Raw genomic sequence first — 45,706 nt, forward strand, 5'->3', positions numbered from 1 at the left:
GCACTGCATAATTCTCTTACTGTCATGCCATCCGTAAGATGCTTTTCTGTGACTGGTGAGTACTCAACCAAGTCATTCTGAGAATAGTGTATGCGGCGACCGAGTTGCTCTTGCCCGGCGTCAACACGGGATAATACCGCACCACATAGCAGAACTTTAAAAGTGCTCATCATTGGAAAACGTTCTTCGGGGCGAAAACTCTCAAGGATCTTACCGCTGTTGAGATCCAGTTCGATGTAACCCACTCGTGCACCCAACTGATCTTCAGCATCTTTTACTTTCACCAGCGTTTCTGGGTGAGCAAAAACAGGAAGGCAAAATGCCGCAAAAAAGGGAATAAGGGCGACACGAAAATGTTGAATACTCATACTCTTCCTTTTTCAATATTATTGAAGCATTTACCAGGGTTATTGTCTCATGAGCGGATACATATTTGAATGTATTTAGAAAAATAAACAAATAGGGGTTCCGCGCACATTTCCCCGAAAAGTGCCACCTGACGTCTAAGAAACCATTATTATCATGACATTAACCTATAAAAATAGGCGTATCACGAGGCCCTTTCGTCTTCAAGAATTTTATAAACCGTGGAGCGGGCAATACTGAGCTGATGAGCAATTTCCGTTGCACCAGTGCCCTTCTGATGAAGCGTCAGCACGACGTTCCTGTCCACGGTACGCCTGCGGCCAAATTTGATTCCTTTCAGCTTTGCTTCCTGTCGGCCCTCATTCGTGCGTTCTAGGATCCTCCGGCGTTCAGCCTGTGCCACAGCCGACAGGATGGTGACCACCATTTGCCCCATATCACCGTCGGTACTGATCCCGTCATCAATGAACCGGACTGCCACGCCCTGAGCGTCAAATTCCTTTATCAGTTGGATCATATCGGCAGTGTCGCGGCCAAGACGGTCGAGCTTCTTAACCAGAATGACATCACCTTCCTCCACCTTCATCCTCAGCAAATCCAGCCCTTCCCGGTCTGTTGAACTGCCGGATGCCTTATCGGTAAATATACGGTTTGCTTTCACACCTGCGTCTTTGAGTGCTCTGACCTGAAGATCAAGAGACTGCTGACTGGTTGAGACCCGAGCGTAACCAAAAAGTCGCATAAAAATGTACCTTAAATCGAATATCGGACAACTCATGTCTATTATTACAAATTTACGATTTAATAGACATATTAATGTAACAGTTTTACGATGTCCGATAATTTATAACATTTCGTACGGTTGCAAAAATGTTACTAAATGCCCGTCAGGCAGGGAGGCCGATATGCCCGTTGACTTTCTGACCACTGAGCAGACTGAAAGCTATGGCAGATTCACCGGTGAACCGGATGAGCTTCAGCTGGCACGATATTTTCACCTTGATGAAGCAGACAAGGAATTTATCGGAAAAAGCAGAGGTGATCACAACCGTCTGGGCATTGCCCTGCAAATTGGATGTGTCCGTTTTCTGGGCACCTTCCTCACCGATATGAATCATATTCCTTCCGGCGTCCGGCATTTTACCGCCAGACAGCTCGGGATTCGTGATATCACCGTTCTTGCAGAATACGGTCAGAGGGAAAATACCCGCCGTGAGCATGCAGCGCTGATACGTCAGCACTATCAGTATCGTGAATTTGCCTGGCCCTGGACATTTCGCCTTACCCGTCTTTTATATACCCGGAGCTGGATAAGCAACGAACGTCCTGGCCTGCTTTTCGATCTGGCGACAGGGTGGCTTATGCAACATCGTATTATTCTCCCCGGAGCCACTACGCTGACCCGGTTGATTTCAGAGGTAAGGGAAAAGGCGACGTTGCGCCTGTGGAACAAACTGGCACTGATACCGTCAGCCGAACAGCGTTCACAGCTGGAGATGCTGCTGGGGCCAACTGATTGCAGCCGCCTGTCTTTACTGGAATCACTGAAAAAGGGCCCTGTGACCATCAGTGGTCCGGCGTTTAATGAAGCAATTGAACGCTGGAAAACTCTGAACGATTTTGGCCTGCATGCTGAAAACCTGAGTACACTCCCGGCTGTGCGCCTGAAAAATCTCGCACGTTATGCTGGTATGACTTCGGTGTTCAATATTGCCAGGATGTCACCGCAGAAAAGGATGGCGGTTCTGGTTGCCTTTGTCCTTGCATGGGAAACGCTGGCGCTGGATGATGCATTGGACGTTCTGGACGCCATGCTGGCCGTTATCATCCGTGACGCCAGAAAGATTGGGCAGAAAAAACGGCTCCGCTCGCTGAAGGATCTGGATAAATCTGCATTGGCGCTCGCCAGCGCATGTTCGTACCTGCTGAAAGAAGAAACACCGGACGAATCGATTCGTGCTGAGGTGTTCAGCTACATCCCAAGGCAAAAGCTGGCTGAAATCATCACGCTTGTCCGTGAAATTGCCCGGCCCTCAGACGATAATTTTCATGAAGAAATGGTGGAGCAGTACGGGCGCGTTCGTCGTTTCCTGCCCCATCTGCTGAATACCGTTAAATTTTCATCCGCACCTGCCGGGGTTACCACTCTGAATGCCTGTGACTACCTCAGCCGGGAGTTCAGCTCACGGCGGCAGTTTTTTGACGACGCACCAACGGAAATTATCAGTCGGTCATGGAAACGGCTGGTGATTAACAAGGAAAAACATATCACCCGCAGGGGATACACGCTCTGCTTTCTCAGTAAACTGCAGGATAGTCTGAGGCGGAGGGATGTCTACGTTACCGGCAGTAACCGGTGGGGAGATCCTCGTGCAAGATTACTACAGGGTGCTGACTGGCAGGCAAACCGGATTAAGGTTTATCGTTCTTTGGGGCACCCGACAGACCCGCAGGAAGCAATAAAATCTCTGGGTCATCAGCTTGATAGTCGTTACAGACAGGTTGCTGCACGTCTTTGCGAAAATGAGGCTGTCGAACTCGATGTTTCTGGCCCGAAGCCCCGGTTGACAATTTCTCCCCTCGCCAGTCTTGATGAGCCGGACAGTCTGAAACGACTGAGCAAAATGATCAGTGATCTACTCCCTCCGGTGGATTTAACGGAGTTGCTGCTCGAAATTAACGCCCATACCGGATTTGCTGATGAGTTTTTCCATGCTAGTGAAGCCAGTGCCAGAGTTGATGATCTGCCCGTCAGCATCAGCGCCGTGCTGATGGCTGAAGCCTGCAATATCGGTCTGGAACCACTGATCAGATCAAATGTTCCTGCACTGACCCGACACCGGCTGAACTGGACAAAAGCGAACTATCTGCGGGCTGAAACTATCACCAGCGCTAATGCCAGACTGGTTGATTTTCAGGCAACGCTGCCACTGGCACAGATATGGGGTGGAGGAGAAGTGGCATCTGCAGATGGAATGCGCTTTGTTACGCCAGTCAGAACAATCAATGCCGGACCGAACCGCAAATACTTTGGTAATAACAGAGGGATCACCTGGTACAACTTTGTGTCCGATCAGTATTCCGGCTTTCATGGCATCGTTATACCGGGGACGCTGAGGGACTCTATCTTTGTGCTGGAAGGTCTTCTGGAACAGGAGACCGGGCTGAATCCAACCGAAATTATGACCGATACAGCAGGTGCCAGCGAACTTGTCTTTGGCCTTTTCTGGCTGCTGGGATACCAGTTTTCTCCACGCCTGGCTGATGCCGGTGCTTCGGTTTTCTGGCGAATGGACCATGATGCCGACTATGGCGTGCTGAATGATATTGCCAGAGGGCAATCAGATCCCCGAAAAATAGTCCTTCAGTGGGACGAAATGATCCGGACCGCTGGCTCCCTGAAGCTGGGCAAAGTACAGGTTTCAGTGCTGGTCCGTTCATTGCTGAAAAGTGAACGTCCTTCCGGACTGACTCAGGCAATCATTGAAGTGGGGCGCATCAACAAAACGCTGTATCTGCTTAATTATATTGATGATGAAGATTACCGCCGGCGCATTCTGACCCAGCTTAATCGGGGAGAAAGTCGCCATGCCGTTGCCAGAGCCATCTGTCACGGTCAAAAAGGTGAGATAAGAAAACGATATACCGACGGTCAGGAAGATCAACTGGGCACACTGGGGCTGGTCACTAACGCCGTCGTGTTATGGAACACTATTTATATGCAGGCAGCCCTGGATCATCTCCGGGCGCAGGGTGAAACACTGAATGATGAAGATATCGCACGCCTCTCCCCGCTTTGCCACGGACATATCAATATGCTCGGCCATTATTCCTTCACGCTGGCAGAACTGGTGACCAAAGGACATCTGAGACCATTAAAAGAGGCGTCAGAGGCAGAAAACGTTGCTTAACGTGAGTTTTCGTTCCACTGAGCGTCAGACCCCGATTACTTCGCCAACTATTGCGATAACAAGAAAAAGCCAGCCTTTCATGATATATCTCCCAATTTGTGTAGGGCTTATTATGCACGCTTAAAAATAATAAAAGCAGACTTGACCTGATAGTTTGGCTGTGAGCAATTATGTGCTTAGTGCATCTAACGCCGCCATAAACGGCGACAGGGTGGCGCGCCTATTGCGCATAAAATGGCGAAGCCATGCGCAACAGGCGCGGAATCTCTGGCGTCCGGTTTGATGGCTTTGTTATGCAAAGGACTAGTCTTCAATGACGTGTAAACCACGGCGCTTTAAGTCCTCCAACGAATCCAACATTCCCCTTATTAATTCAACAGGATGCCCCTCCCAGTCTTCAACAACGCCAACAATTCTCAAGGGTTCGCAGGTTCTATAGGACTGTGTTGGATTACCGGGAAATCTTTTGTTCGTAAGATTCGGATCGTCTTCGAACGGTCCTGTTGGCTCAACTATGTATATGTAGCCGCGACCCTCGAGGCCAGACAGTGACATAGCAAGTTCAGCTCCCCAAACTGCTGGCTCCATCAAGGCTGAAAAGTAGATGTGCTTAAGAATACGACCGTCCTCGAAATGAGAGATGAACCCTGTGGTTAGCAAGTCACCAATCGCCAAATTGGCTTTGGTTCCATGATAGAACGGTCCTTGCACCTGCTTGTAATTATCATGAGAGATGGGAATCCAATCTTTTACCATTTTAAGACCCTTAATTGTTGGGATTTGGCTGCATAACGTTTGACATGAGGGGCGGCCAAGGGCGCCAGCCCTTGGACGTCCCCCTCGATGGAAGGGTTAGGCATCACTGCGTGTTCGCTCGAATGCCTGGCGTGTTTGAACCATGTACACGGCTGGACCATCTGGGGTGGTTACGGTACCTTGCCTCTCAAACCCCGCTTTCTCGTAGCATCGGATCGCTCGCAAGTTGCTCGGCGACGGGTCCGTTTGGATCTTGGTGACCTCGGGATCATTGAACAGCAACTCAACCAGAGCTCGAACCAGCTTGGTTCCCAAGCCTTTGCCCAGTTGTGATGCATTCGCCAGTAACTGGTCTATTCCGCGTACTCCTGGATCGGTTTCTTCTTCCCACCATCCGTCCCCGCTTCCAAGAGCAACGTACGACTGGGCATACCCAATCGGCTCTCCATTCAGCATTGCAATGTATGGAGTGACGGACTCTTGCGCTAAAACGCTTGGCAAGTACTGTTCCTGTACGTCAGCAAGTGTCGGGCGTGCTTCTTCTCCGCCCCACCACTCGACGATATGAGATCGATTTAGCCACTCATAGAGCATCGCAAGGTCATGCTCAGTCATGAGGCGCAGTGTGACGGAATCGTTGCTGTTGGTCACGATGCTGTACTTTGTGATGCCTAACTTTGTTTTTGCGTTGCTCATGATGTCTAACTCCCAATTTGTGTAGGGCTTATTATGCACGCTTAAAAATAATAAAAGCAGACTTGACCTGATAGTTTGGCTGTGAGCAATTATGTGCTTAGTGCATCTAACTTTGTTTTAGGGCGACTGCCCTGCTGCGTAACATCGTTGCTGCTCCATAACATCAAACATCGACCCACGGCGTAACGCGCTTGCTGCTTGGATGCCCGAGGCATAGACTGTACAAAAAAACAGTCATAACAAGCCATGAAAACCGCCACTGCGCCGTTACCACCGCTGCGTTCGGTCAAGGTTCTGGACCAGTTGCGTGAGCGCATACGCTACTTGCATTACAGCTTACGAACCGAACAGGCTTATGTCCACTGGGTTCGTGCCTTCATCCGTTTCCACGGTGTGCGTCACCCGGCAACCTTGGGCAGCAGCGAAGTCGAGGCATTTCTGTCCTGGCTGGCGAACGAGCGCAAGGTTTCGGTCTCCACGCATCGTCAGGCATTGGCGGCCTTGCTGTTCTTCTACGGCAAGGTGCTGTGCACGGATCTGCCCTGGCTTCAGGAGATCGGAAGACCTCGGCCGTCGCGGCGCTTGCCGGTGGTGCTGACCCCGGATGAAGTGGTTCGCATCCTCGGTTTTCTGGAAGGCGAGCATCGTTTGTTCGCCCAGCTTCTGTATGGAACGGGCATGCGGATCAGTGAGGGTTTGCAACTGCGGGTCAAGGATCTGGATTTCGATCACGGCACGATCATCGTGCGGGAGGGCAAGGGCTCCAAGGATCGGGCCTTGATGTTACCCGAGAGCTTGGCACCCAGCCTGCGCGAGCAGCTGTCGCGTGCACGGGCATGGTGGCTGAAGGACCAGGCCGAGGGCCGCAGCGGCGTTGCGCTTCCCGACGCCCTTGAGCGGAAGTATCCGCGCGCCGGGCATTCCTGGCCGTGGTTCTGGGTTTTTGCGCAGCACACGCATTCGACCGATCCACGGAGCGGTGTCGTGCGTCGCCATCACATGTATGACCAGACCTTTCAGCGCGCCTTCAAACGTGCCGTAGAACAAGCAGGCATCACGAAGCCCGCCACACCGCACACCCTCCGCCACTCGTTCGCGACGGCCTTGCTCCGCAGCGGTTACGACATTCGAACCGTGCAGGATCTGCTCGGCCATTCCGACGTCTCTACGACGATGATTTACACGCATGTGCTGAAAGTTGGCGGTGCCGGAGTGCGCTCACCGCTTGATGCGCTGCCGCCCCTCACTAGTGAGAGGTAGGGCAGCGCAAGTCAATCCTGGCGGATTCACTACCCCTGCGCGAAGGCCATCGGTGCCGCATCGAACGGCCGGTTGCGGAAAGTCCTCCCTGCGTCCGCTGATGGCCGGCAGCAGCCCGTCGTTGCCTGATGGATCCAACCCCTCCGCTGCTATAGTGCAGTCGGCTTCTGACGTTCAGTGCAGCCGTCTTCTGAAAACGACAGTTTTTGTGTCATTTTCAGAAGACGACTGCACCAGACAACGCGGTTTGAAGGCTGTTGTGCAGTCGTCTATTGAACGAACAGTATCAGGAGTCCGCTGCACGAATGATGACCTCAAGCCGGTTCTGGTCGCGCTGGCGACCGATCAGCCCCTGGATGTGCGATACCGCGACCACGATCTTTCCGGCGATTGGGCGGGCTACCGCGAATGCCACATCAAGCCCGACCTGCTGCTGATCTACCGCAAGTCCGACGCCGACACCCTGCGACTGGCGCGGCTTGGCTCCCATAGCGAGCTGTTCGGCTGATGCCAGTCGCCTTGTCCGCCAAACGATCATTAGGCGGCCAAACCGGACGCCTGTCCGAAAACATCTTGCGCAACGGGATGACGGACAATAAGATAGGCGGACGGTATAACGGACAAATGGGCGGAAATGGCACTCATCGGCTATGCGCGGGTATCGACGGCGGAACAGGACACCGCCTTGCAGACGGATGCGCTGCGCAATGCAGGCTGCGAACGGGTTTTCGAGGACACGGCATCCGGGGCCAAGGCAGACCGGCCCGGCTTGGCCGATGCGCTGGCTTATCTGCGCGATGGCGATGTGCTGGTCGTCTGGCGGCTGGATCGGCTTGGCCGCTCCCTGCCGCACCTGATTGAGACGGTCGGCAAGCTGGAAGCACGGGGCGTCGGCTTCCGCTCGTTGACTGAAAACATCGACACCACCACGCCGGGCGGACGGCTCATCTTCCATGTGTTCGGTGCGCTGGGCCAGTTCGAGCGCGACCTGATCCGCGAGCGCACCAAGGCCGGGTTGACCGCTGCCGCCGCACGCGGGCGCAAAGGCGGACGCAAGCCGGTTGTCACTGCCGACAAGTTGCAACGAGCGCGGGAGCTTGTCGCCAACGGCTTGAATGTCCGCGAGGCCGCCGCACGCCTCAAGGTAGGAAAAACCGCTCTCTACGCTGCCTTGCAGGCGGCCAGTTCTGGCAGTGCAGCCGACTCCTGATATTTCGTGCAGTCGCCTTCTGAAAACGACAATTTTAAATGGTTCCAAAATAGTTTTTTTCCACCCGAGATGTAGTTCCCATTAGGTATACCCTTAAAGCACCGACGTACAGCCACTCAAACAGCACCTACAGATGGCTTTTCGATCACACGCGCAATTCTCAACGGGCGAGCTCATCCAAAAGCGACTTTTGGGTTGGGTGTCAGTGGAACCGCTACTCTCTATGGCAGGTAACAGCGGATTTACACGCCATAGCGTGTATAAACAATTTCACACTCCATAGCGTGTGAAATTTGATTTACCTGCTTAAGCGTGTAAATTAAAGTCATCCAGTTAACAGGGTGCCGCGATATGAAGATCACCAATGCCAAGCAGCTCAGTGCCTACCTGCGAGATGTTCGTCTCTCTGCAGATCTGTCCCAGGGAAAAGTGGCCAGCAAAGTGGGGATCCGCCAGGACACGGTATCCAGCTTTGAGCTCCAGCCGGGCACAACCAAGCTGGAAACCTTCTTCAAGATCCTGTCAGCACTGGATCTGGAACTAGAAGTGAAACCCAAAGGCAGCGACCCCCAAAGCCCTGATGGCTGGAAAGAGGAGTGGTAATGGCTGACCTGGATGTCTACATGAATGGGTACAAGGTGGGCGTTTTCAGCCGTGCTGTCACCGGCGCCCATGCATTCCAATACGCTGAGACCTGGCTTAATCAGACCGGCAGCCGTCCTATATCACTTTCCATGCCCTTGCGGCGACAGCCTTATCGGGGTGATGAGGCCTACAACTTCTTCGATAACCTATTGCCGGATAACCCGGAGATACGAAACCGGATCCTGGCCCGCTATCACGCAGACTCAACCCAGCCCTTCGACCTTTTGGCACGAGTCGGTGCAGATACTGTTGGCGCGCTACAACTGCTACCCAAAGGTGCCGCGCCGGGTGACATTCGCACCATCGACTACAAAGCATTGTCTGACCAAGAACTGGCCAAGATACTCACAGGCTACAAGGCTGGCGCGCCTTTGGGCATGATTGAGGACATTGAGGACTTCCGCATCTCCTTGGCAGGAGCCCAGGAAAAAACCGCCCTGCTGTTCAAAGATGGTCGCTGGAGCCAACCCAAAGGCACCACGCCTACAACCCATATCCTCAAGTTGCCTATCGGCAAGATAGAGAGCCACTCATACAGCCTCGATTTGTCAGACAGCGTCGAAAACGAATTTCTCTGCACCCTGCTGGCAAAAGAGTTCGGTTTACCGGTCCCCCACTGCTTTATGGTGCGCCTTGATGACATCAAAGCCTTGGCCGTGGAACGTTTTGACCGCAGGTATGCCTCGGACGGTAGTTGGATCATGCGGCTACCCCAGGAAGATTTTTGCCAAGTACTGAATGTTCCGTCAGCACGGAAATACGAAAATCAGGGTGGCCCAGGGATCGGCGAGATAATGTACTACCTGCTGGGATCAGCCAATGCAGAGCAGGATCGCTACCACTTCATGAAGGCACAAGTCTTGTTCTGGCTGCTGGCAGCCACCGATGGCCACGCCAAGAACTTCTCGGTATTCATTGAGCCACAAGGGCGTTTTCGCCTGACCCCTTTTTACGACATCCTATCTGTCTACCCAGTATTTGGCGGCCGAGGCCTCAACCGCAGGGACGCCAAGCTCGCTATGGGTCTGGCTAGCAGCAAGGGTAAGAAGTACGCCATTGAGCAGATATTCCCACGCCACTTCTTCCAAACGGCCAAAGCGGTGGGATTCGAGCGCTCCGCCATGGAAGGGATCCTGACAGAACTGGCCGGCGCCGTTGATGCCGTTATTGAGCGCGTGACACAGCAGTTACCGGCGGGCTTCCCTGCTGCGATCAGCAGCGCTATTTTAGAGGGCCTAAAAGCCCGCTCAGCCAGGCTGATAACGGGCTGGGAATAAATTGGCGGTATATGGGGCAGTTGCACGAATGCCCAGGACTGATATCTGGGAACCTTGCACAGTTCGATGCGTAAAAGCAGTCTACCCGGCACCAAGCAGGCTATAGTCGGATCAAAATATGTTCACCGCCCCCCAAAAAAGCGGTTTTGATTGCATGAGATGACCTCTCATTGCCTCATATGGGAAGGCTGCACGATCGAGGATGGGCTATATGGGAACGCTGCACGATAGCAGAAACCCGTGATAGACCTCTCAAGATGCTGTTTTAGTTACCTTTACCCCAAGCGGCCCCCGGAAAGTCACTAACGTATTGAAGCCAATAGATTCTTTACATTCTGCATCGGCAAATAACGCCGCACGGCAGGCAATAAAAAGCCCGGGTTCATCCCGGGCTTTTTATTGCGCATTTTTCATCCACCAACCTAGAGGCGGCGCAGGCACCACATGAAGTAAGCGCCCCCTAACAAGGTGGAGACCAGCCCCACCGGCACCTCCTGCGGGAACAGGATCTGCTGGCCAATCCAGTCCGCCGACACCATCAGCAGGGCGCCGGAGACGGCGGCACCGAGCAGATGCCAGCGTGCCCGCACCAGTCCCATCAGCTTGGCCATGTGCGGCGCCAGCAGGCCGACGAAGGAGAGCGGCCCCACCACCAGGGTCGCGCTGGCGGTCAGCACGGCCACCAGCAGCAGGATGGCGAGTTGGGCCCGGTTGAGCCGAATGCCGAGCGCGGCGGCCACCGCCGGTCCCATCGGCAGCAGATCGAGCCAGCGGCTGAGCAGCAGACAGGCCGCCAGCAGCGTCAGCGCCAGCACGACCAACCCGCCGGCGATCGGCAGGGTGACGTAATAGGTGGAACCGGACATCCAGGAGAGCAGTTGTTGTACCCGCAGGTCACCGTTGGCCAGCGCGATGGCCTGCAACGGCTCGAACAGCGCCGTGATGGCGATGCCGGAGAGCAACAGCCGTTCCGGCTGGAAGCCGTGGCTGCGATTGACCAGCAGCAACAGCAGCAGACAACCGAAGGCACCGAGCAGGCCGCCGACCAGCATCATGGGCAGCGGCAGGGCGGGCAGCAGCAGCGCCGTGGCAATCACCCCCATGAAGGTGCCACCACTCACCCCCAGCAGCTCTGGGCTCGCCATCGGGTTGCTGCTGACCCGTTGCAGCAGGGTGCCCGCCAATGCCAGCAGCACGCCCGCAGCACCGGCCGCCAGGGTGCGCGGCAGCCGCCACTCCAGCTGGGCCTGCCAGCGCAGCCAGCTCGGCCAGTGCCAGCCGTCCATCCCCTGTCCAAACAGCAGGGAGGCGATCACCGCCAATACCAGCCCCATCAACATCAGGCCGACAAGGCGGGCCGGCGCCGGGTGGCGGGCCACCAGCAGGGCGGCATTCGCCTTCGGCGTGCCCGACTTGATGCCCAGGCGCGGGATCAGCCACAGCAGCAGTGGCGCCCCCAGCAATGCCGTCATGGCACCGGTCGGGATGAGCACAGAGCCGCTGCGGCTCAGGGATTGCAGCAGCAGATCGGTAGCCGCCAGCAGCAGAGCACCCAGTACCGGGGCCCACAGCAGCCGCAGGGCCAGTTTTCTCACCCCCAGCAAGCGCACCAGGGCGGGCGCCGCCAACCCGATGAAGCCGATCAGCCCCACCACGCTCACCACGCAGGCGGTGACGAACACCGCCAGCCCCAGCCCGGCGAAACGCAGGTGTTGAAGGGAGACCCCCAGGCTGCGGGCGCTGGCATCATCCAGCTCCAGCACCGCCAGCGGGCGCACCAGCACCGCGGCCAGCACGCCAGCCAGCAGCAGACGGGGCAGCAGGTAGCTCACCCCGCTCCAGCTGTTCTGCACCAGCGAGCCACTGCCCCACACCAGCAAGCCTTTCAGCTCCTCCTGAAAGAACAGCAGGAGCCCCATGCTGATGGCCGCCAGATAGAGGTTGATCACCAGCCCGGCAAAGACGATGACCACCGGATTGAGCTGGCGACGCCAGGCCAGGGCAAACACCAGGCCCATGGCGAGGCTGCCGCCGGCCATGGCGATCCACTCTCGCCCCAGCAGCAGCCAGGAGGGGGCAAACAGGGTCACCATCATCAGCGCCAGCTGGGCGCCGGAGGCCACCCCCAGGGTGGTGGGCGAGGCCAGCGGGTTGCGCAGCACCTGCTGCATCAGGGTGCCGGCCAGCCCGAGGGCGGCGCCAGCCAGCAGGCAGACGGCAAGACGCGGCAGCCAGCTGAAGTGGACCACCGCCTGGCTGGCATCGGTCAGATCCGGCGAAAACAGGGCCGCGAGCCAACGCGCCACCGGCAACTGACCGGCCAGCTCCCAACCGGCGAGCGCCAGCGTCAGCCCCAGCAGCAGGCTGACAGGCAGTCGCAGCGGCAATGGAAAAATCTGGTTCATTGCAGCCCCTCCCCGCTTTGCCCATCCTGCTGCAGCGCAGTACTGAGCTGCACGGCGAAGCGGCGCGCCGCCAGCACGCCGCCAAAACTCCACACCGCAGGCAGGTGCAGCACGGCCGCCGCCCTCACCTGTGGCAGCTGTTGCCACAGACCGGGTTCCTGCAGCCGCTCGCTCACCCCGACCGGGATCGGATCGACCACCACCAGCCGCGCTTGCGGCAGCGCCATCAACTGCTCCAGGCTGGCCACGGCAAAGCCCCAGGCATTGGTTTCCCCCTGCCAGCCATTGCGCAGGCCGAGCAGCTGCATCACCGCCTCGAACAGGCTGTGGCGGCCAAATACCCGCACATGGCGCTCATCGATGAACTGCACCACCAGTAGGGGCGGCAGATCTTCGGGTAATGTGGCCCGCATCTGCGCCAGATCCTGGTCCAGCCCGGCCAGCAGTTGCTCGGCTTCGGCGGTTTTGTCCACCAGCGCGGCGATGGTCAGGGTCGCCTCATGCAGCCGCAGCCATAGATCGGCATCCGGCTCGTAGAGCGCGATGGATTGTACCGGCGCGATGCGGGAGAGGGTCGGCGCCAGCGGGGCCGCCAGCGGCGAGATGAGGATGCGATCGGGTTTGAGCTCGGCCAGCAGCTCGCGGTTGGGCTGGGCGCGCTGGCCGATATCCACCACGGCGGCCGGCAGCAGCGGTTCGCCGACCCAGGCGCGGTAGGAGCCGACATCCCCCACCGCCAGCGGCGTCACCCCGAGCGCCAGCAGGGTTTCGGCTATGGTCCAGTCGACGGTAGCGATACGGGGTACCGGCGCGGAGGCGGTCTGGGATGTGTCTGCCTGCGCTGCAAGCGGCAGCAGCAGGCCGACAAGGCAGGACCCCATCTTCTTCAATAAACGGTTCACGAGAGGCCCCCGGTCAGACGATGGCGATGGCGTGGTCATGGGCCGGGTGGCGAATGACCTCCATCGGGATGCCATAGATGGCGTGCAGGGTCTCGCCGGTCATGATCTGCTCGGGTTCGCCGTGGGTGAGCAGGCGGCCGGAGTGCAGCGCCACCAGCCGATCGCAGAAGCGGGAGGCCATGTTGATGTCGTGAATGACGATGATGACCCCGAGCTTGAGCTGACGGCTCAACTGCTTGACGAGCGTGAGCACCTCCACCTGATGGGCCACGTCCAACGCGGCCAGCGGCTCGTCCAGCAGGATGAAACGGCTCTCCTGGGCCAGAAGCATGGCCAGCCAGACCCGCCCCCGCTCGCCACCGGAGAGGGTATCCACCAGCCGATCGGCAAAGCGTTCAGTATGAGTAAGAGCGATGGCCCGTTCGACCTGGCGGTGATCCTCCGCCCCCATCCGGCCCAGCAGGCCGCGCCAGGGGTAGCGACCCATCTCCACCAGCTCCCGCCCGAGCAGATTTTCGGCGCTCGGCAGATGCTGGGGCAGATAGGCCACCTGACGGGCGAAGTCGCGCGCGCCCCACGCCGGCAGCGGCTTGTCATCGAACCGGATCTCGCCGTCACTGAGCGGCTGCTGGCGTGCCAGCAGCTTGAGCAGGGTGGATTTACCCGAACCGTTGTGGCCGATGAGGCCATAGACCTTGCCCTGCTCAAAACAGAGATCGGTGGGGTGCAGCAGCGTGCGGTCATTGACCGCGAAGCTGGCTGATTTCATCTCAAACATAAGCGGTTCCTGTTGGCCGGGTTCAAACCGGCACCTCTGCATTCAAGTCACAATCCAGATGGGCGACCGCATCGCGGCTCACCTTCTCGCGCCGCTCACCGGTCAGCTCGCTGAGCCGGCCCTGGCGCATCTCCAGCAGCCGGTCGGCCTGGGAGAAGTAGAGATCGTCGTGGCTGATGGCGATCACCGTCTTGCCCATCTCCTTCAAGCGCGGCAGCAACAGCTGATAGAAGATGCGGCGGAACTGGGGATCCTGATCCGCAGCCCACTCGTCGAACAGCATCACCTCGCGCTGCTCGGCCAGCGCCAGCAGCAGGGCGACTCGCTTGCGCTGCCCCTGGGAGAGGTCGATATCGGCGATGAAGCCATCTTCGATGGTGAGCTTACTGCCCATCTGCAGCCGCTCCAGCCACTCGGCCACCAGCTCATCCTTGGGTTCCGGCCCCAGCAGGTGCTGGAACAGGTGATAATCGGTGAAGATGGCGGAGAAGAGAGCCAGATAGGCGTTGCGATCGGTGACCGGCTCCCCATCCAGCAGGATCCGGCCCGATACCGGCTGATAGAGGCCGGTCAGCAGCATGGCCAGGGTCGACTTGCCGGAGCCGTTGCCACCGATGATGAAGAGTTGCTCCCCCCGCTCGATCACCAGATTGATGGGACCCACGGCAAAGCCGCCCTCCCCCTGATAGTGAAAGCTCACCTGCTCCAGCTCGATGCGCTGCCAGGCGCGGGGCGCGGACGGCAGCGGGAAGTCGGCGTCCGGCGCGGCCAGATTGAGCGCCGCAATCTTGTCGAACGCCACCTGGGCGGAGAGCAGGGTCGGCAAGGCGCCAATGCCCTGCAGCAAGGGGGTGCGCAAGAACAGCAGGGTCAGTGCGAAGGTGGCGGCCACCTGGGTGTCGGCCCAGCCCAGCCCGTTGGCCAGAAAGAAGACCAGGCCGATGGCCCCCAGCATCATGATATTCGACCAGTTCACCGCGCTCAGGTGATAGGTGTCGGCGCGAATGATCTGCTCCCGATAGTCCTGCGCATTCTGCTGATAAAGCTGGTGGTAGACGAAGTGAGCCCGCTCGCGGTTGAGCGCCAGCTCCTTGCTGCCGGCGATGATGGCCTGATAGTTCTGATAGAGCCGATCCTCGGCCTGACGCATGTGGGAGAGATGGCGATAGACCCGGTTCACCAGCAGCCAGCCCACCACCATGGTGAAAGTGACCCAGAGCGTGGTGACGCCGAGCAGGGCCGGCGACAGCCAGCCGAGGTAGAGGGCCGACCCCAGGGTGAGCACCAGCCCCTGCACCAGCTCCGGCAGGCGCACGAAAGCGATGGTGATCTGGCCGATGTCGCTGGAGAGGGAGGCCAGCAGCGGCCCCTGGCCAATCTGGCGCAGACGGGCGACATCGGTATCCAGCAACTGCTTGAGCAGGCGGCCGCGCAGCCGGTAGACGAAATGATGGCCGAGGGTGGTCAGCGCCAGCTGAGAGCCGAGCGTGATCACCAGCAGCAATAAGATGAGGCCGATCAGCTGGCCGAGCACCGGCAGCGGATCGCCGACGGATTCAACGAGAGACTGATTGATAAAGGCAATGACACCAATCCCGCTGACGGCACTGAGCAGGCTGAGCAGGGTAATGGTGATGAAGGGCCAACGATATTGGCGATAAACCAGAGACAAGAGTTCCATAACGGACCGGTATTCCAGAGAGATCAGAGCAACTGCAGGTGAAAAGAAGGGCGGGAACCCGGCTCCCGCCCGACTTCGATTACCAGCGGTAGTTGATGCTGCCCACTACGCTGCGCGGCTCGCCGTAGTAGCAGTAGTAGTCGCAGCTGGCCACGTAGGTATCACCCAGCAGGTTGTTGACGTTGAGCTGAGCCCGCCAGTTCTTGGCAAAGTCATACCCGATCATCGCATCCCACACGGTATGGGCCGGCACCTCGGCCGAGCCATAGATGGGGGTATAGTCCGCATTCACGGCACCGATGCCGACGCTGGAACCGACGTAGCGCACGCCGCTACCCAGTTCCAGACCGGAGACCGGACCCTGCTGCACCTTGTAGTTACCCCAGAAGGAGGCCTGGTGGCGCGGGATCAGACTGGCACGGCGATCCCCCTTGCCGGTGTCGTTGGTCTTGGCATCGGTATAGGTGTAGGCGGCGGTCAGGCGCAGCGCCTCGGTGGCCTGCACGCTCCCTTCCAGTTCGACCCCCTGGGAGGTCACTTCACCGGCCTGGGTCTGCTGGCCGGAACCGGTGGAGACCAGCGAGTTGGTCTGCTCCAGATCGAACAGGGCCAGGTTGATGTAGCCATCGAGGAAGCTCGGCGCGTACTTGACGCCGGTCTCGTACAGGGTGCCCTTGAGCGGCTTGTAGGATTGGCTGGTGTTGGGGTCGATCCCCGGCAGCACCTCGAACGACTCGGCATAGGCAATATAAGGAGAGAGACCGTTGTCGGCCAGGTACATCAGGCTGCCGGAGAGGGAGAGCTCGTGATCATACTGCTTCTCGTTCTTGCCCTTGGCTTCGCTGATGTTGTGGGTCTCCACGTAGTCGAAGCGACCACCACCGGTCAGCAACCAGCGATCGTCCCAGCGGATCTGGTGCTGGGCGTAGAGGCCGCTCTGGCCCTTGGTGCTCTTCTGATGGGTGGCGGTGGATTCATCAAAACCGGGGAAGCCGCTGTAATCCGGGTTCATGGTATTGATGGAGCCCATGCCGTAGTTGTCGGCTTCCTGGCCTTCATTGACATGGCGCTGCAGATCCACCCCCAGCAGCAGGGTCTGCTCGGTGCTGTCGGTGTTCCAGTAACCCACCATCTGGTTGTCCATGGTGGCGCTCTTGGTGGTGCCATCGCGATAGACCAGGCCACGGAAGGCGGTAGTGCCTTCATAGGTCGGGAAGATATAGGTCTGGCGCAGCAGCAGATCGTTGTAGTTGAAGCGGACGTTCTGCTTGAACTCCCAGGTCTGGTTGAGCTGGTGGGCCAGCTCGTAACCGGTGGAGATCTGGGTGTTGCGGTTGCGATCGTAATCCGGCTGGCTCAGGTTGGTGCTGGGATCGATCTGGCCACCGCTGGTATTGAGGGTGCCGTAAACCGGGAAGAAGCCGTTGGTCGGCACCCCTTCGTCGTGCAGGAAGCTGGCCAGCAGGGTCAGGCTGGTGCGATCCGAGAGATCGAAGGTCACGCTCGGCGCCAGATAGACGCGATCGTTGTAAGTACCGTCCAGCACGCCGTCACGCTCTTTATAAAGAGCAACCATGCGGTAGCGGCTGTTGTCGGTCAGCGCATCGGAGACATCCACCCCGATCTGGCGGTGATCCCGGCTGCCGAGCTGCAGATCCAGCAGCCCCTGCGGGGTGGCGGTCGGCCGTTTGCTGATGGCATTGATCACGCCACCGGGAGGCGCCTCCCCGTAGAGGATCGAGGCCGGCCCTTTCAGCACTTCCACGCTCTCCAGGCCGAACGGCTCCGGCGTCCAGACATAGTAACCGGTGCCGAACAGGCGGTTGCCGTCCAGATAGGAGGCGGCATCGAAGCCACGCACCTTGAACCAGTCGGTATTGTTGTCGGAGCCATAGAGGCCGCTGAGCACGCCGGAGCGATAGCGCAGGGACTCGTCAAGCTGCTGCACGGCGTGCTGATCCAGGTCCTCGCGATTGACCACGGAGACGGCGCGAGGCGTCTCGGCCATCGGCACTTCCACCTTCATGGCGGTGCCGGTGACCACCATGGTCTCGCTGGCCTTGGGCAGTTCTTTCGGTTGTTCGGCCGCCAGCACGGGCAGGCTGGCCAACAGGCAGGAGAGCGGCAACAGTTGCTGTGCGCCTCTCTTTCGCATTGCTGCGATGGGGGTGTCTTTTTGCGCAATCATAGTAAGTGTCTCAAATATCAATTAGTTGTTTCTGATTTCTTATTATTGGTGCCCGGTCATGCCGGTTGCCCGGTTCCTCAGGCGAATAAAGCAGCGACATGCTACTACAGGAGCCATGATCGAATCGATTCAATAATTGCTAATCATTTGCATCTGCATTGTTACTTAACGTATCAAGGCGTCGATTGAGCAGCATATGAAGGGGGGAGCCGATCTTTTTCTGCCAATCGGCAAGAAGGCGTCAACGGAGCGTCGGGGATCCCCATTGAGGGGCAAAAAGCACCGAGGATCCATTATCCCCAAGCTTTATCCATATTTATCCACACCCTTTGGCGGTAGAATCCGGCTTTCCCTCGCTTCGTCTGAAATCAGGATCCATTCCATGGCCAAACTCAACCTTGTCGTCGGTTCCATGCTGGGAGCCGCCGAATATGTCGCAGACCACGTCGCCAACCTGCTGGAACAGGCAGGTCATCAGGCCGAGATCCACAATCCGGCCAGCCTGGCCGAAGTACTCGCCGAGCCAGAAGCCATATTGCTGGTGGTCACCTCGACCCACGGTGCCGGCGATGTGCCGGACAACCTGCAGCCCTTCGCCAAGGATCTTGCCGAGCAGCATCCGGATCTTAAAACATTGAAATATGGCGTGATCGCGCTGGGTGACAGCAGTTATGACACCTTTTGCCAGGGCGGCAAGACACTGGATCGACTGCTGGCGGAGTGCGGCGCCAGCCGGATTGGAGATCGTCTGGACATCGATGTGACCCAGCACGAGATCCCGGAAGATGCCGCTGAAGGCTGGATCCGGGACTGGCTGGCATTGATCGCCTGAACGGGAGCGGGAGATCCGGTAAAAAAGGCCTTGATCTCCCCGCTTATCCCCAGATCGCTATCCACCAGGTTATTAACAGATGGATCCGGATAAGTTGTTCTACGCTGTTACCCACAACACCGCCGGTAAATGTGTATAACTATGGTGTAAAACTCTGTAAAACCTATAGTTATCCATGTATGAGATCCAGAGCGGCAAGCCTCTGTGTATAAAAACCCTTGTTATCCCCCAGTTCACGGGGCCAGGATCCAAGCTTTTCCACAACCTGGGATCGTCTTTAACACGATGATCTTTATGATCAAAAAGTGCTTATCAACAGAAGTGGCGGATCCTAATAAAAGATCCAATAAAAGATCGATCTAAAGATCCTTAAGATCTATTTAGTGGATCCTCCCTCCATACTGAACGCTAAGTAGACGTTCCCCTCAGGGCGTGAAACAGATAGAATGTTCCGCCCTTCAGCCCAGGCAAATAAAGATCTTCAGGCGTGCAGATCAAGGTGATCCCCAATGCAATACCATGAACAATTTGATGTGATCGTCGTTGGCGGCGGTCATGCAGGAACCGAAGCAGCAACAGCGGCAGCCCGGATGGGGCTGAATACCCTGTTGCTGACCCACAATATCGATACGCTGGGACACATGTCCTGTAATCCGGCGATCGGCGGGATCGGCAAGGGACACCTGGTCAAGGAAGTAGATGCCCTCGGCGGGATCATGGCTCGCGCCATCGATCTTGGCGGGATCCAGTTCCGCACCCTCAACTCCTCCAAAGGACCGGCAGTGCGCGCCACCCGTGCCCAGGCGGATCGCCTGCTGTACAAGGCCGTCGTACGCCAGATGCTGGAGAACTACCCCAACCTGAAGATCTTCCAGCAGGCCTGTGACGATCTGATCATGGACGGGGAGCGGGTTGCCGGCGTGGTCACCCAGAGCGGGATCCGCATCAGTGGCAAGACGGTAGTTCTGACCGTCGGCACCTTCCTGAACGGCCTGATCCACATCGGGATGGAGAACTACAAGGGCGGCCGCGCCGGGGATCCTCCCTCGATCGCTCTCGCCCAGCGCCTGCGGGAACTGCCACTGCGCATCGATCGCCTCAAGACCGGCACACCGCCGCGCATCGATGCCCGCAGTGTCGATTTATCGGTGATGCAGGCCCAGTACGGCGACGATCCGCGTCCGGTCTTCTCCTTCATCGGCGACGCCAGCCAGCACCCGCGTCAGGTGCCCTGTTATGTTACGCATACCAACGAGCGCACCCACGAGGTGATCCGCAACAACCTGGATCGCAGCCCCATGTACGCCGGGGTGATCGAGGGAATTGGGCCGCGTTACTGCCCGTCGATCGAGGACAAGATTACCCGTTTTGCCGACAAGACGGCGCACCAGATCTTCGTCGAGCCGGAAGGCCTGACCACCCACGAACTCTACCCGAACGGGATCTCCACCAGCCTGCCGTTCGACGTGCAGGTGCAGATCGTCCGTTCCGTGCGCGGCTTCGAGAATGCCCATATCACCCGTCCCGGCTATGCCATCGAATATGACTTCTTCGATCCGCGGGATCTCAAGGCCAACATGGAGAGCAAGTGCATTCCAAACCTGTTCTTCGCCGGCCAGATCAACGGCACCACCGGTTATGAAGAGGCGGCCGCCCAGGGTCTGCTGGCCGGTCTGAACGCCGGTCTGCGAGCGCAGGAGAAAGATGCCTGGCATCCGCGCCGGGATCAGGCCTACATCGGCGTGATGATGGACGATCTCTCCACCCTGGGGACTCGCGAGCCCTACCGCATGTTCACCAGCCGCGCCGAATATCGTCTGCTGCTGCGCGAAGACAACGCCGACCTGCGTCTGACCGGCATCGGTCGTGAACTGGGTCTGGTGGACGACGAGCGCTGGGGCAAGTTCAACGCCAAGATGGAGCTGGTGGAGCAGGAGCGTCAGCGTATGCGCTCGACCTGGATCTACCCGCAGCATCCGTCGCTGGAAGCCGTCAATGCCCTGGTCAACACCCCGTTGATCCGCGAGCAGAGCCTGGAAGAGCTGCTGCGTCGCCCCGAGGTGACCTATGAGGCCCTGATGGCCATCGAGGGGGTCGGTCCGGCCCTGCCCGATACGGCAGCCGCCGATCAGGTGGAGATCCAGATCAAGTACGCCGGCTACATCGAACGCCAGCACGACGAAGTGGAGAAGCAGCTGCGCAACGAGAACACCCTGTTGCCGCTGGACATGAACTACCGCGACGTCAACGGCCTCTCCAACGAGGTGATCGCCAAGCTCAACGATGCCAAGCCGCAGACCATAGGTCAGGCGTCCCGCATCTCCGGCATCACCCCGGCGGCCATCTCCATCCTGCTGGTTCATCTGAAAAAACACGGCCTGCTGCGTAAAACCGCCTGAGGATCCTACCGTTGCAAAACATGCTGGAAAGATTGAACGGCCTGCTCATGCAGGCCGGAATTGTTATCACCGATACCCAAAAGACCCAGTTGGTTCAGCTTGTCGAGTTGCTGCACAAGTGGAACAAGGCTTACAATCTCACCTCGGTACGAGATCCGGACGCCATGCTGGTCAAGCATATCCTCGACAGCCTGGTGGTGAGCCAGCACCTGCACGGTGAGCGCTTCATCGATGTGGGCACCGGCCCGGGCCTGCCCGGCCTGCCGCTGGCGATCATCAACCCGGACAAGCAATTCGTGCTGCTGGACAGTCTGGGCAAGCGGATCAACTTCATCCGCCAGGTGATCCTGGAGCTGGGTTTGACCAACGTGACGCCGGTCAAATCCAGGGTCGAGGAGTATCAGCCCGAGGTCGGTTTTGACGGCGTGCTGAGCCGGGCATTCGCCTCGCTGGAAGACATGCTGAGCTGGTGTCACCATCTGCCGTCGGCCCAGGGCAGCTTCCTGGCGCTCAAGGGACAATTCCCCGAGCAGGAGCTGGCCCGGTTGCCCGCCAACATCCATCTGGTCGCCTCCCATCAACTGGTGGTACCGGAGCTGGAAGGCGAACGTCATCTGCTGGAATTCAAACATATCCAGCCCGAATAGGGTCGCAGTTTCATTTAGGGGACAGTGTGGGAAAAGTCATCGCCATAGCCAACCAGAAGGGTGGAGTGGGTAAAACCACCACCTGTGTGAACTTGGCCGCCTCCATGGCCGCTACCCGCCGCAAGGTGCTGGTGATCGATCTGGATCCGCAGGGCAATGCCACCATGGGTAGCGGTGTCGACAAGTACGACGTCGAGCGCACCGCCTATGAGCTGCTGATCGAGGACGCCCCCATCGGCGAGGTGATCATCCCCGAAACCTCCGGGGGCTATCACCTGATCGCCGCCAACGCCGACGTGACCGCAGCCGAAATCCGGCTGATGGAATTTTTCGCCCGCGAGATCCGCCTGCGCAATGCGCTGGCCTCGGTACGGGACAAATACGACTACGTCTTCATCGACTGCCCGCCTTCTCTCAACATGCTGACCGTTAACGCCATGGCCGCCGCCGATTCCGTGCTGGTGCCCATGCAGTGCGAATACTATGCGCTGGAAGGGCTCACCGCCCTGGTCGACACCATCAGCAAGCTGGCAGCCGTGGTCAACCCGGAGCTGAAGATCGAGGGGGTGCTGCGCACCATGTTCGATCACCGCAACCGGCTGGCCAATGATGTGTCCGATCAGCTTAAACAGCACTTCGGGGACAAGGTCTATCGCACCATCATTCCCCGCAACGTAAGACTGGCTGAGGCGCCGAGCTTCGGTGCGCCGGCCATGCACTATGACAAATCATCGGTGGGCGCCAAGGCCTATCTGGCTCTGGCTGGCGAGATCCTGCGCCGTCAGGAGCAGGAACGTCAGGTGACCATCGCAGACCGAGAGAGCATATGACGCCGAAAAAACGTGGGCTGGGCAAGGGGCTGGACGCTCTGCTCAGCACCAGCACGGCCGCGCGCCAGAAACAGGTGATGAGCGACCAGCGCACCGAGCAGGCCATGGCCCCGACCAACCAGGGCGAGCTGCGCAAGCTGCCGGTGGAGTGGCTGCAATCCGGCAAGTACCAGCCGCGCAAGGATATGTCGCAGGATGCGCTGGAAGATCTGGCCAACTCCATCCGTGCCCAGGGGGTGATCCAGCCCATCGTGGTGCGTCCGCTCGGCGAGCACTCCTTCGAAATCATCGCTGGCGAGCGGCGCTGGCGCGCCTCCCAGCTGGCCCGCCTCGAAGTGGTGCCCTGCCTGGTCAAGGACGTGCCTGACGAGGCGGCCGTCGCCATCGCGCTGATTGAGAACATCCAGCGCGAGGATCTCAATGCCATCGAAGAGGCGGTCGCCCTGCAGCGGCTGCTGACCGAATTCGAACTGACCCACCAGCAGGTGGCCGAGGCGGTGGGCAAGTCCCGTACCACGGTCACCAACCTGCTGCGCCTCAATCAGCTCAACGACGACGTGAAGCGCTTCGTCGAGCACGGCGACCTCGACATGGGTCATGCCCGCGCCCTGCTGGCCCTGAGCGGCCAGGCCCAGTCCGAACTGGCGAAACTGGTGGCCCAGAAGGGGCTGACAGTGCGAGATACCGAGAAGCTGGTGCAAAAAGCGCTGGAACCGGCAAAAGCCAAGGTCGAGCCCGTCCGTGATCCCCAGTTTGGTTATCTCGAGCGCCAGATTTCAGAAAAAATTGGCAATCAGGTACAACTTCAGCCGGGAAAACAGGATAGCGGTAAGTTAGTAATAAGTTACGAGAACTTGGCGGATTTGGACCGGGTATTGGGCTATTTTGGCCTGTCAGAAACGTGATTTTTACGCTTTTTGTAGTAATAAAACATCCATTCCTTTTGATATGAACATAACCTTAATTCTGTGCGGAAAGCCGCAAAAATTAAGGATTTTTGCCATGTTGCAATAGCTGTCTTCAAGGGTATAATTTGACCGGCTTTTGGGGCTGTAAACGCGGGGTCTTCGGATCCCGATTTTTTACAGTTCTGTAATGTTCAGGGGTAGGTTGGTGAAGCAGAAAATAGCCTTGGAAGGTTTAACGCTGGCCTTGGCTATGCTCGTTTGTCAGCTCGTCCTGATCCTGGCGATCAGTACCGTCTGGTTTTACCAGACCGGTGCGTTTGCCGGACGCTCCTCCCTCTTCGGGGGGGGCATGTACTGGGTTCCTCAAGCCCTGTTCACGCTCTGGGTTCTGCGCCGCAAGGTGACGAAGGAGAGTGTGGGCCTGGTTCTGCGGGACTTTTATGGTGGGGCAGGGATTAAGCTCATTACTACAACAGGACTTTTCGCCCTGATGTTTGGCGCCGGGATCGAGGTCGATACCGTCTCGTTCTTCGCCACTTATATCCTCGCCCTCGTTGTACAGTGGATAGTCTCATTCACGCTTAACAACCACTATTAGGAAAACTCATGTCTGCAACCGGAGAAGTCCTGACTCCTCAGGGATATATCTCCCACCATCTGACCCATCTGCAAGTCGGGTCTGGGTTCTGGACGGTGAATATCGATTCCATGATATTTTCCGTCTTGCTAGGCGCTCTGTTTATCTGGTCGTTCCGCCGTGTCGCCGTCAAGGCTACCAGCGGTGTGCCCGGCAAACTGCAGTGCTTTGTGGAGATGCTGGTCGAGTTTGTGAGTGGTAACGTCAAGGACATCTTTCACGGTCGTAACAAGGTCATCGCACCTTTGGGCCTGACAGTGTTCGTGTGGATCTTCCTGATGAACCTGATGGATCTGATCCCCGTTGACTTTATCCCCCACGCTGCACAGTTGATGGGTGTTCCCTATCTGCGTGTGGTTCCCTCTGCTGACGTTAACATCACCATGTCCATGGCTTTGGGCGTGTTCTTCTTGATCCTGTACTACAGCATCAAGGTCAAGGGTATCGGCGGGTTCGTGAAGGAGCTGACGCTTCAGCCTTTCAACCACCCGGCGGCCATCCCGGTTAACCTCATCCTGGAAACTGTTACGCTGATTTCCAAACCTGTTTCTCTGGGTCTTCGACTGTTCGGCAACATGTATGCTGGCGAACTGATCTTTATCCTGATTGCGGGTTTGCTACCCTGGTGGTCACAGTGGATCCTGTCCGTGCCTTGGGCAATTTTCCACATCCTGATCATCACTTTGCAGGCGTTTATCTTCATGGTGCTGACCATCGTCTATCTGTCGATGGCACAAGAAGACCATGGTTGATGCAACTCAAATAATCCTTTTTATACAATCAATTACATCTAAATAAATGGAGATCCTCATGGAAAACTTGAACATGGACCTGCTGTACATCGCTGCTGCAATGATGATGGGTCTGGCGGCTATCGGCGCGTCCATCGGTATCGGTATCCTGGGTGGCAAGTTCCTGGAAGGCGCTGCTCGTCAACCTGACCTGATCCCTGTTCTGCGTACCCAGTTCTTCATCGTGATGGGTCTGGTGGATGCGATCCCGATGATCGCCGTTGGTCTGGGTCTGTACGTGATGTTTGCGGTTGCTGGCTAAGTCTCAACGACTCCCGGACATAACCCATTAACTAACTAAGAGGACATAGGCTGTGAATATCAACGCCACCCTCCTCGGCCAAGCAATTGCTTTTTTCATCTTCGTAGTGTTTTGCATGAAGTACGTATGGCCGCCGCTGATGGCAGCCATCGAAGCCCGTCAGAAAGCCATTGCTGACGGTCTCTCTTCCGCGGAGCGTGCCAAGAAAGATCTGGATTTGGCCAAGGCCAACGCCACCGATCAGCTGAAAGAAGCCAAGCTCCAGGCTGCAGAAATCATTGAACAGGCTAACAAACGTAAAGCCCAGATCATTGATGAGGCTGCTGCCGGTGCCCACTCTGAGCGGGAAAAAATCCTGGCTCAGGGCCGTGCCGAGATCGAAGCTGAACGTCATCGTGCCAAAGAAGAACTGCGTAAGCAGGTTGCTGCTCTTGCCATTGCTGGTGCAGAGAAGATCCTGGCGCGTCAAATCGACCAGGCTGCCAACAGCGACATCGTCGACAAACTGGTAGCAGAACTGTAACGGGAACGGGGCTATGTCTGAACTGACTACAATCGCTCGCCCCTACGCCAAGGCTGCTTTCGAGTTTGCTGTTGAGCACAAGGCGGTTGACCAGTGGCTGGGGATGCTCGGCTTCGCTGCACAAGTAGCGGAGAACGAGACCATCCACAACCTGGTAAACGGCTCTGTGGCTGCTGAAGAACTGGCAAGTATCTTTGTCGGTATCTGCGGTGAGCAACTCGACGAGCATGGTCAGAACCTGATCCGGGTGATGGCTGAGAATGGTCGCTTGGGTGTGCTGCCGGCGGTCGTTGCTGAATTCGTCGCGTTCAAGGCTGAACTGGATAAAGAAGTTCAGGCTGACGTGATTTCGGCGATCGAACTGACCGACCAGCAGAAAGCCAATATTCAGGCTTCTCTGGAACAACGTCTCGCGCGCAAAGTGAAGCTGAATTGCAGCATGGATGCGTCCTTGATGGCCGGGGTGCTCATCAAGGCCGGTGATCTGGTTATCGACGGTACAGTCCGCGGTAAGCTGGATCGCATGGCTGACGCGCTGCAATCTTGATTGGGGTATTAGAGCATGCAACTGAATTCCACTGAAATCGCCGAGCTGATCAAGCAGCGCATTGCGCAGTTTGATATCAAGAGCGAAGCGCGTAACGAAGGTACCATCGTCTCTGTGAGCGACGGTATCATTCGTATTCACGGCCTGGCCGATGCCATGCAAGGTGAGATGATCGAGCTGCCGGGCAACCGCTACGCTCTGGCATTGAACCTGGAGCGTGACTCCGTCGGTGCGGTGATCATGGGTTCCTATGACGGTCTGTCAGAAGGAATGAAAGTAAAAGGGACTGGCCGCATTCTGGAAGTGCCGGTCGGTCGTGGTCTGTTGGGCCGGGTGTTGAACACCCTGGGTCAGCCGATCGACGGTAAAGGTCCAATCGACAACGACGGCTTCTCGCCGATCGAAGTGATTGCACCGGGCGTTATCGAGCGTAAGTCTGTTGACCAGCCGGTCCAGACCGGTCTGAAAGCCATCGATGCCATGATCCCTATCGGTCGTGGCCAGCGTGAGCTGATCATCGGTGACCGTCAGGTTGGTAAGACCGCCATCGCGATCGACACCATCATCAACCAGAAAGACTCCGGCATTAAGTGTGTCTACGTTGCGATTGGCCAGAAGGCCTCCACCATCGCCAACGTGGTGCGCAAGCTGGAAGAGCACGGCGCCCTGGCCAACACCATAGTGGTGGTTGCCTCTGCTTCCGAAGCTGCCGCTCTGCAGTACCTGGCTCCGTATGCCGGCTGCTCCATGGGTGAGTACTTCCGTGACCGCGGTGAAGACGCGCTGATCATCTATGATGACCTGTCCAAGCAGGCCGTAGCTTATCGCCAGATCTCCCTGCTGCTGCGCCGTCCGCCAGGACGTGAAGCTTACCCGGGTGACGTTTTCTATCTGCACTCCCGTCTGCTGGAGCGTGCTGCTCGCGTCAACGCCGAGTACGTAGAGAAGTTCACCAATGGTGCCGTGAAAGGCCAGACCGGTTCTCTGACCGCGCTGCCGATCATCGAAACCCAGGCGGGTGACGTATCTGCATTCGTACCGACCAACGTGATCTCCATCACCGATGGTCAGATCTTCCTGACCTCACAGCTGTTCAACTCCGGTATTCGTCCGGCGGTTGACCCGGGTATCTCCGTATCCCGTGTGGGCGGTGCTGCTCAGACCAAGATCGTCAAGAAGCTGTCCGGTGGTATCCGTACTGCGCTGGCCCAGTATCGCGAACTGGCGGCATTCGCCCAGTTCTCCTCCGATCTGGACGACGCAACCCGCAAGCAGCTGGACCACGGTCAGAAAGTGACCGAGCTGATGAAGCAGAAACAGTACTCTCCGCTGAGCGTGGCTCACCAGTCTCTGGTGCTGTTCGCCGCGGAAAAAGGCTATCTCTCCGATGTCGAGCTGAACAAGATCGTCGACTTCGAAGCCGCTCTGCTCTCTTACGCCAATACCCAGCATGCTGAGCTGATGGCTGAAATCAATGCCAAGGCCGACTACAACGACGCGATCGTTGGCAAGCTGACTGCGTTGCTGGATGACTTCAAGGCAACCCAGACCTGGTAAGCGTGTGTGGCAGCGCGAGCTGCCACCTGATGGAGAGTAAGAGATGGCCGGCGCAAAAGAGATACGTAACAAGATCGGGAGTGTGAAAAACACTCAGAAGATCACCGGCGCTATGGAAATGGTGGCAGCAAGCAAGATGCGCCGTGCGCAAGATCGCATGTCTGCCAGCCGTCCGTACGCTGAAACCATGCGCAAGGTGATCGGCCATATCGCTCAGGGGAACTTGGAATACAAGCACCCCTACCTCATCGAACGTGAGGTCAAGCGAGTGGGTTACATCGTCGTCTCCACCGACCGTGGCCTGTGTGGCGGTTTGAACATCAACCTGTTCAAGGCTGCCCTCAATGATATGAAGCAATGGAGCGCGAAAGGAGCCAAGGTTGACCTGGCTCTGATCGGCAACAAGGCCTCCAACTTCTTTGAACGGCACGGCGCCAAGGTGAAAGCTCATGTCGCAGGACTGGGCGATAACCCGAGCGTCAATGACCTGATTGGTTCAGTCAAGGTCATGCTGAAGGCTTACGACAACGGTGAGATTGACAGGCTGTACCTGGTGTACAACAAGTTCGTCAACACCATGGTTCAGCAACCACGAGTCGATCAACTGCTGCCTTTGCCCGTAACTGAAGACAGCAAGCTTGCCAAGAAACACCACTGGGATTACCTCTATGAGCCGGATCCCAAGCAACTGCTGGATACCCTGCTGATTCGCTACGTCGAATCCCAGGTCTACCAGGGGGTAGTGGAAAACTTGGCAAGTGAACAGGCAGCCCGAATGGTTGCCATGCAAGCCGCGACTGACAACGCCGGTAACCTGATTAACGATCTGCAACTGGTATACAACAAGGCCCGTCAGGCCAGTATTACCCAGGAACTGACAGAGATCGTATCCGGTGCTGCTGCGGTGTAAGGCAAGGGTTATCAAAGGTTTAGAGGATTTGACATGAGTAACGGTTTCATCGTCCAAATCATCGGCGCTGTGGTGGACATCGAGTTCCCGCAAGATGCCGTGCCCCAGGTGTACGATGCACTGAAGGTTGTCAGCGAAGGTCAAGGCCAGGGTCTGGTGCTGGAAGTTCAGCAACAGATCGGTGGCGGCGTCGTTCGTTGCATCACCATGGGCTCCTCCGACGGTCTGCGTCGTGGGTTGGAAGTAGTGAATAGCGGTAAATCCATCCAGGTGCCGGTCGGTGTATCGACTCTGGGTCGGATCATGAACGTACTGGGCGATCCGATCGACGAAAAAGGTCCGATCGGTGAAGAAGAGCGTTGGTCCATCCACCGCGCGGCTCCCAGCTACGAAGATCAGTCCAACAGCAACGACCTGCTGGAGACCGGCATCAAGGTTATCGACCTGGTATGCCCGTTCGCCAAGGGTGGTAAGGTTGGTCTGTTCGGTGGTGCCGGTGTAGGCAAGACCGTCAACATGATGGAGCTGATCCGTAACATCGCGATCGAACACAGCGGTTACTCCGTGTTCGCCGGTGTAGGTGAGCGTACCCGTGAGGGTAACGACTTCTACCACGAGATGATGGAGTCCAACGTACTGGACAAAGTATCTCTGGTTTACGGTCAGATGAACGAGCCGCCCGGAAACCGTCTGCGCGTGGCGCTGACCGGTCTGACCATGGCCGAGAAGTTCCGTGACGAAGGTCGTGACGTGCTGTTCTTCGTGGACAACATCTACCGTTACACCCTGGCCGGTACTGAAGTATCCGCACTGCTGGGCCGTATGCCTTCCGCAGTAGGCTACCAGCCGACCCTGGCCGAGGAGATGGGTGTTCTGCAGGAACGTATCACCTCCACCAAGACTGGTTCCATCACCTCCGTACAGGCCGTTTACGTGCCTGCGGATGACTTGACCGACCCGTCTCCGGCGACCACCTTCGCCCACCTGGATGCGACCGTCGTACTGTCCCGTCAGATCGCGGCACTGGGTATCTACCCGGCCGTTGACCCGCTGGACTCCACCTCCCGTCAGCTGGATCCGCTGGTGGTTGGCAAGGAGCACTACGAGACTGCTCGTGGCGTTCAGACCGTACTGCAGCGCTACAAAGAGCTGAAGGACATCATCGCCATCCTGGGTATGGATGAACTGTCAGAAGAAGACAAACTGACCGTAGCCCGTGCCCGTAAGATCGAGCGTTTCCTGTCCCAGCCGTTCTTCGTGGCAGAAGTGTTTACCGGTTCCCCGGGCAAATACGTGCCGCTGAAAGAGACCATCCGTGGTTTCCAGGGCATCCTGAAAGGCGAGTACGACGATCTGCCGGAGCAGGCGTTTTACATGGTTGGCAGCATCGACGAAGTTGTCGAGAAAGCCAAGAAACTGTAAGCCTCGATAGGAGGGCCCATGGCAGAGATGATCTCCTTTCACTTGGACGTGGTGAGCGCTGAAGGAAAACTGTTTTCCGGTCGCGTGCAGTCCGCTCAGGTATCAGGCTCCGAAGGTGAGCTGGGTCTCCGCCACGGTCATGCTCCGTTGCTGACTGCCATCAAGCCGGGCCTGGTCCGCTTGGTGAAGCAGAATGGAACTGAAGAGGTGCTGTACATCTCCGGCGGCATGCTGGAAGTACAACCCGAAGCCGTGACCGTGCTGGCGGACACCGCGATTCGTGCCGACGATTTGGATGAGGCGAAAGCCCAGGAAGCCAAACGCGCGGCGGAAGAGCGGATCCACAGCTCCCATGGTGATATCGACTACGCCCAGGCCGCCACCGAGCTGGCCAAGGCGATGGCTCAACTGCGGGTCATCGATATCGTCAAAAAGAATTACCGTTAATAACGGTGAGGTAAAAAGCGACCTGCGGGTCGCTTTTTTTTTACTCGTTGGATAGACTCCGCCGAGTATTTCTTCATGTTCCAAAGGTCGAATTATGTCTCTCAACGTCGTGATCCTGGCTGCGGGTAAAGGTACCCGTATGCGCTCCTCCCTGCCCAAGGTGCTGCACCCGGTCGCCAACAAGCCAATGGTTTCCCATGTGATCGAGACTGCCCGCAAGGTCGGTGCCGAGCAGCTGCATCTGGTGTATGGCCACGGTGCCGAACTGCTGAAGGAGCGGATCCAGGCATCTGACCTGAACTGGGTGCTGCAGGCCCAGCAACTGGGTACCGGCCACGCCGTCGCCCAGGCCATCCCGTTCTGGCAGGACGAAGACGACGTGCTGGTGCTGTACGGCGATACCCCGCTGATCCAGCCGGAAACCCTGCAGCGGCTGCTGGCGGCCAAGGCCGCCGACGGCATGGCTCTGCTGACTGTGGTGCTGGACAACCCGACCGGTTATGGCCGCATCGTGCGCAGTAACGGCCAGGTGGTCGGCATCGTCGAGCAGAAGGATGCCAATGCCGAGCAGCTGGCGATCCGCGAAGTGAACACCGGCGTGCTGGTGGCCAACGGTGGCCAGCTGCGCAGCTGGCTGTCGCGTCTGGACAACAAGAATGCCCAGGGCGAGTTCTATCTGACTGACGTGATCGCCATGGCCCATGCCGACAACTGCCCCATCGCCGCAGTTCACCCGGACGACGCCATGGAAGTGGAAGGGGCTAACAACCGGGTACAGCTGGCTCAGCTCGAGCGCAGTTACCAGAAGATGCAGGCCGAGCGGCTGATGATAGCTGGCGCCACCCTGATCGACCCGGCCCGCTTCGATCTGCGCGGCACCCTGGAAATCGGGGAAGAGGTAGTGATCGACGTCAACGTCATCATCGAAGGCAAGGTAGTGCTGGGCAACCACGTCCGTATCGGGGCCGGCAGCGTGCTGAAGGATTGCGTGATTGGCGACCACACCGAGGTGAAACCCTACTCCGTCATCGAAGGGGCACAGATCGCCGATCAGTGCTCGGTCGGTCCCTTTACCCGGCTGCGCCCGGGTGCCGTGCTGGAGCAGGATGCCCATGTCGGCAACTTCGTCGAGATGAAGAAGGCCCGACTGGGGGTTGGCTCCAAGTGTGGTCATCTGACCTATCTGGGGGATGCCGAAGTGGGTGCCAAGGTGAACATCGGGGCTGGCACCATCACCTGCAACTACGACGGGGTGAACAAGTTCCAGACAATCATCGAGGACGACGTCTTCGTCGGCTCCGATACCCAGCTGGTGGCGCCGGTGCGCATCGGCAAGGGGGCGACCCTGGGGGCCGGCTCCACCATCACCAAGGACGTGGCCGAGAACGAGCTGGTGATCACCCGGGTTCCCCAGCGTCACATCAAAAACTGGGCTCGCCCGGTCAAGAAGAAGTGATGCCCGATCAATGAAATGCAAACCGGCGCATGATGGCGCCGGTTTTGTTTTCAGTTCTCCTGCCCGCTGGCGGGGGGCGTCGGGGCATTCCCCATCACCCGATACCAGTCCAGCTTGCGGGTCAGCACCATGACCAGCGCCAGGATGGCGAACAGCAGCAGGGCGCCGAGCAGCAGGGCTATCTCCTCGGCCTGCAGCAAGCCGAACAGGACGGCGTAGACCAGCCCGAGCAGGGCCGCGAAGCCGAGCCCCTGTTTAGGGCCGCCCAGCACATGGCTGAGGTAGAAGCCGTTGAGGGCCACGCTGGCCAGGGCGGCAATCAGATAGGCCCAGCCAAAGCCGAGATGTTCGGTCAGGGCCAGCAGCACCAGATAGAAGATGGCCAGCCCCATGCCCACCAGCGCGTACTGGATCGGGTGCACCCGCAGCCCCTTGAGCAGCTCGAACATGAAGAAGCTGAGGAAGGTGAGGCCGATGAACAGCAGCGCATACTTGGCGGCCCGCTCGTTCTGCTGGTAGTGATCCACCGGCTGCACCAGGCTGACGCTGAAGGCCGGCAGATCGCCGCTGGCACCTTTCATCATCCGGTTGAAACGGCTCTCCATGTCGGTGGCAAACCAGCTGCTCTGCCAGCTGGCCTCGAAACCGCTGTTGGTAAGGGTGCGGCTGCCCGGCAGAAAGTCACCGATGAAGTTGGGGTGGGGCCAGTTGCTGGCGAGGTTGAGCCTGCTGTCCTGGCCGATCGGCACCACTTCCAGCTGGTTCATCCCCTGCAGATCCAGCTCGATGTGAAAGGCGCCGTCTGCTCCCGGCAGGGTGGCAAGCGGTGCATGGATGCCAGCCAGCCCGTCACCCAGCAGGGCGCCGGGAGCAAACGGAATGCGCTGCTCCCCCAGTTGCAGCTCAGGCACCCGGTTGATGCCGCGGGCATCGGACAGCACCAGGCTCAGATAGGGTTTGCCCGCCACCAGGGCGGGATCGGCGCCATCGACGGTCAGATCCGGCTCGCCGCTGATCAGGGTTTTACCGTTCAGTTCGGCAGGCAGTCGCCCGGAGAGGGAGAGCCGGGTGTGATAGACCTGGGCCTGGTAGATGCCGAGCTTGCGCGGGGTCACTTCCATGCTGGCCTGCACATCCAGCTGCTCCGGCAGCAGGTAGCGGTAGAGCTGCAGCTTGCGCTCGAAGCGCTTGCCATCCTGCTCCACCGTGACGGTGCGGGTATAAGGCTGCACCACGACCGGCCCCAGCAGTCGCTGCGGGCCGCTGCTGCTGGCCATGATGCTGTGGATGGCCTGGCTGCGATAGGCCTGGCGCTCCCGGTTCAGCTCCATGATGGATTGCACCGGCACCATCAGCAGCAGGCTGAGCAACAGCAGCAGAAAGATCTTGTGGCTGAATATCTGTTTGACCATGACACGTCTCCTTGTTGATGGAACCGAGTGTGACAGTCGTGGGTGAAGCGGAGATGGGGCTGTGTGAAGCGGGGGTGAAGGGGATAAAAAAACCGGCGCCTGGCGCCGGTCTGGGTATTACAGGGTTTTCAGTTTGGCCGGCAGGGCGGCCAGCACCTCTTCCTTGGCCTTGAGCGAGGCGAACTGCTTGCCGGGTTTCTGCACCACGGTATGGACGAAGATGAGCTGCTTGCCCGGCTTGCTGGCCCAGCCGACGAACCAGCCGATCTGCTGCTCCCGGTTGAGGTTGCCATCCAGCTTCTTCGGGTAGCCCATGCCGGTCTTGCCGTGGATCTGCCAGCCGTCGATCTCGCTCACCTTGAGGATGTTGGCGGTGTACTGCAGGGTCTGCGCCGACACCGGCAGCTTGCCGCTCACCATCTTGCCGAGGAAGCGGGCCTGTTCCTGTGGGCTGATGGCAAGGCTGGAACTGAGCCAGGCCTGGGTCAGACCATCGTGCTTGCCAGGATTGCCGGAGAGATCCCGGTTGCCGTAGTCAAAGCGGTCGACGTACTGCTGGAAGCGCTCCATCCCCAGCCATTCGGTGATCTGCTGGGAGAACCAGACCACCGAGTAGGTTTCCCAGCGGCGCGGGGTGGTGGTTTCCCGCCAGGCGGGCAGCCAGTCGTCGTAACCGGGTTTGAAGGGCAGTGCCGGGTGTTCTTCGTCCACCAGAAAGCCGCTGTCGTAGCCCATCAGCGCCAGCGGGATCTTGAAGGTGGACGCGGGTGGCAGCTGGCTTGAACAATCCCCTTTGCTGGAGAGGGTCTGGCCGTTGCCGTCGGCATAGAGAAAGCAGCCGGCGGCGGCGCTGGCGGGCAGCGAGAACAGCAGGCCTGTGCCGAGCAGGCCGGATAACAGAAGGCGGGACATGGGGTCTCCTTGAGCACATTGAGTTCGCTGGGAAAACATCAGCATAGCGCCGCTTTATGTGGCCAGTGTGAAGTGTCAGCCCGCCGGCAACCAGAGCTCGGCCAGCACCCCGCCGTCAGGCTGGTTGGCGAGGGTCAACCGGCCACCGTGCTGGCGCGCCACCTCGGTGGCGAAGCTGAGCCCGAGGCCGCTGCTCTTGCCCTTGTCGGGTCTGGGCAACGAATAGAAGCGCTCGAAGATGCGCGGCAGGGCATAGTCCGGAATGCCGGGCCCCTGATCCCGCACCCGGAAGCAGTAACCCCCCTCCTCCATGGTCCCGCTCAGCGCCAGGGTGCTGCCGATGGGGGAGAAGTCGAGGGCGTTGTCCAGCAGGTTGCCGAGCGCCTGCTCCACCAGCAGCGAGTCCCACTTCTGTTTCTGGGCCTCCCCCAATTCGGCGTGCAGGGTCACCTGACGGCGCTGGGCCAGGATCTGGCGGGCATCGAGCACCTGTCTGCCCAGCCTGGCCGGCTCGACGGCCTGCCTGTCCAGCCCCTGCCCCGACTCCAGTTTGGCCAGCTGCAGCATCCGCTCGATCAGCTGCTGCATGCGGGCCGTCTCCAGATTGATATTGCCGATAAAACGGGTAGCCACCTCGGGTGGCGGTGCCTCGGCCAGGATCTCCCCTGCCCCGCGAATGGCGGCCAGCGGGCTCTTGAGTTCGTGGGTCAGGCTGTGTACATAGGCTTCGATGTAGGCCTTGCCATCCAGCTGGCGACGCATGGTTTCCAGGGAGCGGCCGAGCCGATCCAGTTCCGGGCTGTAGAGGCGTGGCAGGCTGGCGGGCTGACCCTGGCTGACCGCATCGGCGTAGTGCACCAGCTTGCCGATGGCGCGGTTGAGCCACCATACCAGCAGGGCGCCGATCAGCAGCGAGATGAACAGCAGCAGGGCCGCCCCCTGCAGCAGCTGGTGTTCGCTGCGCTCGATCATGGGCAGCAGGGTACGGTTGGGCTTGGCGACGGTGAGTGAGCCGAGGATGTCGTCCCCCTCCCGCAGCGGCGCGGCGACGTGCATCACCGAACTGGCGGGATCGTCGGGGTCGCTGCGGGTGCTGCGGGCGCCGTATTCGCCGCGCAGGGTGCGATAGACGTCGTTCCAGCGTGAATAGTCCTTGCCCAGATCCACCCCGTCCGAGTCGTACACCACCTTGCCCCAGCGATCGACCACATAGATGCGGTACTCCGCCTGCTGTTTGAGGTGGCCGTCGATCAGGGCGTTGATGGGGCTCTGGTTGAGGCGGGCGAAGGCGCTGGCCAACCGGCCATCCGCCATCTTGCCTTCTTGCAGGTCATCCAGCGCCAGCGGTGCCAGCATCTGGGCCATGTCCACCAGGGTATCTTCGGTGGCGCTGCGCACCCCGGGTTTGATCTCCTCGACGAAGATTTCCAGCACGAACCAGGCGGCCAGCGCGAAGATCAGCACCAGCCCGCACAGCAGTTGCAGCCCGATCCTCATGGCGTCCTCCGGCCGGTGCCAAACCACCCTCTGTTCATGCCAGCTCCAGGCTGTAGCCCAGTCCGCGATGGGTCAGGATCAGGTTGGCGTGGGGATCCCGCTCCCGCAGCTTGGCGCGGATGGTCTTGATGTGAGTATCCACGGTGCGATCCAGGCTCTCCTCCGCCCCGCTCCACACCAGATCCATCAGCTGCTGGCGGGAGTAGACCCGGCCCGGCGCCTGCATCAGGGTCTTGAGCAGCAGGTATTCGTAACGGGTGAGCGCCAGCGGCTGGCCGTGAAAGCTGATGCGGGCCCGCTCCTCGTCCAGCGCCAGCAACTGGCTCGGTGGGGGCGTGGCCGGCTGGCTGCGGCGCAGGATGACCCGCACCCGGGCGCACACCTCCCGTGGCGAGAAGGGCTTGGCCACATAGTCGTCGGCCCCTATTTCCAGTCCGATCAGCCGGTCTATCTCCTCGCTGCGGGCGGTGAGAAACATCAGCGGGGTATCGCACAGCGCCCGCACCTGCTTGCACAACTCGAAACCGCTGATGTCCGGCAGCCCCACATCCAGGATCAGAAAGTCGGGGCGCGTCTGTTCCAGTCGTGTCAGCAGCGGCTGGCCGAGGGAAAACCACTCCACCTCGAAACCGTCGGTCTGCAGCGCATAAATCAGGGTGTCGGCGATGCTGGCTTCATCTTCCACCAGCCAGATGGTTCGTTTTTGCATGGCATCCTCGTCGCAAATCAGCTGCCCCATTCTGGCATCGAACCAAATCGGATCCTATTTGCCGTTTGATTTTTTCAAAAAAGGTATTAATATTTCGCCATTCTTTCGAATCGAAACTTAGAGATGACCAAACGTAATACTCAGCAGCGCCGTCACACCATAGTGAGCCTGGTGCAGGAGCAGGGTGAAGTGAGCGTCGATGCCCTGGCCAAACACTTCGCCACCTCCGAAGTGACCATCCGCAAAGATCTGGCGGTGCTGGAGACCGGTGGCCTACTGCTGCGCCGTTACGGTGGTGCCGTCCCCCTGCCCTCAGAGATGGTGGTGGAGAGCAATCCCGAGCAAGTTTCGAAACGAAAGCTGGCCATCGCCCGCGCCGCCGCCGAACGGATCCGTGATCACAATCGCGTCATCATCGACAGCGGCAGCACCACCAGCGCCATGATCCCCATGCTGGGCAACAAGCGCGGTCTCATCGTGATGACCAACTCCCTCAACGTGGCCGGCGCCCTGCGCGAGCTGGAGAACGAACCCACCCTGCTGATGACCGGCGGTACCTGGGATCCCCACTCCGAATCCTTCCAGGGGCAGGTGGCGGAGCAGGTGCTGCGCTCCTATGACTTCGATCAGCTGTTCATCGGCGCCGACGGCATCGATCCGGAACGCGGTACCACCACCTTCAACGAGCTGGTGGGCCTCTCCCGGGTCATGGCCGAGGTGTCGCGGGAGGTCATTGTCATGGTGGAGTCCGAGAAGATCGGCCGCAAGATCCCCAATCTCGAACTGCCCTGGTCCGGCATCCATACCCTGGTGACCGACGAGGGGCTGGCCAGTGCGGCCAGAGAACAGATCCAGGCCAGGGGGATCCAGCTGATTTGCGCCCCCGTGGCCGTTTGACCTGAACAAACCATTATCCAACCGAATTAACGTCTTACGTCTCAAGGAGAAGTGTATGTGTGGCATCGTCGGGGCCGTCGCCCAACGTGATGTGGCTGAAATCCTGGTAGAGGGCCTGCGCCGTCTGGAATACCGTGGCTACGATTCGGCCGGTGTCGCCGTGTTCAGCGCCAACCAGCCGCTGCAGCGGGTGCGTCGGCTGGGCAAGGTGGCCGAGCTGGCCAAGGCGCTGGAAGAGCAGTCCGTCCACGGTGGTACCGGCATTGCCCACACCCGCTGGGCTACCCATGGCGAGCCGTCCGAGCGCAACGCTCACCCCCACGTCTCCGAGCATATCGTGGTGGTGCACAACGGCATCATCGAAAACCACGAAGAGTTGCGTGAAGAGCTCAAGGCGCTGGGCTATGTGTTCAGCTCCGACACCGACACCGAGGTGATCGCCCACCTGGTGCACCACGAACTCAAATCTGCCCCCAGCCTGCTGGCGGCCATGCAGGTCGCGGTGAAGCAACTGCGCGGCGCCTACGGTACCGTGGTGATGGACAGCCGTGACGACAGTCGCGTGGTAGTGGCCCGCTCCGGCTCCCCGTTGGTGATCGGTCGCGGTATCGGCGAGAACTTCATCGCCTCCGACCAGATGGCACTACTGCCGGTGACCCGTCGCTTCATCTTCCTGGAAGAGGGTGACGTGGCCGAAGTGACCCGCCGCGACGTGCATATCTTCGATACCCACGGTGACGCCGTGGTACGCGAAGAGCTGGAGTCCGAGCTCTCCCACGATGCCGGTGACAAGGGTGAATACCGTCACTACATGCTGAAAGAGATCTACGAGCAGCCCAAGGCCATCACCAATACCCTGGAAGGTCGGCTGGGTTCGGATCACGTGGTAGTCGAGTCGTTCGGCAACGGCGCCCGCGCCATCTTCGACAAGGTCGAGCACGTCCAGATCGTCGCCTGCGGCACCTCCTACAACTCCGGCATGGTGGCGCGTTACTGGTTTGAAGAGATCGCCGGCGTCTCCTGCGACGTGGAGATCGCCTCCGAGTTCCGCTACCGCAAGTCGGTGGTGCGCCCCAACAGCCTGCTGGTGACCCTCTCCCAGAGCGGCGAGACCGCCGACACCCTGGCCGCCCTGCGACTGGCCAAGGAGTCCGGCTACATGAGCTCGCTGGCCATCTGCAACGTGCCGGGTTCCTCCCTGGTGCGCGAATCGGATCTGGCTTTCATGACCCGGGCTGGTGCCGAGATCGGGGTGGCCTCCACCAAGGCGTTCACCACCCAGCTGGCCGGTCTGCTGATGCTGGTGGCCTCGGTCGGTCACTGCCGTGGCAACCTGAGTGCCGCCGCCGAGGCCGAGCTGGTCAAGGCGCTGCAAGCCCTGCCGCTGCGCATCAAGGAGAGCCTGGCGCTGGCCAAGGACATCGAAGCCCTGGCCGAAGAGTTTGCCGACAAGCACCACAGCCTGTTCCTCGGTCGTGGCAGTCAGTACCCCATCGCCATGGAAGGGGCACTCAAGCTCAAAGAGATCTCCTACATCCACGCCGAGGCCTATGCCGCCGGTGAGCTCAAGCACGGCCCGCTGGCGCTGATCGATGCCGAGATGCCCATCATCGTCGTGGCGCCGAACAACGATCTGCTGGAGAAGCTCAAGTCCAACGTGGAAGAGGTGCGCGCCCGTGGCGGTATCCTCTACGTGTTCGCCGATGCCGATGCCGGCTTCAAGAGCGACGAGACCATGCGGGTGATGAGCCTGAATCACGTGGAAGAGATGATAGCGCCGATCGTCTATACCGTGCCGCTGCAGCTGCTCTCCTACCACGTTGCCCTCATCAAGGGCACCGACGTGGATCAGCCGCGCAACCTGGCGAAATCCGTGACCGTGGAATAAGCCGTTGCCGGAAATGAAAAAGAGCCGCATTGCGGCTCTTTTTGTTTGTCTGGCTCGGTGGCCGTTATGACAGCCGCAGGTTGGTGATGGTCACGTCGTCCAGCGAGGGCACTATGATGCCGCTGGAGATGCTCTTGGCGATCGCCTGGTTGCGGTTCTTCGAGTCGGTCTTGTTGGTGACCTGATTGAGGTGGAAGTTCACGGTCCGCTCGCTGATGCCGAGGATGGTGGCGATCTCCCAGGAGGTCTTGCCCTCGCTGGCCCAGAACAGGCACTCCTTCTCCCGATCCGACAGCTCGGTCAGGTACTTCATCAGATCCGGCCTGCTCTTTATCAGCTGCAGCGCCGAGTTGAAGATGTAGCTGGCGCAAAACGACAGCAAGGGAACGTTTTCAAACATCAGATCGGAATTGGACTTCTCCTTGCTGATGAACGAGAGGATGCCGTGTTCCCCCTGTGGCGTGTGCAGCGGGAAGGAGACACCGTTTCTCACCCCGAAGTCGGCCGCCAGGTTCATCACCTCCCGACTGGCGCTGGGCAGCCAGGGAGAGTCGCAGTCGAGCTTGTTCCAGAAGATGGGCTGGGTCTGCTTCAGTCCCAGGAAGACGACCGGGTCCTGGGTCAGGTAGTGCCGCTCTGAATAGGCATCGAACCAGCTGGTGGGGCAGTTGTTGAACAACGCCACATGGGATTTCTGCATGCTGATGGGGAAAATAATCAGCAAACGGAAGTAATCAAAGCCCATCTGATGACTGAAGCGCTCCAGCTGCTGCTGGATGTCGCTGGTCTTCTTGGCCTTGGTGAACCGATCGATGTGTTCCCAGATCGCATCGTTGAACATGAACTTCTCCTTTTTCGATCTCTATCACATTGATCGAAAAGATATTTTTTATTTATTAATTTGGTGTGGTGAGAACCAACGCCAGTGACTCCCGTGCTTGCTTAAAAATTATCCTGTTTTTTCGGCCGAAGGCCAACAAAATCATCTGATTGCCACTGCCCCCACTCTTTGAGACAATGAGAATAGTTATCATTGTTAAGATTTATATCATGAATAAGTTTTGGGGTTTGGCCTTGTTGCCACTGTCAGTCCACTTCGCTGCTGGCGCCGACGAGCTGGTCGCACCGGCACTGAAAAACAGCATCGCCGCCGGGAAAGCCTCCCAGCAGCGCGTGGAAAAAGCCGCCGATGCGGCCGTTGCTGCCCGGCTGGAGCTGCAAAATGCCCAGCTGCAACTGCGCGATCTGGAAGCCTACAACCGCTACATGCAGTCTCTGGTGGCCGATCAGCAAAATGAGCTTGGCAAGCTGAGCCAGCAGCTGGAGGCGGTACAAGAGACCCGGCAGGGACTGATCCCGCTGATGCTGCAGATGCAGGCCGATCTGGAGCAGCTGGTACAAAATGACATGCCGCTGCGCAAGGAAGATCGCCTGGCGCGGGTTGAACTGTTGAAAGTGACCCTGGCCCGCGCCGACGTGAGCGAGGCGGAGAAGTTCCGCCAGCTACTGCAGGCCTACCAGATTGAAGCCGAATACGGCAGCCGGTTGGATAGCTACTCTACTGAGCTGGCGCTGGACGGCGCACCGCGCCGGGTCGATGTGCTGGCGGTGGGTCGGGTCTCCCTGCTGGCGATGACCGCCGATCGTTCCCAGGCATGGCGCTGGTCTGCGCAGAGCAAGCAATGGCAAGCCCTCGACAGCCAGTGGCTCTCTCCCATCGCCGAGGCGCTGGAGATGGCTGCCGACAAGAAGGTTCCCCAGTTGTTGAATGTCCCCCTCTCCGTCAGCCGTGGTCAGGAGGCCCAGTCATGAGCATCACCATGAAGTGGTTCCCCCTCGCCATTGCCCTCTCTCTGGGCACCACCACTGCCGTTGCCGATGAAGCCTGGCAGCAGCAGGAGCAAGCCCGTGAACAGCAGGCCCAGCAGGATCTGGCGTCTGTCTCCAAGGAGCTGAACAGTGCCCGTGCCAGGCTGGCTGCGGCCCAGAGCCTCAGCAAGCAGCTGGCAAGTCAGTTCGCGGCCAATGAAAAACAGCTGGTGGAGCTCAACGCTGAGTGGGAGCAGGCCTCCGGCGACATGAACGAGATCTTCGCGGTGACCCGTCAGGGGGCCAGCGATGCGGTCAAGCTGCTGAGTGAATCCGCCGTCGAGGGCCAGTACCCAGATCGCCTCGCCCCGCTCAAGGCCATGGCGCAGGAGAAGCAGGTGCCGGATCGCGCCGCCCTCGCCCTGCTGCCCGCCACCCTGCTGCAAGAGATCCGCGAATCGGGCCGGGTTGCCCAGTTCACCGGCAAGGTGCTCGATGCCCAGGGGGCTGCCAGCGAGCAGCCGCTGACCCGGGTCGGCAGCTTTGCTCTGCTGGGGAGCGCAGGCTTCCTGCAACCCACCGCCGAAGGCCTGAGCCCTGTGCTGGGTCTGCCCGGCAGTATGCTCTCCGCCGCGGCCGCCTATCAGGGTAAGGAGGGGGAAGCGCTGCCGCTGGATCCCTCCCACGGCACCCTGCTGGAGATGCTGGCACAAGCCCCCACCTTCTGGCAGCAAGTCCAGCAGGGTGGCCAGGTCGGCGCCATCATAGTGCTGCTGGCCGCCATCGGCCTGGGGATCGCCGGGGTAAGGCTGTGGAGCCTCTCCCGCGAACTGGGTCGGGTTCGTCGCCAGCTCAAGAGCGGTGAATATCATGCCGACAACGCCCTCGGCCGGGTGCTGACGGTGGCCGACAAGCACCCCGAGCTGAGCATGGAGACCCTCGAACTGCGTCTCGACGAGGCGATTCTGCAGGAGACCCCTCGCATGGAGCGCGGCATCGGCATGGTCAAGGTGATCGCGGCCATCGCCCCCATGCTGGGTCTGCTCGGCACCGTGACCGGGATGATCGGCACCTTCCAGGCCATCACCCAGTTCGGCACCGGCGATCCCAAGATCATGGCGGGCGGCATCTCCATGGCGCTGGTCACCACGGTACAGGGTCTGGTAGCGGCCATTCCGCTGATCCTGGCCCACAGCCTGCTGCAATCCCGCTTCACCGAACTCTCCAACGTGCTGGAGCAGCAGGTGGCCGGCATTCTGGCCGAGCGGGCCGAAAGCAACCGTGACGGGATGGAGCGGGCGGCATGATGCTCGACATCTGGCAACAGCTGCAGAGCTTCATGGGCCGCGGCGGCCCGGTGCTCTGGGTCATTCTGGCCCTGCTGGTGCTGATGTGGATTCTGATGATCGAGCGGCTGCTCTACCTCAACCTGGGGTTTGCCCCGCTGCAGCGCCAGCTGCTTGGCCGTTGGCAGGCCCGTAGCGAGCGCCACAGCTGGCACGCGCGGGCGATCCGCGGGCGCTGGCTGGCCGAGGCCGAGCTTGAGCTCAACCGTCATCTGATCTTCATCCGCACCCTGGTGGTGCTTTGCCCCATGCTGGGGCTGCTGGGTACCGTGACCGGCATGATAGGCGTATTCGATGCGTTGGCTGCGGCCAACCGCTTTAACCCGGAGAGCATGGCAGGCGGGATCTCCCGCGCCACCATCCCCACCATGGCTGGCATGGTGGTCGCGCTTTCCGGCGTGTTGTTACTCAGCCGGCTCGAGAGCCAGGCCAAGCGTGCGCTGGCCAAAACCCGGGACGGCCTGCGAGAAGAGAAGGTAATGCAATGAGACGGCAATCCAAACGCCAGCGTGACGAAGTGCAGATCGACATGACCCCCATGCTGGATATCGTGTTCATCATGCTGATCTTCTTTATTGTCACCACCTCCTTCGTGCGCGAAGCCGGGCTCGAGGTGCACAGGCCCCAGGCCAGTCAGGCCAAGGCGCAGAAGTCCTCCAGCATCATGCTGGCGATCGGCGCCCAGGGGCAGATCTTCCTCGACCGCAAGCAGATCGACGTGGAGCGGGTGCAGGCCAGTATCGCCCGCCTGCTGGCGGAACAGCCCGATGCCAGCCTGGTGATCCAGGCCGACGAGCGGGTGCCCCACGGCAAGGTGGTGCGGGTGATGGATGAGGCCAAGGCGGCGGGTATCGCCAACATCGCCGTGGCGGTGGCACCGAAATGAAATACAAGCTGATGAGCCTGGGACTGGGGATTGCCCTCAGTCTGGGGATCCTGCTGTTCATGGCCACCCTGGTGGAGCCGCCCAGAGGGGAGAAGGCGAGCGCCGAGCAGAAATCCATCGTCATCAACATGCAGAACGAGGTGACCGAAGTACAGGTGCGCGAGCGCCCGGTACCCCAGGAGCCGGAACCCTTGCCGGAGCCGCCTGCCGCGCTGGCCTCGACGCCGCTGCCTATGCCTGCGGCGGCCCCGCTGCCCTCGGTGCAGCCGAGCCTGGATCTGGTCTCCAGCCTCAGTGCGGTGCAGGTCTATGCCCCTGGCGTTGCGACCAGCCCTAGCCCGGTCGCGAGCGGCAATTTCCATGGTCAGCAACAGGGGGCCGGGATTGGCGCCGGTGACATGTTGATGCCGCTGCAGCGGATCGAGCCGGTCTATCCCTATCGGGCCCAGCAGGCCGGCATCGAAGGGTCGGTGACCTTGCGTTTCAGCGTCGATGCCGACGGCCGAGTGCAGGATGTGGAAGTGGTCGAGGCCAAGCCGAAGCGTCAGTTCGAGCGGGCGGCCATTCAGGCGATCAACAAGTGGCGCTACCAGCCAAGACCGGGCGCCACCGACAAGCTGGTGCAAGTCATCACGCTCAAATTCAAACTGGAGTCATAACTATGTTGCGGATCTGGATCTGTGTGCTGGCCCTGGTCAGCCAAGCCTGTCTGGCGATGGAGGTGAGCCCTCATTTCTCCCGCCAGCTGGAGCCCGTCATGAAGCTCTATCAATCCGGGCAGTGGCAACAGGCCCAGAGCAAGGCATCCGGCCTCAAGCCCAATTCCGAGGCCGAGCGCGCCTGGCTGGCTCAGTTGCAGGCGTCCCTGGCCGCCAACCTGCAGCAGACCGCCCAAGCAAGCCGCTACGTGGAACAGGCGCTGGCCTATAAAGAGTGGCCCGAGCAGCAACAGCTGCAACTGTTGCGGCTGCGCGGTGACATCCAGGCCCAGCAATCCAACTGGGCCGGCGCCATCGCCAGCTACAAGGCCGCATTGGCCATCAAGGTTGACGATGCCTTGCGCCTGCGTCTGGCCGGCCTCTATTACCACAACAAGCAGTACGGTGAGGCGGCCAGCCAGAGTGAACAGCTGTTGAAGAAGAGCTGGCAGAAGCAGGCTGCGATCATCCGCCTCTCGGCCCTCACCGCCCAGCAACGTTATGGTGTAGCTGCCGATCAGGCCGCCGAGCTGATCCGCCACGAGCCGACAGAGAGCAAGTGGTGGCAGCAGGCGGTGTCGCTCAACCTCTCCGCCAAGCGCGGCGATCAGGCGTTGGCGCTGCTGCAAACTGCCATCGACAGGAAGTTGATGGATGATGCCGCCACCCGCAACCAGCTGATCCGTCTTTATGCCTGGCAGGGACTGCCCTATCGCGGTGCCCGTCTGCTGGAAACGGCCATGGCGAAGGGACAGATGAAACAGAGCGCCGAGAATCAGCAACTGCTGGCTCAATTGTGGGAAGGGGCGCGCGAGTGGCCGAAGGCCGTTGACAGCTGGCAGCTGCTCGCCCGCGAGCATGCCCAACCCAAGGCGGCCATGCGCGCCGCCGAGCTGCTGTTGCAACAAGGCAGAACGGATGCGGCCATGACCCAGCTCGCGGCTATCAAGTCGGTGAAAGGCGAGCAAGGTAATCGCGCCAAGGCACTGCTGGTGCAGGCACATCTCAATAAAGAGCAGTATGCACAGGCGCTGGAGCTGGCCCGTGAACTGCAGCAGCAGGATAACTGGCAGCAGCGGGCGACCAGCTGGGTCAACTATATCCAGGCGCAAAGCGAAGAATTGAGCAAAAAAGCGGCGTGAAAGCAGGCTGAAGCCCTTGTTTTAGAGGCTTCAGCTTGCTTTTTCAGCAAACGAACGCATTTTTGCAAAATTCCCCTTGTCATCGCGGCGCGGCTCCCTATAATGCGCCCCTACCAGCACGGCGGAACACGCCAACCTGATGAGCCAGCTTCCTAGCGAAGTCGGCGCCGAAAGAAAAGCGAAAACAATTGCTTGACTTTCGAAGTGAGAAGCGTAATATGCGCCTCCTCAACGCGACAAGCGTGACGCTCTTTAACAATTTGAATC

At 59.3% G+C, this 45,706-nt stretch carries 43 protein-coding genes; 29 read left to right on the forward strand and 14 right to left on the reverse strand.

Annotated elements, in window-relative coordinates:
• Positions 1-368, reverse strand: a 368-nt coding sequence (locus tag PG900_RS22235) for a class A beta-lactamase (protein ID WP_032424450.1), incomplete at its 3' end; no start/stop codon positions are given.
• Positions 369-550: 182 nt separating this feature from the next.
• On the reverse strand, positions 551-1,108 hold the full coding sequence (locus tag PG900_RS22240; protein ID WP_001235713.1) for a recombinase family protein: 558 nt from the start codon (positions 1,106-1,108) through the stop codon (positions 551-553).
• Positions 1,109-1,271: 163 nt separating this feature from the next.
• Between PG900_RS22240 and PG900_RS22245 the strand changes: the two genes are divergently transcribed.
• Entirely contained in the window at positions 1,272-4,277 is a 3,006-nt protein-coding gene (locus PG900_RS22245; RefSeq protein WP_001143760.1) for a Tn3-like element Tn3 family transposase, read from the forward strand.
• Between the two features lie 303 nt (positions 4,278-4,580).
• Here the strand turns inward: PG900_RS22245 and PG900_RS22250 are convergent, their stop codons facing one another.
• Both PG900_RS22250 and PG900_RS22255 read right to left on the reverse strand, forming a co-directional pair.
• Complete coding sequence (locus tag PG900_RS22250) at positions 4,581-5,033, reverse strand: NAD(+)--rifampin ADP-ribosyltransferase Arr-3 (RefSeq protein WP_001749986.1); 453 nt, start codon at positions 5,031-5,033, stop codon at positions 4,581-4,583.
• Positions 5,034-5,129: 96 nt separating this feature from the next.
• The gene (locus tag PG900_RS22255; protein ID WP_032488579.1) at positions 5,130-5,684 is read right to left on the reverse strand and encodes an aminoglycoside N-acetyltransferase AAC(6')-Ib3; all 555 of its coding nucleotides are present in this window, start codon (positions 5,682-5,684) and stop codon (positions 5,130-5,132) included.
• 291 nt (positions 5,685-5,975) lie between these two features.
• On the opposite strand from PG900_RS22255, the gene intI1 reads away from it, so the two are divergent.
• From intI1 to PG900_RS22280, 5 genes are all read left to right on the forward strand, one after another.
• The gene (intI1, locus tag PG900_RS22260) at positions 5,976-6,989 is read left to right on the forward strand and encodes a class 1 integron integrase IntI1 (RefSeq protein ID WP_000845048.1); all 1,014 of its coding nucleotides are present in this window, start codon (positions 5,976-5,978) and stop codon (positions 6,987-6,989) included.
• 208 nt (positions 6,990-7,197) lie between these two features.
• Positions 7,198-7,497, forward strand: coding sequence for a type II toxin-antitoxin system YafQ family toxin (locus PG900_RS22265; protein ID WP_196240184.1), 300 nt, complete (start codon positions 7,198-7,200; stop codon positions 7,495-7,497).
• Positions 7,498-7,623: 126 nt separating this feature from the next.
• Entirely contained in the window at positions 7,624-8,199 is a 576-nt protein-coding gene (locus tag PG900_RS22270) for a recombinase family protein (protein WP_001173919.1), read from the forward strand.
• A gap of 351 nt (positions 8,200-8,550) precedes the next feature.
• Positions 8,551-8,802: a helix-turn-helix domain-containing protein gene (locus tag PG900_RS22275; RefSeq protein ID WP_125941870.1), complete on the forward strand. Its 252-nt coding sequence runs from the start codon at positions 8,551-8,553 to the stop codon at positions 8,800-8,802.
• Positions 8,802-10,121 carry a type II toxin-antitoxin system HipA family toxin gene (locus tag PG900_RS22280; protein WP_125941869.1) on the forward strand — a complete coding sequence of 440 codons (1,320 nt, stop codon included), beginning with the start codon at positions 8,802-8,804 and terminating at the stop codon, positions 10,119-10,121. The genes PG900_RS22275 and PG900_RS22280 overlap by 1 nt, the downstream gene beginning before the upstream one ends.
• A gap of 422 nt (positions 10,122-10,543) precedes the next feature.
• Here PG900_RS22280 and fhuB read toward each other — a convergent pair whose 3' ends face one another.
• The 5 genes from fhuB to PG900_RS22305 form a co-directional block, all read right to left on the reverse strand.
• Entirely contained in the window at positions 10,544-12,526 is a 1,983-nt protein-coding gene (gene fhuB, locus PG900_RS22285; protein ID WP_270801749.1) for a Fe(3+)-hydroxamate ABC transporter permease FhuB, read from the reverse strand.
• Positions 12,523-13,407, reverse strand: a complete 885-nt coding sequence (locus PG900_RS22290) for an ABC transporter substrate-binding protein (protein ID WP_270801825.1) — start codon at positions 13,405-13,407, stop codon at positions 12,523-12,525. The genes fhuB and PG900_RS22290 overlap by 4 nt, the downstream gene beginning before the upstream one ends.
• Positions 13,408-13,441: 34 nt before the next feature.
• Complete coding sequence (locus PG900_RS22295; RefSeq protein ID WP_005307174.1) at positions 13,442-14,206, reverse strand: ATP-binding cassette domain-containing protein; 765 nt, start codon at positions 14,204-14,206, stop codon at positions 13,442-13,444.
• A gap of 22 nt (positions 14,207-14,228) precedes the next feature.
• A complete protein-coding gene (locus tag PG900_RS22300) occupies positions 14,229-15,887 on the reverse strand; it encodes a multidrug ABC transporter permease/ATP-binding protein (protein ID WP_270832325.1) in 1,659 nt (552 codons plus the stop codon).
• A gap of 79 nt (positions 15,888-15,966) precedes the next feature.
• A complete protein-coding gene (locus PG900_RS22305) occupies positions 15,967-18,075 on the reverse strand; it encodes a TonB-dependent siderophore receptor (RefSeq protein WP_029305116.1) in 2,109 nt (702 codons plus the stop codon).
• 382 nt (positions 18,076-18,457) lie between these two features.
• Here PG900_RS22305 and mioC point away from each other — a divergent pair, with 382 nt between their 5' ends.
• The 15 genes from mioC (at position 18,458) to glmU (ending at position 32,243) form a co-directional block, all read left to right on the forward strand.
• Positions 18,458-18,907 carry an FMN-binding protein MioC gene (mioC, locus tag PG900_RS22310; RefSeq protein ID WP_168968370.1) on the forward strand — a complete coding sequence of 150 codons (450 nt, stop codon included), beginning with the start codon at positions 18,458-18,460 and terminating at the stop codon, positions 18,905-18,907.
• Between the two features lie 509 nt (positions 18,908-19,416).
• A complete protein-coding gene (mnmG, locus tag PG900_RS22315; RefSeq protein WP_270832327.1) occupies positions 19,417-21,306 on the forward strand; it encodes a tRNA uridine-5-carboxymethylaminomethyl(34) synthesis enzyme MnmG in 1,890 nt (629 codons plus the stop codon).
• A 20-nt stretch (positions 21,307-21,326) separates the two neighbouring features.
• A complete protein-coding gene (gene rsmG, locus PG900_RS22320) occupies positions 21,327-21,953 on the forward strand; it encodes a 16S rRNA (guanine(527)-N(7))-methyltransferase RsmG (RefSeq protein WP_270801736.1) in 627 nt (208 codons plus the stop codon).
• A gap of 26 nt (positions 21,954-21,979) precedes the next feature.
• Positions 21,980-22,783, forward strand: coding sequence for a ParA family protein (locus PG900_RS22325; protein WP_011707916.1), 804 nt, complete (start codon positions 21,980-21,982; stop codon positions 22,781-22,783).
• Positions 22,780-23,688 carry a ParB/RepB/Spo0J family partition protein gene (locus PG900_RS22330; protein ID WP_011707915.1) on the forward strand — a complete coding sequence of 303 codons (909 nt, stop codon included), beginning with the start codon at positions 22,780-22,782 and terminating at the stop codon, positions 23,686-23,688. The genes PG900_RS22325 and PG900_RS22330 overlap by 4 nt, the downstream gene beginning before the upstream one ends.
• Positions 23,689-23,878: 190 nt before the next feature.
• Positions 23,879-24,289 (forward strand): ATP synthase subunit I, encoded by a 411-nt coding sequence (locus tag PG900_RS22335; RefSeq protein WP_017410469.1) that lies wholly within the window; start codon positions 23,879-23,881, stop codon positions 24,287-24,289.
• An 8-nt stretch (positions 24,290-24,297) separates the two neighbouring features.
• The gene (gene atpB / locus PG900_RS22340) at positions 24,298-25,080 is read left to right on the forward strand and encodes a F0F1 ATP synthase subunit A (protein WP_011707913.1); all 783 of its coding nucleotides are present in this window, start codon (positions 24,298-24,300) and stop codon (positions 25,078-25,080) included.
• Between the two features lie 58 nt (positions 25,081-25,138).
• Positions 25,139-25,381, forward strand: coding sequence for a F0F1 ATP synthase subunit C (atpE, locus tag PG900_RS22345; RefSeq protein WP_005307205.1), 243 nt, complete (start codon positions 25,139-25,141; stop codon positions 25,379-25,381).
• 52 nt (positions 25,382-25,433) lie between these two features.
• Positions 25,434-25,904, forward strand: coding sequence for a F0F1 ATP synthase subunit B (gene atpF / locus PG900_RS22350; RefSeq protein ID WP_011707912.1), 471 nt, complete (start codon positions 25,434-25,436; stop codon positions 25,902-25,904).
• A 13-nt stretch (positions 25,905-25,917) separates the two neighbouring features.
• Positions 25,918-26,451, forward strand: a complete 534-nt coding sequence (gene atpH, locus PG900_RS22355) for a F0F1 ATP synthase subunit delta (protein ID WP_011707911.1) — start codon at positions 25,918-25,920, stop codon at positions 26,449-26,451.
• A gap of 15 nt (positions 26,452-26,466) precedes the next feature.
• A complete protein-coding gene (gene atpA / locus PG900_RS22360; RefSeq protein WP_011707910.1) occupies positions 26,467-28,008 on the forward strand; it encodes a F0F1 ATP synthase subunit alpha in 1,542 nt (513 codons plus the stop codon).
• A 43-nt stretch (positions 28,009-28,051) separates the two neighbouring features.
• Entirely contained in the window at positions 28,052-28,918 is an 867-nt protein-coding gene (gene atpG / locus PG900_RS22365; RefSeq protein ID WP_011707909.1) for a F0F1 ATP synthase subunit gamma, read from the forward strand.
• Between the two features lie 33 nt (positions 28,919-28,951).
• Positions 28,952-30,340: a F0F1 ATP synthase subunit beta gene (gene atpD, locus PG900_RS22370; protein WP_005307215.1), complete on the forward strand. Its 1,389-nt coding sequence runs from the start codon at positions 28,952-28,954 to the stop codon at positions 30,338-30,340.
• A gap of 18 nt (positions 30,341-30,358) precedes the next feature.
• Complete coding sequence (locus PG900_RS22375) at positions 30,359-30,787, forward strand: F0F1 ATP synthase subunit epsilon (RefSeq protein ID WP_005307217.1); 429 nt, start codon at positions 30,359-30,361, stop codon at positions 30,785-30,787.
• Positions 30,788-30,881: 94 nt separating this feature from the next.
• Entirely contained in the window at positions 30,882-32,243 is a 1,362-nt protein-coding gene (glmU, locus tag PG900_RS22380; RefSeq protein WP_045525936.1) for a bifunctional UDP-N-acetylglucosamine diphosphorylase/glucosamine-1-phosphate N-acetyltransferase GlmU, read from the forward strand.
• Positions 32,244-32,293: 50 nt separating this feature from the next.
• On the opposite strand, the gene creD is transcribed toward glmU, so the two are convergent.
• The 4 genes from creD to blrA all read right to left on the reverse strand — a co-directional run bounded on the left by creD (position 32,294) and on the right by blrA (position 36,773).
• On the reverse strand, positions 32,294-33,655 hold the full coding sequence (gene creD / locus PG900_RS22385) for a cell envelope integrity protein CreD (protein ID WP_270801722.1): 1,362 nt from the start codon (positions 33,653-33,655) through the stop codon (positions 32,294-32,296).
• Positions 33,656-33,772: 117 nt separating this feature from the next.
• Positions 33,773-34,567 (reverse strand): OXA-12 family class D beta-lactamase, encoded by a 795-nt coding sequence (gene blaOXA / locus PG900_RS22390; RefSeq protein ID WP_270832329.1) that lies wholly within the window; start codon positions 34,565-34,567, stop codon positions 33,773-33,775.
• Between the two features lie 75 nt (positions 34,568-34,642).
• Positions 34,643-36,064 carry a beta-lactam sensor histidine kinase BlrB gene (blrB, locus tag PG900_RS22395; RefSeq protein WP_270832330.1) on the reverse strand — a complete coding sequence of 474 codons (1,422 nt, stop codon included), beginning with the start codon at positions 36,062-36,064 and terminating at the stop codon, positions 34,643-34,645.
• Positions 36,065-36,098: 34 nt separating this feature from the next.
• Positions 36,099-36,773, reverse strand: a complete 675-nt coding sequence (gene blrA / locus PG900_RS22400) for a beta-lactam response regulator transcription factor BlrA (protein WP_103828291.1) — start codon at positions 36,771-36,773, stop codon at positions 36,099-36,101.
• A gap of 123 nt (positions 36,774-36,896) precedes the next feature.
• Between blrA and PG900_RS22405 the strand changes: the two genes are divergently transcribed.
• Positions 36,897-37,670 carry a DeoR/GlpR family DNA-binding transcription regulator gene (locus tag PG900_RS22405; RefSeq protein WP_017410463.1) on the forward strand — a complete coding sequence of 258 codons (774 nt, stop codon included), beginning with the start codon at positions 36,897-36,899 and terminating at the stop codon, positions 37,668-37,670.
• Between the two features lie 55 nt (positions 37,671-37,725).
• On the forward strand, positions 37,726-39,558 hold the full coding sequence (gene glmS / locus PG900_RS22410) for a glutamine--fructose-6-phosphate transaminase (isomerizing) (protein WP_043126249.1): 1,833 nt from the start codon (positions 37,726-37,728) through the stop codon (positions 39,556-39,558).
• 64 nt (positions 39,559-39,622) lie between these two features.
• Here the strand turns inward: glmS and PG900_RS22415 are convergent, their stop codons facing one another.
• A complete protein-coding gene (locus PG900_RS22415) occupies positions 39,623-40,399 on the reverse strand; it encodes a helix-turn-helix transcriptional regulator (RefSeq protein WP_016352388.1) in 777 nt (258 codons plus the stop codon).
• 209 nt (positions 40,400-40,608) lie between these two features.
• Between PG900_RS22415 and PG900_RS22420 the strand changes: the two genes are divergently transcribed.
• Genes PG900_RS22420 through PG900_RS22445 form a run of 6 tightly spaced genes read left to right on the forward strand, consistent with a single transcriptional unit; the run spans position 40,609 to position 45,439 of the window.
• Positions 40,609-41,370 (forward strand): DUF3450 domain-containing protein, encoded by a 762-nt coding sequence (locus tag PG900_RS22420; protein WP_270801705.1) that lies wholly within the window; start codon positions 40,609-40,611, stop codon positions 41,368-41,370.
• Positions 41,367-42,674 carry a MotA/TolQ/ExbB proton channel family protein gene (locus PG900_RS22425; protein ID WP_270801701.1) on the forward strand — a complete coding sequence of 436 codons (1,308 nt, stop codon included), beginning with the start codon at positions 41,367-41,369 and terminating at the stop codon, positions 42,672-42,674. Before PG900_RS22420 ends, PG900_RS22425 begins: the two co-directional genes overlap by 4 nt.
• Positions 42,671-43,201: a MotA/TolQ/ExbB proton channel family protein gene (locus PG900_RS22430; RefSeq protein ID WP_005307253.1), complete on the forward strand. Its 531-nt coding sequence runs from the start codon at positions 42,671-42,673 to the stop codon at positions 43,199-43,201. Before PG900_RS22425 ends, PG900_RS22430 begins: the two co-directional genes overlap by 4 nt.
• Complete coding sequence (locus PG900_RS22435) at positions 43,198-43,599, forward strand: ExbD/TolR family protein (protein WP_005321875.1); 402 nt, start codon at positions 43,198-43,200, stop codon at positions 43,597-43,599. The genes PG900_RS22430 and PG900_RS22435 overlap by 4 nt, the downstream gene beginning before the upstream one ends.
• On the forward strand, positions 43,596-44,258 hold the full coding sequence (locus PG900_RS22440) for an energy transducer TonB (RefSeq protein WP_101150412.1): 663 nt from the start codon (positions 43,596-43,598) through the stop codon (positions 44,256-44,258). Before PG900_RS22435 ends, PG900_RS22440 begins: the two co-directional genes overlap by 4 nt.
• 2 nt (positions 44,259-44,260) lie before the next feature.
• Positions 44,261-45,439, forward strand: a complete 1,179-nt coding sequence (locus PG900_RS22445; RefSeq protein ID WP_270801692.1) for a tetratricopeptide repeat protein — start codon at positions 44,261-44,263, stop codon at positions 45,437-45,439.
• The last annotated feature ends 267 nt before the right edge of the window (positions 45,440-45,706 follow it).

The sequence above is a fragment of the Aeromonas sp. QDB03 genome, assembly GCF_027707985.1.
Lineage (GTDB): Bacteria > Pseudomonadota > Gammaproteobacteria > Enterobacterales > Aeromonadaceae > Aeromonas > Aeromonas hydrophila.

What these genes read in the sequence shown, in the direction of transcription:
- PG900_RS22240 (WP_001235713.1), bottom strand. Translation starts at nt 1,108, where the DNA reads ATGCGACTTTTTGGTTACGCTCGGGTCTCAACCAGTCAGCAGTCTCTT.
- PG900_RS22245 (WP_001143760.1), top strand. Translation starts at nt 1,272, where the DNA reads ATGCCCGTTGACTTTCTGACCACTGAGCAGACTGAAAGCTATGGCAGA.
- PG900_RS22250 (WP_001749986.1), bottom strand. Translation starts at nt 5,033, where the DNA reads ATGGTAAAAGATTGGATTCCCATCTCTCATGATAATTACAAGCAGGTG.
- intI1 (WP_000845048.1), top strand. Translation starts at nt 5,976, where the DNA reads ATGAAAACCGCCACTGCGCCGTTACCACCGCTGCGTTCGGTCAAGGTT.
- PG900_RS22270 (WP_001173919.1), top strand. Translation starts at nt 7,624, where the DNA reads ATGGCACTCATCGGCTATGCGCGGGTATCGACGGCGGAACAGGACACC.
- PG900_RS22275 (WP_125941870.1), top strand. Translation starts at nt 8,551, where the DNA reads ATGAAGATCACCAATGCCAAGCAGCTCAGTGCCTACCTGCGAGATGTT.
- PG900_RS22280 (WP_125941869.1), top strand. Translation starts at nt 8,802, where the DNA reads ATGGCTGACCTGGATGTCTACATGAATGGGTACAAGGTGGGCGTTTTC.
- fhuB (WP_270801749.1), bottom strand. Translation starts at nt 12,526, where the DNA reads ATGAACCAGATTTTTCCATTGCCGCTGCGACTGCCTGTCAGCCTGCTG.
- PG900_RS22290 (WP_270801825.1), bottom strand. Translation starts at nt 13,407, where the DNA reads ATGGGGTCCTGCCTTGTCGGCCTGCTGCTGCCGCTTGCAGCGCAGGCA.
- PG900_RS22295 (WP_005307174.1), bottom strand. Translation starts at nt 14,206, where the DNA reads ATGTTTGAGATGAAATCAGCCAGCTTCGCGGTCAATGACCGCACGCTG.
- PG900_RS22300 (WP_270832325.1), bottom strand. Translation starts at nt 15,887, where the DNA reads ATGGAACTCTTGTCTCTGGTTTATCGCCAATATCGTTGGCCCTTCATC.
- PG900_RS22305 (WP_029305116.1), bottom strand. Translation starts at nt 18,075, where the DNA reads ATGATTGCGCAAAAAGACACCCCCATCGCAGCAATGCGAAAGAGAGGC.
- mioC (WP_168968370.1), top strand. Translation starts at nt 18,458, where the DNA reads ATGGCCAAACTCAACCTTGTCGTCGGTTCCATGCTGGGAGCCGCCGAA.
- mnmG (WP_270832327.1), top strand. Translation starts at nt 19,417, where the DNA reads ATGCAATACCATGAACAATTTGATGTGATCGTCGTTGGCGGCGGTCAT.
- rsmG (WP_270801736.1), top strand. Translation starts at nt 21,327, where the DNA reads ATGCTGGAAAGATTGAACGGCCTGCTCATGCAGGCCGGAATTGTTATC.
- PG900_RS22330 (WP_011707915.1), top strand. Translation starts at nt 22,780, where the DNA reads ATGACGCCGAAAAAACGTGGGCTGGGCAAGGGGCTGGACGCTCTGCTC.
- PG900_RS22335 (WP_017410469.1), top strand. Translation starts at nt 23,879, where the DNA reads ATGTTCAGGGGTAGGTTGGTGAAGCAGAAAATAGCCTTGGAAGGTTTA.
- atpB (WP_011707913.1), top strand. Translation starts at nt 24,298, where the DNA reads ATGTCTGCAACCGGAGAAGTCCTGACTCCTCAGGGATATATCTCCCAC.
- atpE (WP_005307205.1), top strand. Translation starts at nt 25,139, where the DNA reads ATGGAAAACTTGAACATGGACCTGCTGTACATCGCTGCTGCAATGATG.
- atpH (WP_011707911.1), top strand. Translation starts at nt 25,918, where the DNA reads ATGTCTGAACTGACTACAATCGCTCGCCCCTACGCCAAGGCTGCTTTC.
- atpA (WP_011707910.1), top strand. Translation starts at nt 26,467, where the DNA reads ATGCAACTGAATTCCACTGAAATCGCCGAGCTGATCAAGCAGCGCATT.
- atpG (WP_011707909.1), top strand. Translation starts at nt 28,052, where the DNA reads ATGGCCGGCGCAAAAGAGATACGTAACAAGATCGGGAGTGTGAAAAAC.
- atpD (WP_005307215.1), top strand. Translation starts at nt 28,952, where the DNA reads ATGAGTAACGGTTTCATCGTCCAAATCATCGGCGCTGTGGTGGACATC.
- PG900_RS22375 (WP_005307217.1), top strand. Translation starts at nt 30,359, where the DNA reads ATGGCAGAGATGATCTCCTTTCACTTGGACGTGGTGAGCGCTGAAGGA.
- glmU (WP_045525936.1), top strand. Translation starts at nt 30,882, where the DNA reads ATGTCTCTCAACGTCGTGATCCTGGCTGCGGGTAAAGGTACCCGTATG.
- creD (WP_270801722.1), bottom strand. Translation starts at nt 33,655, where the DNA reads ATGGTCAAACAGATATTCAGCCACAAGATCTTTCTGCTGCTGTTGCTC.
- blaOXA (WP_270832329.1), bottom strand. Translation starts at nt 34,567, where the DNA reads ATGTCCCGCCTTCTGTTATCCGGCCTGCTCGGCACAGGCCTGCTGTTC.
- blrB (WP_270832330.1), bottom strand. Translation starts at nt 36,064, where the DNA reads ATGAGGATCGGGCTGCAACTGCTGTGCGGGCTGGTGCTGATCTTCGCG.
- blrA (WP_103828291.1), bottom strand. Translation starts at nt 36,773, where the DNA reads ATGCAAAAACGAACCATCTGGCTGGTGGAAGATGAAGCCAGCATCGCC.
- PG900_RS22405 (WP_017410463.1), top strand. Translation starts at nt 36,897, where the DNA reads ATGACCAAACGTAATACTCAGCAGCGCCGTCACACCATAGTGAGCCTG.
- glmS (WP_043126249.1), top strand. Translation starts at nt 37,726, where the DNA reads ATGTGTGGCATCGTCGGGGCCGTCGCCCAACGTGATGTGGCTGAAATC.
- PG900_RS22415 (WP_016352388.1), bottom strand. Translation starts at nt 40,399, where the DNA reads ATGTTCAACGATGCGATCTGGGAACACATCGATCGGTTCACCAAGGCC.
- PG900_RS22420 (WP_270801705.1), top strand. Translation starts at nt 40,609, where the DNA reads ATGAATAAGTTTTGGGGTTTGGCCTTGTTGCCACTGTCAGTCCACTTC.
- PG900_RS22425 (WP_270801701.1), top strand. Translation starts at nt 41,367, where the DNA reads ATGAGCATCACCATGAAGTGGTTCCCCCTCGCCATTGCCCTCTCTCTG.
- PG900_RS22430 (WP_005307253.1), top strand. Translation starts at nt 42,671, where the DNA reads ATGATGCTCGACATCTGGCAACAGCTGCAGAGCTTCATGGGCCGCGGC.
- PG900_RS22435 (WP_005321875.1), top strand. Translation starts at nt 43,198, where the DNA reads ATGAGACGGCAATCCAAACGCCAGCGTGACGAAGTGCAGATCGACATG.
- PG900_RS22440 (WP_101150412.1), top strand. Translation starts at nt 43,596, where the DNA reads ATGAAATACAAGCTGATGAGCCTGGGACTGGGGATTGCCCTCAGTCTG.
- PG900_RS22445 (WP_270801692.1), top strand. Translation starts at nt 44,261, where the DNA reads ATGTTGCGGATCTGGATCTGTGTGCTGGCCCTGGTCAGCCAAGCCTGT.